General features: G+C 64.8%; 53 protein-coding genes and 1 tRNA gene (2 of these 54 only partly in view). 23 read left to right on the top strand and 31 right to left on the bottom strand.

Translation table 11 applies throughout. The features are described from left to right. On the bottom strand, positions 1 to 383 hold the 5' portion of the coding sequence (locus F4U94_RS13945; RefSeq protein ID WP_145986235.1) for a hypothetical protein. Its footprint begins 106 nt before the window's first position; the window shows 383 of its 489 coding nt (coding positions 1-383); the start codon lies at positions 381 to 383; the stop codon falls past the left edge of the window. 160 nt (positions 384 to 543) lie between these two features. On the opposite strand from F4U94_RS13945, the gene F4U94_RS13940 reads away from it, so the two are divergent. The 5 genes from F4U94_RS13940 (at position 544) to F4U94_RS13920 (ending at position 7,704) form a co-directional block, all read left to right on the top strand. Then, positions 544 to 630: transfer RNA gene (locus F4U94_RS13940), tRNA-Leu, on the top strand. Positions 631 to 721: 91 nt separating this feature from the next. Then, a complete protein-coding gene (locus F4U94_RS13935) occupies positions 722 to 4,081 on the top strand; it encodes a transglutaminase family protein (protein ID WP_150411935.1) in 3,360 nt (1,119 codons plus the stop codon). A gap of 205 nt (positions 4,082 to 4,286) precedes the next feature. Then, a complete protein-coding gene (locus F4U94_RS13930) occupies positions 4,287 to 6,632 on the top strand; it encodes a circularly permuted type 2 ATP-grasp protein (protein WP_427772241.1) in 2,346 nt (781 codons plus the stop codon). Continuing rightward, positions 6,629 to 7,525: a transglutaminase family protein gene (locus F4U94_RS13925; protein WP_120251040.1), complete on the top strand. Its 897-nt coding sequence runs from the start codon at positions 6,629 to 6,631 to the stop codon at positions 7,523 to 7,525. The genes F4U94_RS13930 and F4U94_RS13925 overlap by 4 nt, the downstream gene beginning before the upstream one ends. Then, entirely contained in the window at positions 7,522 to 7,704 is a 183-nt protein-coding gene (locus F4U94_RS13920; protein WP_120251041.1) for a hypothetical protein, read from the top strand. The genes F4U94_RS13925 and F4U94_RS13920 overlap by 4 nt, the downstream gene beginning before the upstream one ends. On the opposite strand, the gene F4U94_RS13915 is transcribed toward F4U94_RS13920, so the two are convergent. Together F4U94_RS13915 and F4U94_RS13910 are read right to left on the bottom strand one after the other, a co-directional pair. Beyond that, positions 7,701 to 9,068, bottom strand: a complete 1,368-nt coding sequence (locus F4U94_RS13915; RefSeq protein ID WP_120251042.1) for a cytochrome P450 — start codon at positions 9,066 to 9,068, stop codon at positions 7,701 to 7,703. The genes F4U94_RS13920 and F4U94_RS13915 overlap by 4 nt on opposite strands. Next, positions 9,065 to 10,198: a hypothetical protein gene (locus F4U94_RS13910; protein WP_120252202.1), complete on the bottom strand. Its 1,134-nt coding sequence runs from the start codon at positions 10,196 to 10,198 to the stop codon at positions 9,065 to 9,067. The genes F4U94_RS13915 and F4U94_RS13910 overlap by 4 nt, the downstream gene beginning before the upstream one ends. On the opposite strand from F4U94_RS13910, the gene F4U94_RS13905 reads away from it, so the two are divergent. Next, positions 10,100 to 10,513, top strand: a complete 414-nt coding sequence (locus tag F4U94_RS13905) for a hypothetical protein (RefSeq protein WP_232016141.1) — start codon at positions 10,100 to 10,102, stop codon at positions 10,511 to 10,513. The two genes, F4U94_RS13910 and F4U94_RS13905, sit on opposite strands and share 99 nt — an antisense overlap. Positions 10,514 to 10,521: 8 nt before the next feature. Then, positions 10,522 to 11,361 (top strand): 3-deoxy-8-phosphooctulonate synthase, encoded by an 840-nt coding sequence (gene kdsA / locus F4U94_RS13900; protein ID WP_172598787.1) that lies wholly within the window; start codon positions 10,522 to 10,524, stop codon positions 11,359 to 11,361. Between the two features lie 269 nt (positions 11,362 to 11,630). Here the strand turns inward: kdsA and F4U94_RS13895 are convergent, their stop codons facing one another. The 4 genes from F4U94_RS13895 to F4U94_RS13880 all read right to left on the bottom strand — a co-directional run bounded on the left by F4U94_RS13895 (position 11,631) and on the right by F4U94_RS13880 (position 17,421). Further along, entirely contained in the window at positions 11,631 to 12,896 is a 1,266-nt protein-coding gene (locus F4U94_RS13895) for a glutamate-5-semialdehyde dehydrogenase (protein WP_120251044.1), read from the bottom strand. 231 nt (positions 12,897 to 13,127) lie between these two features. Continuing rightward, positions 13,128 to 14,228, bottom strand: a complete 1,101-nt coding sequence (locus F4U94_RS13890) for a helix-turn-helix transcriptional regulator (protein ID WP_120251045.1) — start codon at positions 14,226 to 14,228, stop codon at positions 13,128 to 13,130. 115 nt (positions 14,229 to 14,343) lie between these two features. Further along, on the bottom strand, positions 14,344 to 14,991 hold the full coding sequence (locus F4U94_RS13885) for a class I SAM-dependent methyltransferase (protein ID WP_120251046.1): 648 nt from the start codon (positions 14,989 to 14,991) through the stop codon (positions 14,344 to 14,346). 135 nt (positions 14,992 to 15,126) lie between these two features. Next, positions 15,127 to 17,421 (bottom strand): CDC48 family AAA ATPase, encoded by a 2,295-nt coding sequence (locus F4U94_RS13880; protein WP_120251047.1) that lies wholly within the window; start codon positions 17,419 to 17,421, stop codon positions 15,127 to 15,129. A gap of 335 nt (positions 17,422 to 17,756) precedes the next feature. Here F4U94_RS13880 and F4U94_RS13875 point away from each other — a divergent pair, with 335 nt between their 5' ends. Both F4U94_RS13875 and F4U94_RS13870 read left to right on the top strand, forming a co-directional pair. Further along, positions 17,757 to 18,638: a LysR substrate-binding domain-containing protein gene (locus F4U94_RS13875; RefSeq protein WP_120251048.1), complete on the top strand. Its 882-nt coding sequence runs from the start codon at positions 17,757 to 17,759 to the stop codon at positions 18,636 to 18,638. A gap of 102 nt (positions 18,639 to 18,740) precedes the next feature. Then, the gene (locus F4U94_RS13870) at positions 18,741 to 19,901 is read left to right on the top strand and encodes a GGDEF domain-containing protein (protein ID WP_120252204.1); all 1,161 of its coding nucleotides are present in this window, start codon (positions 18,741 to 18,743) and stop codon (positions 19,899 to 19,901) included. Positions 19,902 to 20,038: 137 nt separating this feature from the next. Here F4U94_RS13870 and F4U94_RS13865 read toward each other — a convergent pair whose 3' ends face one another. Beyond that, complete coding sequence (locus tag F4U94_RS13865) at positions 20,039 to 20,710, bottom strand: glutathione S-transferase family protein (RefSeq protein ID WP_120251049.1); 672 nt, start codon at positions 20,708 to 20,710, stop codon at positions 20,039 to 20,041. Between the two features lie 184 nt (positions 20,711 to 20,894). On the opposite strand from F4U94_RS13865, the gene acs reads away from it, so the two are divergent. Both acs and F4U94_RS13855 read left to right on the top strand, forming a co-directional pair. Continuing rightward, positions 20,895 to 22,838, top strand: coding sequence for an acetate--CoA ligase (acs, locus tag F4U94_RS13860; protein ID WP_120251050.1), 1,944 nt, complete (start codon positions 20,895 to 20,897; stop codon positions 22,836 to 22,838). Between the two features lie 106 nt (positions 22,839 to 22,944). Continuing rightward, on the top strand, positions 22,945 to 23,457 hold the full coding sequence (locus tag F4U94_RS13855; protein ID WP_120251051.1) for a cytochrome b: 513 nt from the start codon (positions 22,945 to 22,947) through the stop codon (positions 23,455 to 23,457). A 338-nt stretch (positions 23,458 to 23,795) separates the two neighbouring features. On the opposite strand, the gene F4U94_RS13850 is transcribed toward F4U94_RS13855, so the two are convergent. Further along, positions 23,796 to 25,004, bottom strand: coding sequence for a UbiH/UbiF/VisC/COQ6 family ubiquinone biosynthesis hydroxylase (locus F4U94_RS13850; protein ID WP_120251052.1), 1,209 nt, complete (start codon positions 25,002 to 25,004; stop codon positions 23,796 to 23,798). A 156-nt stretch (positions 25,005 to 25,160) separates the two neighbouring features. Next, a complete protein-coding gene (locus F4U94_RS13845; protein ID WP_120251053.1) occupies positions 25,161 to 26,252 on the bottom strand; it encodes a branched-chain amino acid aminotransferase in 1,092 nt (363 codons plus the stop codon). Between the two features lie 160 nt (positions 26,253 to 26,412). Between F4U94_RS13845 and F4U94_RS13840 the strand changes: the two genes are divergently transcribed. After that, positions 26,413 to 27,432 (top strand): threonine aldolase family protein, encoded by a 1,020-nt coding sequence (locus tag F4U94_RS13840; RefSeq protein ID WP_120251054.1) that lies wholly within the window; start codon positions 26,413 to 26,415, stop codon positions 27,430 to 27,432. Continuing rightward, positions 27,419 to 28,336, top strand: a complete 918-nt coding sequence (locus F4U94_RS13835; protein ID WP_249042049.1) for a DMT family transporter — start codon at positions 27,419 to 27,421, stop codon at positions 28,334 to 28,336. Before F4U94_RS13840 ends, F4U94_RS13835 begins: the two co-directional genes overlap by 14 nt. On the opposite strand, the gene F4U94_RS24370 is transcribed toward F4U94_RS13835, so the two are convergent. From F4U94_RS24370 to F4U94_RS13785, 11 genes are all read right to left on the bottom strand, one after another. Then, the gene (locus F4U94_RS24370; RefSeq protein ID WP_170271939.1) at positions 28,333 to 28,485 is read right to left on the bottom strand and encodes a hypothetical protein; all 153 of its coding nucleotides are present in this window, start codon (positions 28,483 to 28,485) and stop codon (positions 28,333 to 28,335) included. The two genes, F4U94_RS13835 and F4U94_RS24370, sit on opposite strands and share 4 nt — an antisense overlap. A gap of 79 nt (positions 28,486 to 28,564) precedes the next feature. Continuing rightward, entirely contained in the window at positions 28,565 to 29,359 is a 795-nt protein-coding gene (locus F4U94_RS13830; protein WP_120251056.1) for a Rossmann-fold NAD(P)-binding domain-containing protein, read from the bottom strand. An 86-nt stretch (positions 29,360 to 29,445) separates the two neighbouring features. Then, positions 29,446 to 29,808 (bottom strand): HesB/IscA family protein, encoded by a 363-nt coding sequence (locus tag F4U94_RS13825; protein WP_120251057.1) that lies wholly within the window; start codon positions 29,806 to 29,808, stop codon positions 29,446 to 29,448. After that, positions 29,808 to 30,257 (bottom strand): SUF system Fe-S cluster assembly protein, encoded by a 450-nt coding sequence (locus F4U94_RS13820; RefSeq protein WP_120251058.1) that lies wholly within the window; start codon positions 30,255 to 30,257, stop codon positions 29,808 to 29,810. The genes F4U94_RS13825 and F4U94_RS13820 overlap by 1 nt, the downstream gene beginning before the upstream one ends. Beyond that, on the bottom strand, positions 30,254 to 31,459 hold the full coding sequence (locus F4U94_RS13815; protein WP_120251059.1) for an aminotransferase class V-fold PLP-dependent enzyme: 1,206 nt from the start codon (positions 31,457 to 31,459) through the stop codon (positions 30,254 to 30,256). Before F4U94_RS13815 ends, F4U94_RS13820 begins: the two co-directional genes overlap by 4 nt. Beyond that, a complete protein-coding gene (locus tag F4U94_RS13810) occupies positions 31,456 to 32,208 on the bottom strand; it encodes a SufD family Fe-S cluster assembly protein (protein ID WP_120252205.1) in 753 nt (250 codons plus the stop codon). Before F4U94_RS13810 ends, F4U94_RS13815 begins: the two co-directional genes overlap by 4 nt. Positions 32,209 to 32,308: 100 nt before the next feature. Then, on the bottom strand, positions 32,309 to 33,052 hold the full coding sequence (gene sufC / locus F4U94_RS13805; RefSeq protein WP_120251060.1) for a Fe-S cluster assembly ATPase SufC: 744 nt from the start codon (positions 33,050 to 33,052) through the stop codon (positions 32,309 to 32,311). A gap of 3 nt (positions 33,053 to 33,055) precedes the next feature. After that, entirely contained in the window at positions 33,056 to 33,511 is a 456-nt protein-coding gene (locus tag F4U94_RS13800) for a hypothetical protein (RefSeq protein WP_120251061.1), read from the bottom strand. Between the two features lie 110 nt (positions 33,512 to 33,621). After that, positions 33,622 to 35,106, bottom strand: a complete 1,485-nt coding sequence (gene sufB / locus F4U94_RS13795) for a Fe-S cluster assembly protein SufB (RefSeq protein WP_120251062.1) — start codon at positions 35,104 to 35,106, stop codon at positions 33,622 to 33,624. Next, entirely contained in the window at positions 35,103 to 35,546 is a 444-nt protein-coding gene (locus F4U94_RS13790) for an RrF2 family transcriptional regulator (protein ID WP_120251063.1), read from the bottom strand. Before F4U94_RS13790 ends, sufB begins: the two co-directional genes overlap by 4 nt. A 118-nt stretch (positions 35,547 to 35,664) precedes the next feature. Continuing rightward, positions 35,665 to 36,606: an AraC family transcriptional regulator gene (locus F4U94_RS13785; protein WP_120251064.1), complete on the bottom strand. Its 942-nt coding sequence runs from the start codon at positions 36,604 to 36,606 to the stop codon at positions 35,665 to 35,667. A 353-nt stretch (positions 36,607 to 36,959) separates the two neighbouring features. Between F4U94_RS13785 and F4U94_RS13780 the strand changes: the two genes are divergently transcribed. Both F4U94_RS13780 and ggt read left to right on the top strand, forming a co-directional pair. Next, entirely contained in the window at positions 36,960 to 38,021 is a 1,062-nt protein-coding gene (locus F4U94_RS13780; protein ID WP_120251065.1) for a quinone-dependent dihydroorotate dehydrogenase, read from the top strand. A gap of 216 nt (positions 38,022 to 38,237) precedes the next feature. Then, positions 38,238 to 39,941, top strand: coding sequence for a gamma-glutamyltransferase (gene ggt, locus F4U94_RS13775; protein WP_120251066.1), 1,704 nt, complete (start codon positions 38,238 to 38,240; stop codon positions 39,939 to 39,941). Positions 39,942 to 39,970: 29 nt separating this feature from the next. On the opposite strand, the gene F4U94_RS13770 is transcribed toward ggt, so the two are convergent. From F4U94_RS13770 to F4U94_RS13760, 3 genes are all read right to left on the bottom strand, one after another. Further along, entirely contained in the window at positions 39,971 to 40,468 is a 498-nt protein-coding gene (locus tag F4U94_RS13770; protein WP_120251067.1) for a hypothetical protein, read from the bottom strand. Positions 40,469 to 40,530: 62 nt separating this feature from the next. Beyond that, entirely contained in the window at positions 40,531 to 40,947 is a 417-nt protein-coding gene (locus F4U94_RS13765; protein WP_120251068.1) for a SufE family protein, read from the bottom strand. A gap of 135 nt (positions 40,948 to 41,082) precedes the next feature. Beyond that, a complete protein-coding gene (locus F4U94_RS13760; protein ID WP_120251069.1) occupies positions 41,083 to 41,607 on the bottom strand; it encodes a hypothetical protein in 525 nt (174 codons plus the stop codon). A gap of 125 nt (positions 41,608 to 41,732) precedes the next feature. Between F4U94_RS13760 and F4U94_RS13755 the strand changes: the two genes are divergently transcribed. Together F4U94_RS13755 and F4U94_RS13750 are read left to right on the top strand one after the other, a co-directional pair. Then, positions 41,733 to 42,620, top strand: coding sequence for an aldose 1-epimerase family protein (locus tag F4U94_RS13755; RefSeq protein ID WP_232015745.1), 888 nt, complete (start codon positions 41,733 to 41,735; stop codon positions 42,618 to 42,620). Between the two features lie 144 nt (positions 42,621 to 42,764). Beyond that, positions 42,765 to 44,342 carry a peptide chain release factor 3 gene (locus tag F4U94_RS13750; protein ID WP_120251071.1) on the top strand — a complete coding sequence of 526 codons (1,578 nt, stop codon included), beginning with the start codon at positions 42,765 to 42,767 and terminating at the stop codon, positions 44,340 to 44,342. A gap of 175 nt (positions 44,343 to 44,517) precedes the next feature. Here the strand turns inward: F4U94_RS13750 and F4U94_RS13745 are convergent, their stop codons facing one another. Then, positions 44,518 to 45,768 carry a spinster family MFS transporter gene (locus tag F4U94_RS13745; protein WP_120251072.1) on the bottom strand — a complete coding sequence of 417 codons (1,251 nt, stop codon included), beginning with the start codon at positions 45,766 to 45,768 and terminating at the stop codon, positions 44,518 to 44,520. 95 nt (positions 45,769 to 45,863) lie between these two features. Beyond that, complete coding sequence (locus F4U94_RS13740; protein WP_120251073.1) at positions 45,864 to 48,224, bottom strand: TonB-dependent receptor; 2,361 nt, start codon at positions 48,222 to 48,224, stop codon at positions 45,864 to 45,866. 159 nt (positions 48,225 to 48,383) lie between these two features. Here F4U94_RS13740 and F4U94_RS13735 point away from each other — a divergent pair, with 159 nt between their 5' ends. Further along, complete coding sequence (locus tag F4U94_RS13735) at positions 48,384 to 49,001, top strand: TetR/AcrR family transcriptional regulator (protein WP_120251074.1); 618 nt, start codon at positions 48,384 to 48,386, stop codon at positions 48,999 to 49,001. Between the two features lie 103 nt (positions 49,002 to 49,104). Further along, positions 49,105 to 49,506, top strand: a complete 402-nt coding sequence (locus tag F4U94_RS13730) for a PilZ domain-containing protein (RefSeq protein ID WP_161600397.1) — start codon at positions 49,105 to 49,107, stop codon at positions 49,504 to 49,506. A gap of 2 nt (positions 49,507 to 49,508) precedes the next feature. Here the strand turns inward: F4U94_RS13730 and metW are convergent, their stop codons facing one another. Both metW and metX read right to left on the bottom strand, forming a co-directional pair. Further along, the gene (metW, locus tag F4U94_RS13725; protein ID WP_056692280.1) at positions 49,509 to 50,102 is read right to left on the bottom strand and encodes a methionine biosynthesis protein MetW; all 594 of its coding nucleotides are present in this window, start codon (positions 50,100 to 50,102) and stop codon (positions 49,509 to 49,511) included. After that, the gene (gene metX / locus F4U94_RS13720) at positions 50,099 to 51,235 is read right to left on the bottom strand and encodes a homoserine O-acetyltransferase MetX (protein ID WP_120251076.1); all 1,137 of its coding nucleotides are present in this window, start codon (positions 51,233 to 51,235) and stop codon (positions 50,099 to 50,101) included. Before metX ends, metW begins: the two co-directional genes overlap by 4 nt. Positions 51,236 to 51,302: 67 nt before the next feature. Here metX and F4U94_RS13715 point away from each other — a divergent pair, with 67 nt between their 5' ends. The 4 genes from F4U94_RS13715 to F4U94_RS13700 all read left to right on the top strand — a co-directional run bounded on the left by F4U94_RS13715 (position 51,303) and on the right by F4U94_RS13700 (position 55,037). Further along, on the top strand, positions 51,303 to 52,262 hold the full coding sequence (locus tag F4U94_RS13715; protein ID WP_120251077.1) for a 2-hydroxyacid dehydrogenase: 960 nt from the start codon (positions 51,303 to 51,305) through the stop codon (positions 52,260 to 52,262). 86 nt (positions 52,263 to 52,348) lie between these two features. Further along, complete coding sequence (locus tag F4U94_RS13710) at positions 52,349 to 52,648, top strand: GIY-YIG nuclease family protein (protein WP_120251078.1); 300 nt, start codon at positions 52,349 to 52,351, stop codon at positions 52,646 to 52,648. Between the two features lie 381 nt (positions 52,649 to 53,029). Beyond that, positions 53,030 to 54,127 (top strand): histidinol-phosphate transaminase, encoded by a 1,098-nt coding sequence (gene hisC / locus F4U94_RS13705; RefSeq protein WP_120251079.1) that lies wholly within the window; start codon positions 53,030 to 53,032, stop codon positions 54,125 to 54,127. 4 nt (positions 54,128 to 54,131) lie between these two features. After that, positions 54,132 to 55,037: a prephenate/arogenate dehydrogenase family protein gene (locus F4U94_RS13700; protein ID WP_120251080.1), complete on the top strand. Its 906-nt coding sequence runs from the start codon at positions 54,132 to 54,134 to the stop codon at positions 55,035 to 55,037. Between the two features lie 221 nt (positions 55,038 to 55,258). On the opposite strand, the gene F4U94_RS13695 is transcribed toward F4U94_RS13700, so the two are convergent. The 3 genes in view from F4U94_RS13695 to F4U94_RS13685 are tightly spaced (at most 12 nt apart) and all read right to left on the bottom strand, a layout consistent with a single transcriptional unit that may run on beyond the window. Continuing rightward, complete coding sequence (locus F4U94_RS13695; RefSeq protein ID WP_120251081.1) at positions 55,259 to 55,942, bottom strand: lysophospholipid acyltransferase family protein; 684 nt, start codon at positions 55,940 to 55,942, stop codon at positions 55,259 to 55,261. Between the two features lie 12 nt (positions 55,943 to 55,954). Further along, a complete protein-coding gene (locus F4U94_RS13690; RefSeq protein ID WP_120251082.1) occupies positions 55,955 to 56,488 on the bottom strand; it encodes a YdcF family protein in 534 nt (177 codons plus the stop codon). Continuing rightward, positions 56,485 to 57,061 carry the 3' portion of a cell division protein FtsX gene (locus F4U94_RS13685; RefSeq protein WP_120251083.1) on the bottom strand. Its footprint extends 329 nt past the window's final position, so the window shows 577 of its 906 coding nt (coding positions 330-906); the start codon falls outside the window, past its right edge — the gene reads right to left on this strand; the stop codon is at positions 56,485 to 56,487. The genes F4U94_RS13690 and F4U94_RS13685 overlap by 4 nt, the downstream gene beginning before the upstream one ends.

Here is a 57,061-nt window from a genome sequence, read left to right as displayed (position 1 = left end):
CCAGACGCGAATCGTGCGACCTGCGGTGGCAACGGATGGATCCGTACTGGCGGGTCGACGACGACATCCGTCGCACCCTCTGCCGGCAGGGGGTCATAGCTGGTGTCGATCGGCGCCTCCGCATCCAACCCTGCCATATCCGCCTTCCAGCGCCGATCGGCGAGCGTCGGTCCGCAGCCGGTGCAGTGGATGGCGCCAGGCCCCTTATCGGCTGTGAAGCGCGCTTCTTCCATGATCTGATCATCGACCGCCGTGTCGATCGTCGCGCTCGCGGACCGCGCGGGCGCCTGCGGGCTGGTGACAAAGCTGCCGAGGCCAAGGCCCATGACCGCCGCCGCGCCCAGCGTCACGCCGGTGCCCATCCAGAAATGTGCCGAGAGCATGTGTCTTCTCCCATGCCGGCGACGCCGCTGCGCCGGGCCGGCCTCACCTTCTCCAATCAATCACAACGCAGATGCAGATCACTTGTTGCATGACCCAAAAGCCTTTGCTAAGGGCCGCCTCCTACCAAGTCACCGGCCCCGCCGGTTTCCTATTTGATGTGCGGTCATGGCGGAATTGGTAGACGCGCAACGTTGAGGTCGTTGTGGCCGAAAGGCCGTGGAAGTTCGAGTCTTCTTGACCGCACCATCACCCCGCCGGGCCTGTGGCCCGGCAGATAACTCCCCCCTCGGAACGATTGACTGTTGCATTGCAACAAGGGCTGGCGTTTGATCGCGCCATGCTCAAGGCCGCCCTGCACCACCTCACCGCCTATCGTTACAACCGCCCGATCCGGCTGGGACCGCAGGTGGTTCGATTGCGCCCCGCGCCACATAGTCGGACGAAGGTGCCCAACTATGCGCTGAAGATCGAACCGGCGAACCACTTCCTCAACTGGCAGCAGGATCCGCACGGCAACTGGCTGGCGCGGATCGTCTTCCCCGATCCGGTCGATCATTTCTCGATCGAGGTCGATCTGCTTGCCGACCTCGACATCATCAATCCGTTCGACTTCTTCGTGGAGCCTTATGCGGAGACTTATCCCTTCGCCTATGACGATCAGCTGAAGACCGATCTGGCCGCCTATTTCGATATCGAGCCGCAGGGACCGAAGTTCGAGGCGATCGTCGCCCAATATGATGGCTATCAAAGCCGGACGGTCGATTTTCTGGTCGAGGTCAATCGCCGCCTGCAACAACAGGTCGGCTATGTCATCCGCATGGAGGCCGGCGTCCAGACGCCGGAAGAGACGCTGGACGTCGGCACCGGCTCCTGTCGCGATTCGGCCTGGCTGCTTGTGCAATTGCTGCGCCGCCTCGGTTTTGCCACGCGTTTCGTGTCGGGCTACTCGATTCAGCTGGTCGCCGATGTCGAACCGATCGAGGGGCCGAAGGGCGTCACGCAGGACGTGGTCGATCTTCACGCCTGGGCGGAAGCCTATGTACCCGGCGCCGGATGGGTGGCGCTGGACGCGACCAGCGGCATGTTCGCGGGTGAAGGGCATATTCCGCTCTGCGCCACGCCCCATTATCGCTCCGCAGCCCCCATCAGCGGCATGGCCGAGCCGGCCGAAGTCGATTTCAACTTCGAAATGAGTGTCAGCCGCATCGCCGAAGCGGTGCGGATCACCAAGCCCTTCACCGACACACGCTGGGACGCCGTGATGGCGCTGGGCGCGCAGGTGGACGCAGATCTTGCCGCGCAGGACGTGCGCCTGACCACCGGCGGCGAACCGACTTTCGTGGCTGAAGATGGCGGCGATGCAGGCGAATGGAATGGTGACGCGGTCGGCCCGACCAAGGCCGCCTATGCCGACCGGCTGATCCGCAAGCTGCGGGCGGAATTCGCGCCGGGCGGCCTGCTGCACCATGGGCAGGGCAAATGGTATCCGGGCGAAAGCCTGCCGCGCTGGGCCTACGCAGTCTATTGGCGCAAGGATGGCGTGCCGCTGTGGCGCGACGAAAGCCTGATCGCGCCGGACGATGCCCCCGAAGGCGCGGCGATGGTGACGGCGGCGGATGCGCAGGCTTTTCTGGCGCATATGGCCGGCAATATGGGTTTTTCGGCGGACTATACCCATCCCGTCTATGAAGATCCCGCGGTATGGGCGGTGAAGGAAGCCGACCTGCCGCTCAATGCCAGCCCCGAAGATCCCAAGATCAGCGATCCCGAAGCGCGCGCGCGCATGGTCAAGACGTTCGAGCGCGGCCTCGACCAGCCGGTCGGCTATGTCCTGCCGGTGCAGCGCTGGCAGACACAGGCCACGACGCCTCGCTGGCAGAGCGAAATCTGGCAGTTGCGGCGCGGCAAGCTGTTCGCGGTGCCCGGCGATTCGGCGCTCGGTTATCGCCTGCCGCTCGGGTCGCTGCCCTATGTGCCGCCGTCCGACTTCCCCTATATCCACCCCCGCGACACCAGCGAACCGCGCGAGCCGCTTGCCGATTTCCGGGCACAGGTGGTCAGCCAAGCCAGCGTCGAGGAAGTCCGCGCCCAGCAATCGCAGCGCGTCGCCGGGCCGGATGGCGGCGTCGCCGCGCAGGATCGCGTCGAGCAGGTCTTTATCGAGGGCGCGGTCCGGACCGCCGTCACCGTCGAACCGCGCGGCCATTATCTGTCCGTCTTCCTGCCGCCGGTGCAGGCGCTGGAAGATTATCTGGAACTGATCGCAGAGGTGGAAGCCGCCGCCGAAGCGCTGCGCATCCCCGTGCGTATCGAGGGCTATGCCCCACCGCCGGACCCGCGCATCGACGTGCTGAAGGCCACACCCGATCCCGGCGTGATCGAAGTGAATGTCCAGCCCGCCGCCAGCTGGGACGAGACGGTGGCCATCACCGAACGCCTCTATGCGCTCGCCCGCGAATGCCAGCTGACTGCCGATAAATTCATGGTCGACGGCCGATCGGTCGGCACCGGCGGTGGCAATCATATCGTGCTGGGCGGGGCGACGCTGAACGATTCCCCGTTCATCCGCCGGCCGGATCTGCTGAAAAGCTTCGTCCTCTACTGGCAGCGGCACCCGTCGCTCTCCTACCTCTTCTCAGGGCTTTGTATCGGCCCGACGAGTCAGGCCCCGCGCATCGACGAGGCTCGGCATGACGGCTTGTACGAGCTGGAAATCGCACTGGCGCAAGTGCCCAATCCCTTTGCGGGGAACGGCGATGCGCCGCCCCCATGGCTGGTCGATCGCCTGTTCCGCAATCTGCTGGTCGACGTGACCGGCAACACCCACCGCACCGAAATCTGCATCGACAAGATGTTCTCGCCAGACGGGCCGACCGGGCGCCTGGGCCTACTGGAATTTCGCGGTTTCGAAATGCCGCCCGAAGCGCGGATGAGCCTGGCCCAGCAATTGCTGATCCGGGCGCTGGCGGCCTGGTTCTGGCGTCAGCCGCAACAGGGCAGTCTGGTGCGCTGGGGCACGACGCTGCATGATCGTTTCATGCTGCCCCATTTCGTCTGGGCGGATTTCCTGGAGGTGCTGGGCGATCTTCGGGGCGCTGGCTATGATTTCGACCCCAACTGGTTCGAAGCGCAACGCCAGTTCCGTTTCCCGATCCATGGCGCGGTCGATGCGGGCGGCGTGGGGCTGGAGATCACCCATGCGCTCGAACCCTGGAACGTGCTGGGCGAAACCGGGGCGATCGGCGGCACGGTACGCTATGTCGACTCATCGACCGAACGGTTGCAGGTCCGCGCCACCGGCCTCGTCGCCGGGCGGCACATCATCGCCTGCAACGGTCGGCAGGTGCCGATGACCGCGACGTCGGTGCCGGGCGAGGGCGTGGGCGGCGTGCGCTACAAGGCATGGGCGCCGGCCAACTGCCTGCATCCCAATCTGCCGACCAATGCGCCGCTCACCTTCGACGTGCTGGACAGTTGGAGCGGCCGGTCGCTGGGCGGCTGCGTCTATCATGTCGCGCATCCCGGCGGGCGCAACTACGACACGTTGCCGGTCAACGGCTATGAGGCCGAAGCCCGCCGCAAGGCGCGCTTCCAGGATTATGGCCATACGCCGGGTCAGGTCGACATGCCCGCAGCCGAGCCGGCCGCCGAATTCCCGATGACGCTCGACCTGCGTTTCCAGCATCACGGGCTGTAGGATGATTTCACCCTTTCCCCCTCACCCTTATCGGTGCATGCGGACCCCTCCCCTCTGCCGTCGCGCGAGGGAAGGGGTCCGCGCCGCATAGCGGCGTGGCAAGGACAAGGGCGATCCTGTGGGCATCGATGTTCAACTAAACTGGGCGGACGCCTATCTGGCGCAGGCCCCGGTGGGCGACCTGTTTGCGGGCGCATCGCCAACCATGGCCATGCGCTGGCGCACCATGCTGGACCAGCTGTCCACCCAGGCGCAGGCCGATCCCGCCATTTTGGCCGACCATGTCGCACGGCAGGCGATCGACCTTGGCATGGCCTTCCGCCATACCGGGGACGAGGAAGAGCGGTCCTGGCCGCTCGGCCCGGTGCCGCTGCTGGTCGATGCGGCGGAATGGGCGCATATCGAACGCGGGCTGATTCAGCGCGCCGACCTGCTGGAGCGGGTCGTGAGCGACATCTACTCCACCCAATCGCTGGTGCGCGACGGCAAACTGCCCGCCAGCATCGTCACGGGCAGCCCCCATTATTGGCGGGTGATGACCGGCACGCCGCCACCGCGCGGCCATCATCTCCATTTCTACGCCGCCGATATCGGCCGGGGTCCGACCGGCGAATGGCGCGTGCTGGCCGACCGGGTGCGCACGCCCGTGGGCGTGGGCTATGCACTGGAAAACCGGCTCGCTCTGTCGCGCGCGACCGGCGACTTGCTGGGCACGATGAATACCCGTCGGCTTGCGCCCTTCTTTGACGAATTGCGCCGGGGCCTGGCCGCCGATTGCGAGCGCACCGATCCGCGTATCGGCCTGCTGACGCCGGGCCGCTTCAACCAGAGCTATGCCGAGCAGGCGCATCTTGCCCGCTATCTCGGCCTGTTGCTGGTGGAGGGCGACGACCTGATCGTGTCGGATGGCCGCCTGTTCGTGCGCACCATTCAGGGGTTGAAGCGCATCGATGGCCTGTGGCGCTGGATGGACAGCCGCTTCCTCGATCCGCTGGCGTTCGACGGCCAATCGCGCATCGGCGTGCCCGACCTGTACGATGCCTGCGCGCGTGGCGGCCTGATGGTCAGCAATTGGCCGGGGGCGGGCGTGATCGAATCGCGCGCCTTCGCCGCCTTCCTGCCGCAACTGGCGCAGGCGATGCTGGGGACCGACCTGATCCTGCCCAACATCGCGACCTGGTGGTGCGGCCAGCCGCGCGAGTGCGACCATGTGCGGGCACGGATCGACGATCTGGTGGTCGGCTCCGCTTTCCTGGCTGACGCCCCTTTCACGCCCGGCGCCACCCTCGACCGGGATCAGCGCGCCGCCCTGTTCGACGCCATGGCCCGCCGACCGATGGATTATGTCGGGCAGGAAGTGGTGAAACTCTCCACCACGCCCGCAGTCATCGACGGGCAACTGACCCCCCTGCCCTTCACCCTGCGCATCTTCGTGGCGCGCGATGCCACCGGCCGCTGGCGGGTGATGCCTGGCGGCTTCGCCCGGCTGGCGGGCCATGGCGACATTCGCGCCGCGCTGATGGGACAGGGCGATATGTCCGCCGACCTGTGCGTGGTCGACAGCAGCCCGGTCCCACCCGACAGCCTGCTGGGCGGTGCGCCCGCCATTCGCCGGATCGGTGGCATGCTGCCGGCCAAGGCGGCGGACAATCTCTATTGGCTGGGCCGCTATATCGAGCGGACGGAAATGACCTTGCGCCTGATCCGCGCCATCGTCGGCGGCTCGATCGAGGCCGATCTTGGCCCTTCGCTCGCGTCCCCCACCATGGCGCGGCTGGTCGATCAGCTGGCGCTATGGGGCGCCGTGCCCGGCCGGGGTGGCGCGGTCGGCCCGCTTTGCGCCACGGCGCTGGGAGATGCGCGCCAGTCGGGCAGCGTGCGTGCGCTGATGGCGACGGTGGCCAATATCGGCGAAGGTCTGCGCGATCGATTGTCCAGCGACGTCTGGCGCCTCGTTCGCCTGCCTCTGCCCGGCTTCGACGCCGCCGTCACCGAAACCCTGCTCGACGCCTCCTCCCGCATGATCGAACGGATGTCGGCGCTGTCGGGACTCGCTGCGGAAAATATGGGGCGGACGGAGGGTTGGCGCTTTCACGATATGGGCCGCCGCATGGAGCGGGCGGTCAATGGCTGTCGCCTCATCGCTCTGTTCGGCGGGGATAATGCCTCGGCCGACGACCTGATGCTGTTGCTCGACCTGATGGACAGCCAGATCAGCTATCGCACCCGTTATCTGACCGGCCCGGCCCTGCCGCCGGTGCGCGATCTGGTCGCGCTGGAGCCGCATAATCCGCGAGCCATCGCCTGGCAGGCATTGCGGCTGGCCGATCATGTCGCCGCGCTCCCCACCCTGCGCGCCGACGGTATGCCGGAAGAACCCCGGCGGCTGGCCGATGCACTGGCCGCCCGGCTTGCCCCGCTGACCGGCGACACGTTGACGATGGCCGACATCGCCGATGTGGAAAACCGCCTGCTGCGCCTGTCCGAAGCGATCGGCCAGCGCTACTTCCTGCAACTGCACAAGACGCAGGATGCGGACATATTGTCATGATCTACCATGTCCGCCACCGCACCATATTGCGCTATGCTAGCCCGATGCGGCTCGCCCGCTTCAACCTGCGGCTGCGGCCCGCGCCATGGATGGGGCAGTGGACGTCCGACTATGCGCTGCGCGTCGATCCTGCCCCTTCCATCATCGAATCGCGCCCCGCCGCCTGGCCCGTCCATGTCGCCCGGCTGGTGATAGAAAGCCCCATCCGCCAATTGACGATCGAAAGCAGCTTTCGCGCGGGCGTTCAGCATGGCGCGCCGATCGTGCCCGATGCCGGCGACCCGACCGTCGCCACGGTCGCGCAGGCGGCGCTGCGCGATCGCGACATGGGGCCGTCCGCCCCCGCCCATTATCTCTTCGCCTCACCCCGCGCGCCGTTGCTGGCGGCGATCGGCGCGTGGGTGGGCGACACGCTGGCGCCGGACCGGCCGATCGTTGCAGCGGCGCTCGATCTGGCGCTGCGCATCAAGGCGGAGTTCGCCTATCAGCCCGGCGCCACCACGGCCGCCACCCCGGTCGCCGATGCCTTTGCCGCGCGTCATGGCGTGTGTCAGGATTTCGCCCATGTCATGGTGGTGGCGCTGCGCCTTGCCGGCCTGCCCGCCGCCTATGTCAGCGGCTATCTGCGCACCCTGCCGCCGCCGGGCATGCCGCGCCTCGTCGGCGCGGACGCCATGCATGCCTGGGCGATGCTGTGGTGCGGGCCGACGCGAGGCTGGATCGGCTTCGATCCGACCAATGGCGTCATTACCGGCGACGATCATCTGTTCGTCGCCATGGGCCGCGACTATGCCGACGTCGCACCGATGGACGGCCTGTTCGTCGGCGGCGCGGGACAAAGCCTGTCAGTGATGGTCGATGTCGCGCCGGAAGACGAAAAGGAACCTGCATGACCGCCATCATCATCGTTTTGGTCGGCCTCTATTGCCTGGCGCGCGGCGTGATGGATTTGCGCGCGAAGCGCTGGGTCTGGGGCGCGCTGGGCCTCATCAGCGGCATGGCGGTCATGGCCGCGCCGGTTCCAACGCAAGTGCAAGTCACCCTGCCTGCGCCCAATGACGCCCCGCGCTAAACCCGCTCGAACATCAAAGGCATGCCCGTCCTCGGGCGAATGGTCAGGCGGCTGATCGGCTCGGGCTTGAACCCCACCGGCACCGTCAACCGATAGCGGCGGATGACCGAGGCGATAACCGTCATCACCTCCTGCTGCGCAAAGCCCGCGCCGACGCACACGCGCGGCCCCCGGCCGAACGGGAACCAGGCCTGTTTCGCCATGTCGGCATTGGCCGGATCGTCGAACCGGTCGGGATCGAAACTATGGGGGCAGGCCCAATTATCCTTGTTCCGCTGCGTCAGCCACGGGGCGACGACCAGCATCGCGCCCGCCTCCAACTGCTTGTCGCGCATCGGCATCGGACAGGTGACTTCGCGCGGCAGGAAGGAGACCGGCGGATAGAGGCGCAGCGTTTCCTTGAAGATATTGCGGACCTGCCCCATCTCCTTGAGCATCGCACCGGTCAGTGCCTCGCTCCCTGCCAGGCCCGCCACTTCGGCACGAACGCGGTCCTGAATATGGGCGCATTCGGCCAGCATGTAGAGCGCCCAGGTCATGGTGCTGGCAGACGTCTCATGCCCCGCCAGGAAGATGGTCGATACCTGCTCCATCACCTGATCGCAGGTGAAATGCACACCGGTTTCGGGATGCTTCACCTCGATCAGCGACTGGAGAATATCGCGCTGCTGCGCTTCTCCCCGCGCATGGAAAGCTTCGTAACGCGCCTCGACGATGGGACGGAATACGTCATGAATGGCGCGGGCCGGCGTCTTCGACCGCTTCTCGAACCAGCCGGCCGGAACACCATAAAGGCGCAGCATCGACGCGCTGTGGGCCAGCCGCTGGAATTTGCCGAAGGCGGTGTGGATGATGTTCGACCGCTCCTCATCCAGCGTCTGGCTGAACAAGGTGCGAAAGATGATGTCGGCCGCCACATGGGTCATCATCGGGTCGATATCGACCGGCCTGTTCCGGTCCGCCGCATCCAGTCGCGCCAGCAGATCGTCCGCCGCCGCGACCATCAGCGGCATGGAGCGCCCGAGCGCGGTATGGGCGAAGGCCGGGTTCACCATCGCTCGCTGGCTTTCCCAATCCGCCCCATTGGCGGAAAAGACCGAATTGCCGATCAGCGGGTCGAGGTTGCGGACCAGTTCGCTATGCTTGGGATAGGCGGTGCCGCCCTTCAATATCAGGTCGACCAGGCTCAGTTCGTTGGCGATATACATGGTGCGGCTGGGCAGGCGGATCTCGCCCATCTTCATCGTATAGCTTTTGTCGAAGAGCACATGGATCCAGCTGTGCCAACCGCTGAGGAAGCGCTTGAGCAGGCCGCGCTTCGTCTTGGGCGGCTGGGGATAAGGCGGCGTAAAAAGATCGGTCACGGGATCGTCCTGAAGGCGGCGACGGCGTCGTCCACGGGGCTGCGGCCTGCGGTCAGGCTGATGAAGTCGAGCGGGGACAGGCGGTCGCCCACGCGCAGATAATCGAAATGCGCCTCATATTTGTTGGACCAGCCGCCATGATAATTTTCCGGCTCATAAAAGAGGTGGAAGCGCGGCGATAGCATGTCGACCCGCGCCGCATATTGATCCGCGACAAGCTGAAACGGATTGACGTTGTAATAAGCGGCACCGTCCGGCGGGGAGCTGATGTCGACATAGCGGAAGCGTTTGTCGGCCAGCGCGCGCAGATCGTCATGATACCAGGCCGCGTCGCGGCGCAGGGCGATGACGGGGACCACCTGCCCCATGCCGACCATCACGAAATGGTCCGGCAGCGGCCCGCCGCGCAACGCGATCAGGCGGCGCATCACGCGCATGCCCAAAATCGTGCCGGCGCTGTGGGTCACGAACTGCACCTCGTCCCAATCGCCATCCAGCTCCTGCGCGATCCGCGCGGCAAACTGGTCGAGCCGCTCGTCCAGCGCATCGCCCGGCCCCTGTTCCGCCAGCGCGCCATGATAGGTCATGAAGCGCAGCAGCCAGGGCACGACCAGCTTGGCGAGGATACGACCCGACAGAAAGGCGCTGATCGCGATGCCGATGATCGCCCCGGCCCAGAATGGCAGCAGCAGCGACAGGAGCAGCGCAGGCACCAGTGCCAGCAACAGGGGGATCAATATCGCCAGCACCGGCGGATAGAGGATGGTGATGACCGGCCCCTTGCGCAGCCGGCGCATGCGCAGGAAATCCATCCGGCGAAGATGCCCGGCATAGGCGCGCGCGCCGCGCAGGGCGAGGCTGAGCGGATTGCGAATCCACACCTTGCCCACCAGATCCTCCCAGCGGCAATATTCATAGTCGGTTTCGACCCCGGCCTGCGGGTTGTCCACGGTCCAGCGCGCCGACACAGCAGACCCGGCCGCGCCCGTCTGCCGACCGCCCACATCCAGCGGTTCGCCGGTCAACGCGGCATGGCGCGCCGCCTGCTCGCGATAGAGCTGGTGGTAGAAACGCACGCCGCGAGGATCGAAACCGCCGAGGTAGAAGACTTTACGCTTGAACTTTTCCAACAGCATCGCCCTAATCGCGGCATGAACATGCCCGAACGCGACTACTGCTATTTCATCGACCACCGCAAATACAACCGCAATGTCGGCTGTCGGAAACATGATAATATGTACGGCATCAATGGCGGCGGCAGCGAGCGCGACCGGTGGCGCGCCGACATGATCTTTTACCGCCATATGAAGGGCAATGGCGATCCGATGGCGCTGCCATCGCTGCTCGCCTGCCTGGCGTTCGGCTGGTTCTGCTGGAACTATCATCCCGGCAAGGGGCTGTGGCGCGGTCAACTGTTGCGCCGCTTCGCCAAAGCGCCCAAATGAGCGCCCTTATGAGCAACAGCATCACCCAGCCCAAGCATGTCACCGTCGGCCCGATCAGCTTCGGCAACGACCTGCCCTTCGTTCTGATCTCCGGCCCCTGCCAGATCGAAAGCCGCGACCATGCGCTGTTCATGGCCGATGCGCTGGCGAAGGCGGCGGGTAAGGCCGGCGTGCCGTTCATCTTCAAGAGCAGCTTCGACAAGGCCAACCGCACGTCGGTATCGGGCCGGCGCGGGGTCGGCATCGACGCGGGGCTGGCGATCCTGGCGGAGGTGAAGGCGGCGCTGGGCTGCCCGGTCCTGACCGACATCCATGGCCCCGAGCAGGTGGTCGCGGCGGCGCAGGCCGTCGATATCCTCCAGATCCCCGCCTTCCTGTGCCGCCAGACCGACCTGCTGATCGCGGCGGGCCAGACCGGCGCGGTCATCAACGTCAAGAAGGGCCAGTTCCTTGCCCCCTGGGACATGGCAGCCGTGGCGCAGAAGGTCGCCTCCACCGGTAACGAGCGCATATTGCTGACCGAGCGTGGCGCGAGTTTCGGCTACAACACATTGGTCAGCGACATGCGGGCGCTGCCGACGATGGCAGAAACAGGCTATCCGGTGGTGTTCGACGCCACCCATTCGGTGCAGCAGCCCGGCGGCCTGGGTTCGGCATCGGGCGGTCAGCGCGAATTCGCGCCGCTGCTCGCCCGCAGCGCGGTGGCGGCCGGGGTCGCGGCGATCTTTGCCGAAGCGCATGAAGACCCCGACAATGCCCCGTCCGACGGCCCGGTCATGCTGCCGCTCGACTGGGTCGGCCCGATGCTGGAAAAGCTGGTGGCGATCGACGGGGTGGTGAAGGGGTAAGAACGGAAACAGTCGATCTAAATATCGTTCCCCGGCGCAGGCCGGGGTCCAGATCCACGGCTGCCAACTGGACCCCGGCCTACGCCGGGGAACGTGATTGCGATGAACCAACGATCGACCGCCGGAACTTCCCTACCGCCCCACGCTTAACTTCGCACTTTTCCCGCAGATCGTGAAATTTCGTTGCGCGGTCCTGTTCCTATCGGAAAGTCACGCTCGCGAACGACCGGCCGGATCATCGCACGATCCGACCAGATAGGACAGCAATGTCAGGGCCGCGTCTGGCCCCGGCCGCGCACGATCCATTTATAGGTGGTCAGCCCTTCCAGCGCCACCGGCCCGCGCGCATGCAGGCGGCCGGTCGAAATGCCGATTTCCGCGCCCAGCCCGAATTCGCCGCCATCGGCAAACTGGGTGGAGGCGTTCCACATCACGATCGCGCTGTCGACGGCATTGAGGAAGCGCTCCGCCGTCGCCGCGTCTTCGGTGATGATCGCATCGGTATGATGGCTGGCATGGGCGGCGATATGGGCGATCGCATCGTCCACGCCATCGACCAGCCGGATCGAGACGATGGCGTCGAGATATTCCGTATCCCAATCCTCGTCGCTTGCCGCCGCGACACGCGAATCCATCGCCTGCACCGCAGCATCGCCGCGCACTTCGCATTGCGCGTCGAGCAAAGCCGCGATCAGCGCCGGCGCCTCGCCATAGGCCCGGTCGATCAGCACCGTTTCGGTAGATCCGCACACGCCGGTGCGGCGCATCTTGGCATTGACGACCAGCGCCTGCGCCATGGCGGGATCGGCCGCCCCATCGACATAGCTGTGGTTGATGCCGTCCAGATGGGCAAGGACAGGTACCCGCGCTTCTTCCTGCACGCGCGCGACCAGGCTCTTGCCGCCGCGCGGCACGATCAGGTCGACAAATTCCGACGCCTTGAGCAAAGCACCAACCGCCGCACGGTCGGTGGTGGGGACCAGTTGCACCACGTCGGCCGGCAGGCCGGCGGCGGCGATCCCCTCGACGATGGCGGCGTGAATGGCGCGGTTGCTTTCCTTCGCCTCGCTGCCGCCACGCAGGATCACGGCATTGCCCGCGCGCAGGCACAGTGCGGCCGCATCCGCCGTCACATTGGGCCGGCTTTCATAGATGATGCCGATCACGCCCAGCGGCACGCGCACGCGGCTCAGCTCCAGGCCATTGGGGCGCACCGACGTGTCGATCACGCTGCCCAGCGGATTGGCGAGCGCGGCGACCTGCGCCACGCCATCGGCGGTGGCGGCGATACGATCCTCGTTGAGCTTCAGCCGATCGAGCAAGGCCGGCGACAGGCCGTTCGCAGTCGCATTGTCCATGTCGCGCGCATTGGCGGCGATGATGGCTGGCGCCTGGTCCCGCAGCGCTTGGGCGGCGCGGCGCAGCGCATCCGCCTTTTGCGCGTCGCTCGCCTGCGCGATGACGGCGGCGGCATGGCGGGCACGCGCGCCCATCGTCGCGATCAGCATTTCGGGGGTCTGGGTCAGGTCGTTCATGGACACTCTCGGCCGGATTTGGCCGCGCCTTAGCATGAAAGCGCGCCGTAACGAAAGGCAGGGCCACCATCGCCGGAACCATGAAGAATGAGAGTGCCGACGGCCGGATCATGGGTCGCATATGACCCGGCCGTCGGCGGGCAGGCTCAGCCTGCCTCCCCCTTCCGTGTAGCGATTCGGTATAGCGGCCACATACCCCAACCGGGGTAAGACCGCAGGAAACGCAAAAAATTAATGGCTGATCAGGCCGACGATCCGCACCAGCTGCGATTCGCGATTGCAGCCGGTCTTGTCGTAGATGCTGCGCAGTTGCACCTTGAGCGTCTCGACCGACACGCCGCGCGCCGCCGCAATGTCCTGCCGCGACTGGCCCGCCGCCAGGCGGATGGAAATATCCGCCTCCGCCGGGGTCAGGCGGAAGGTGCGGGTCAGCAATTGCACATGCCGCTCGGTCGGCTGCCCCACCCGCGCGACGACGATCGCGCGCGGTGCGAAGGGCAGCGCCCAGGGGCGCGCAGGCAGCGGATGAAATTCCAGCATGATCGCAACGCCGCCGGCATCGTCCGCCAGCGCGACCGGATCGGCTGTACGGACTGGCGGTTCGATGACGCTGCGCATGGCCCGCAATATGGCGCGCGTTTCGTCCGCGCGGTTGCTGGCCAGCCAACCGTCGCTGATATGGATGCGGCTGGAGGACAAGAGCGCCTCCGCACGCGCCGTCATGCCGCCCACCTGACCGGTCGCGTCGAGCAGCCAGCAGGCCCGGTCCATGGATTCGAACGTGCCAGACAGCAGCGCGAAGCCCTGTGCCTCTATCGCCTGCTGCAACAGGACGGCCGAACGGGCATGGCCGGAAATCTGGCTGAACAGGTTCCGTTGGTCCTGGGTGGTCCGCCCATCCTTGCCATTACGCAGCAATGCCAGACCGACCATCTGGTCCGCATTGCCGACCAGCCGGGTCTGGCAACCATCGAAAATGTCGAAGTCCGAACACAGGTCCAGATAATCGTCCGATCGCAACGTCGGGCGGGCCATGTCATAATGCGCTTCATGCACCACGACCGGGCGGTCGGGCAGGCGATCGGCGGCAACGCGGAAATTGAGGTCGGGCTTGGCCTGGTCGATCGCCGCGCCGCGCGACACGATGCTGGTGTCGATATCGCTGATCCAGTTGAAGCCCCAGGCGCCGGGCCCGAAGCCGATCAACTGGCCATGGCCGGACCCGGTAGCCCGCGCCATCGCTGCAATGGCCGGCTCCCATTTTTCCGGCTCCAGCGCGGCGGACAGAAACATGTCCGCCCATCCATCATCATCCTTGGCGCGAGTCGCCATAGAATTCCCCCCAAATGCCCCGATTTCGCGTTAGCCAAAGCGCAAGCGAAGTCAAATGAGCAGAAGGGAAGCGGTGATCAATATCGGAACATTATCGATATCGATCAGGGCCCTGTCAGGCGGCCTGCGCCATATCCTCCTCCCGTACCGCACGGATCATGCGGCAGGGCGGGATGTTCCGCCATTCCAGCGCGTCGCTGATATCGCCGAAAACGGGATTGAGGAAACGCAGCACATAGCGCGAATATTGATAGATGAGGAAAGCGCCGCCCGGCCGCAGCGCCCGCCGCGTCTCGGCACAGATCGCCGCACCCACACCGTCGGGCAGGGTGGAAAAGGGGATGCCCGACAGCACATAGTCGGCCTGATAATGGCCCGCTTCCTTGATGAACCGTCGCACGTCGGCGGCCGATCCATGCACGACGCGCAAGCGCGGATCGTCGATTTCGGCCTCCAGATAGGCAACGAAATCCAGGTTGAGGTCGATCGCCAGCAACATCCCGTCGGCCGGCAGCCGGTCGAGAATGGGGCGGGTGAAGGTGCCGACACCCGGACCAAATTCCACGAACAGGCGCGTATTGCGCCAATCCACCTGGTCCAGCATCCGGTCCACCAGCGTCGCAGAGGACGGGATGACCGACCCGATCATGCCGGGATGCTTGATGAACTGGCGAAAGAACATGCCCCACTGGCTTAAAAAAGATCCGGACTTTCCTTTACCGGCCTTGGCCTTCTTGGTCTTCTTCAATGGAATGGAGGCCATCAACTTCCGCCTGTGTGAGTCATCCAGAACGCCTTGCAAATCCGAACCTTTCTGGCAAGCGGCTTTGCAACATGTCTGTCATGAACGCGGGGGCGGCGGATGGGTTCAATCCGCCGCCCCCGCTGTAGGTCCGCGTCAATCGCTGCGATCGCGCGATCGCACCATGCCCGGCGCGATGAAGCCGATGGGATCGACCTGCATCGCCCGCTGCTTCAATTGTGCCTGGATCTGCTCATATTCGCGCTCCATTTCGGGCGTGACGGACGCGCGTGTGTCCTCCAGCCCGCTTTCGAAATGGGCCTGCGTCACCTTGTCGACCGAAAGCGACTGGCGCAGCGCGAACAGGCCGGCGCGGCGGACGAGGTCTTCCAGATCGGCGCCGGTGAAGCGCTCCGTCTCCCGCGCCAGCCGATCCAGATCGACATCGTCGGCCAGCGGCATCTTGGCCGTATGGATGCCCAATATGCGACGGCGGCCCGCTTCGTCGGGCACCGGCACATAGATCAGCTCATCGAACCGCCCAGGTCGCAGCAGCGCCGGATCGATCAACGTCGGGCGGTTGGTGGCGCCGATGACGACCACCGACTGCAACTCCTCCAGCCCGTCCATTTCGGCGAGGATCGTGTTCACCACCCGCTCCGTCACCGCCGGCTCGCCAAGCCCCCCGCCGCGCGCGGGGACCAGACTGTCCAGTTCGTCGATGAAGATGACCGTGGGCGCCACCTGCCGCGCGCGGGCGAAGAGGCGCGCGATCTGCTGCTCGCTTTCCCCATACCATTTGGACAGGAGATCGCTCGATTTGGTCGCGATGAAATTGGCCTGCGCTTCGCGCGCCACCGCCTTGGCCAGCAAGGTCTTGCCGGTGCCGGGCGGGCCGTAGAGCAGGAAGCCCTTGGCCGGGCGAATGCCGATGCGGCGGAAAGCATCGGGGTCTTTCAGCGGCAGCTCGACCCCTTCCTTCAACCGCATCTGCGCGTCGTCCAGCCCCCCGATATCGGACCAGCCGATATTGGGCGCCTGCACCATCACTTCGCGCATAGCGGACGGCTGGACGCGCTTGATCGCTGAAAGGAAATCCTCCCGCGTGACAGACAGCTCCTCCAGCACGTCGGGCGGGATCGTGCCGTCTTCCAGATTGAGGCGCGGCATGAAGCGGCGTACCGTCTCGATCGCGGCCTCACGGGTCAGCGCGGCAAGGTCCGCACCAACAAAGCCATAGGTCATGCGCGCCAGTTCGGCGAGGTCGACCCGGTCGCCCAGCGGCATTCCGCGCGTATGGATGCCCAATATCTCACGCCGGCCGCGCTCGTCGGGGACGCCGACGATGATCTCGCGGTCGAAGCGGCCGGGCCGCCGCAGCGCTTCGTCGATCGCTTCGGGCCGGTTGGTGGCAGCGATGACGACCAGATTGGTGCGCGGCTCCAGCCCATCCATCAGCGTCAGCAGTTGCGCGACGAGCCGCTTTTCCGTCTCGCCAGTCACTTGGCCTCGCTTGGGCGCAATCGAATCGATCTCGTCGATGAACAGGATCGAGGGTGCCGCTTTCGCCGCCGCCTCGAATATCTCGCGCAGCTGCTTTTCCGACTCGCCATAGGCCGATCCCATGATTTCGGGACCGTTGATCAGGAAAAATTCCGCGTCCGATTCATTGGCGACCGCGCGAGCGAGGCGCGTCTTGCCCGTGCCCGGCGGGCCATGCAGCAACACGCCCTTGGGCGGATCGACGCCCAGCCGCGTGAAGAGTTCGGGATAGCGCAGCGGCAACTCCACCATCTCGCGCAGCTGGTCGATCGCATCGGCCATGCCGCCGACATCATCATAGGTCACATCGGCGCGGCGCGATTCGCGCGGCTCCTCATATTCGGCGCGCAGCTCCACTTCGGTGTCCGCGTCGATATGGACGATGCCCTTGGGCACGGTGGACACGACGACCAGCCGGATTTCCTGCAAGGCATAGGCCGGCGCCGCCAGCATCTGGCGCAGTTGCGGCGGCATGTCGTTGGGGGGCACCTGCTGCTGCCCGGCCGTCGCGACGACATCGCCGGACGTCAGCGGCCGTTGGTAGAAGACCCGCTTCAACGCATCGGGGTTGCCCTGTAGTCGTAGATTATTTTGTGCAGGTGCGAACACGACCCGCTGCGCGGCACGCGGTTCCGCCTTCATGATCTGGACGAAGTCGCCCGACCCCACCCCGGCATTGGCGCGCTGCAACCCGTCGAGGCGAAGCACGTCCAGCCCTTCATCCTCCTTATATGGGCGCACCACCCGTGCGGGCGTCGCGCGCTTGCCGACGATCTCGACCACATCGCCTTCGGCCAGCTGCAATTGCGCCATGACGGTCAGCGGCAAGCGCGCCAAACCGCGGCCCGCATCCTCCGGCCGCGCATTGGCGACCTGAATCCGGCGTCCTTCCTGTTCCTGATCAGCCACGCAGCATCCCCGTCTTTGTCGTTCCGTAACGATGTAGGAAACACAGTGGCAGGGAAAAAGGGGCAAGCGATCAGACCGCGCGACCAAAAAAAAGGGCCGGTCGCAAGACCAGCCCTGAAAGTTTTAGGAGAGGATGCCTGAAAGGCACCTCCTATGTGCAGTGCGGCATGATATATTGCAAGTGCGAAAAGAATCGTCAGGTTGCAAAATTTGCATCTTGCCATTTGGTCCAATTTCCTGCTCAGTAGGGAGAGGATGCTTGAACCCCGGTTCGCGCGGCGCACGACAATAAGCCATGACGCGGCGCAGCGCACCGGCCTAAACATTGACGAGATATGCGCAGATTGCCGCCCCTTACGGCCCTGGAGGCCTTTGTTCAGGTTGCCCGCCTGGGATCCGTCAAGGCGGCGGCGGAGGAACTCGCCCTGTCGACTCCGGCGCTCAGCCGCCGCGTGCAGGCGCTGGAGCGCTTCATCGGCCGCCCCCTGTTCGACCGCAAGCATCAGGCGCTGGAAATCAATGCCGAAGGGCAAAGGCTGCTGGACGATATCGCGCCTGCGCTGGATTCGCTCAGCCAGGCGCTGGAAAATATCCAGAGCGGCGGCAATCAGCTGCGCCTGCGCCTGGCGGTGATGCCGCTGTTCGCGACGCAGCGCCTCTTCCCGCATCTAGGCAACCTGCGCAAACAGCATCCCCAGCTGCATATCGACATCGAAACCACCCCCCACGCCGTCGCGCGGCTAGGCGAAGGGCTGGACGCGGCGATCGTGCTGATGGCCAAGGATATCGATTCCGCCCTTTACGCCCATGAGCTGGACCATGAGCAGGTCTATCTCATCGGCCGGCGCGAGTTGCTGGAGGGGCCGCAGGCCCTGACCTCACCCGAAGAACTGGCGCAGCAGACCGTGCTGCTCCATCGCGACATGGCATTGTCCTTCGACGCGTGGAAGGAAGCGGCCGGCCTGCCCGACCTGCAACCATTGGCCGTGGACAATTATGATTCGGGCCAGTTGATGCTGGAAGCCGCCGCGCAGGGGCTGGGCGTCGCCGTGATGCACGCCAGCCATTATGAACAGTCGCACGATCCGCGGCTGGTGCGGCTGTTCCCGATCCATGTCGACAGCCCCTATCGCTACTTCTTCGTCTGCCGCCCGCGCGCGCTCCAGACCCGCGCCGTGCGCATCTTCCGCGACTGGCTGGTCAGCGCGGATATCTGAGCGTCTGTTTGAGAATGCGCCATCCGGCGCATTCCGGCTCTGACTCCGATTATTTCGCTGCCGATCCCTTAACCTTGTTTCGCGCCATCCGTTATGGAGAGCATGAACGGGGCACAACCATCTTCCGCGAGCCCGCAACATGGGCTGACCGACCGTCTGGCACGCTGGGCTAGGGGGTTTTCCGGCAAATCCGAGGAGGATAGCGTCGAAGAGGATGAACAGCGCCCGCGCAGCGGCACCGCACTCAATCGCGAGATCAACCGCCGCAAACAGCTTTACAGCGACATCGGCGATTTTCTCTTCGCCCATGATCTCGACCTGACGCCCATCAATTTCAGCGTCGCGCTGGACTATCTGACCGGCGCGAATATCGGCGTCGAAAAGGCGATCAAGGCCGTGATGATGGAGCGCGGCAAGATCACCAACGGCTGGATCGAGACGATCGCGGCGGAACAGCGCGCCGACGAGGTGACGCCCGAATCGCTGGCCTCCATGCTGGACAAGGTGGAGGAAAATCTCACCCAGTTCACCGGCCTGATGCACGAATCGCGCAACAGCGCGAAGGATTATGGCGCGGCCCTGCAGGAACAGGCCAAGGATCTGGGCGAAGGGCGCGACAATGAGCCGGTGCTCGCCCGTCTGGTCGGCCTGACGCGCTCCATGGTGGAAAAGACCCGCCAGGTCGAAAGCCAGCTGCGCGAAAATCAGAAGCAGACCCAGGCGCTCAAGTCGAGCCTGGAAAATGCCCGTCGCGCCGCCGAGCACGACCATCTGACCGGCCTGCCCAATCGCCGCGCCTTCGAAAGCGTGCTGCGCGAGGAAATGGAACAGGCGCAGGGCAATGGCGAAACCCTGTCGGTCGCCTTTTGCGACATCGACCATTTCAAACATATCAACGACACCCATGGCCATGACACCGGCGATCGGGTGCTGAAATTCGTCGCCGGGCTGTTGGCCAAGGCCTCCAACGACCGCTGCCATGTAGCGCGGCATGGCGGCGAGGAATTCGTGATGCTGTTCCGCGGCAAGACCGCCGCGGAAGCCTGCGAAGCGGTGGACAGCGTGCGCGAGGATCTGGCCAATCGCAGCCTCGTCAACCGCACCAATGGCGAGCGGATGGACCGGGTCAGCTTTTCCGCCGGCGTCGCCAATGTGCTGGCCTATGACGATCCGCGCGGCGCGCTCAAGGCCGCCGACCGCGCACTGTATCTCGCCAAGGAACATGGCCGCAACCGCGTCTACCTGGCGGCCGAAACGGATTGATTTACAGAGGCCGTTCCCCGGCGCAGGCCGGGGTCCAGTCGAAGCGGCGGAACTGGACCCCGGCCTGCACCGGGGAACAGGAATAAGTCAGGCGGGGCTCATCATCTCAAGCCTTCCGCACGTCACTTACACCGCCTTCAGAAATCCGGCTTTTCATAATGGGCCGGCGGGGTGATGACCTCCATCCGCTCCGACAATAAGGGCCGGAAGGACGGACGCGATTTGAAGCCCGCATACCAGCGCTTCACCGGTTCATGGCCCGCCCAGTCGATCCCGCCCAGATAATCCGCCACCGACAGATGCGCCGCCGCTGCGATATCGGCCAGGCTCAGCGTCGCGCCCGCCATCCAGCTGCGATGGTCGAGCAGATAGTCCATATAGTCCATATGGACATTGGCGCGCTTCATCGCCTCGCGCAGCACGCGGGCGTCGGGCGATGCCCGCTCGACCAAACGCTTCTTCATCCGCTCGTGCAGCAGCGGACCGACCACGTCGCCGTAGAAATTCTGATCGAAAAAGGCGGTCAGCCGCCGCACTTCGGCCCGCCCGGCGGCGGTGCCGGAGATCAGCGCGAATTTCTCCACCGTCTCCTCGAAATATTCGCAGATCGCCTGGCTGTCGATCAGTGTCACGCCCTTTTCCGCGTCCGCCATGACCGGCGTGGTGCCGGCCGGATTCAGATCCAGAAATTCGTCGCGCATCGCCCAGGGCGATTCACGCACCAGATCATAGCCGATCCCCTTCTCACCCAAGAGGAGCCGGACCTTGCGGGAAAAGGGGCAGAGCGGAAATTGATAAAGCAACCACATAAGTGATATCTGTTAGGCGCGGGCGCGCCCTGGGGAAAGCGGCAAAATGTCGCCACGATATTCATTCGATACGGCGATATTGGCCAAAAGGAGGGCAAGAAACGGCATGGTCCGGCCTTCCGGTCCCCCGCATCGGGCGATAGAAGAGAGGCCAATAATGATTTCGTGATGGAAAGGATGCCCGATGTCTGACGATTTCTTCCCCGTGCCGGAGGAATGGACCACGGGATCGCTGATGGACCGGGCGGCGCGCGACGCCGATTATGCGCGCTCGATCGAAACGCCGCATGACTATTGGCTGGAACGGGCGCAGCGGCTGGACTGGATCACACCGCCGACCCTGACCAACGAAAGCAGCTTTGCCGAAGCGGATTTCGGCGTGAAATGGTTTGCCGACGGCGTGCTGAACGTCAGCGTCAATTGCGTCGACCGGCATCTGGCGCAGCGGGCGGACCAGACCGCGATCCTGTGGGAACCCGATTCGCCCGATGCACAGCCGCGCCGGTACAGCTATGCGCAATTGCATGCGGAAGTCAGCCGCTTCGCCAATGTGCTGAAGGCCGCCGGCACGAAGAAAGGCGACCGCATCACCGTCTACATGCCGATGATCCCGGAGGCCGCCTTCGCCCTGCTCGCCTGCGCGCGGATCGGCGCGGTCCACAGCGTCGTGTTCGGCGGCTTTTCGCCCGACGCGCTCGCCGGCCGCATTCAGGATTGCGATTCCAACATCGTCATCACCGCCGACGAAGGGCGCCGCGGCGGCAAGGCGGTGCCGCTCAAGGTCAATGTCGACGCGGCCCTTGCCCATTGCCCCAGCGTGAAGAAAGTCGTCGTGGTCAAGGCCACCGGCGGCGCAGTCATGATGCAGGACGGTCGCGACCTGTGGCTGCATGAGGAAGCGGCGAAGGTATCGGCCGATTGCCCGCCCGAACCGATGAACGCCGAAGACCCGCTCTTCATCCTCTACACCTCCGGCTCGACGGGCAAGCCCAAGGGGGTGCTGCACACGACCGGCGGCTATCTCCTCTGGGCGGCGCTGACGCACGAACTCTGCTTCGATTGTCGGCCCGGCGACATCTATTGGTGCGCGGCCGATATCGGCTGGGTCACGGGCCACAGCTATATCGTCTATGGCCCGCTGGCGAACGGCGCGACGACTTTGATGTATGAAGGCGTCCCCAATTACCCGACCGCCAGCCGCATCTGGGACGTAGTCGACCGGCATCAGGTCCGGACCCTCTTCACCGCGCCGACGGCGCTGCGCGCGTTGATGAAGGAGGGCGACGACTTCGTCACCCGCACCAGCCGCGCATCGCTGCGCCTGCTCGGCACTGTGGGCGAGCCGATCAACCCGGAGGCCTGGCGCTGGTATCATGGCGTGGTCGGCGAAGGCCGCTGCCCGATCATCGACACCTGGTGGCAGACGGAGACGGGCGGCGCGATGATCGCGCCGACGCCCGGCGCCACGGACCTCAAGCCCGGTTCCGCCACCTTCCCCATGCCGGGCGTCGTGCCGCAGATCGTCGATGGCGAAGGCCAGGTGCTGGACGGCGCGACCGAGGGCAACCTCGTCATCGCGCAAAGCTGGCCGGGGCAGATGCGCACCGTCTGGGGCGATCATGACCGCTTCTTCCAGACCTATTTCACCACCTTCCCCGGCAAATATACCACCGGCGACGGCGCGCGGCGCGACGCGGACGGCTATTATTGGATCACCGGGCGGGTGGACGACGTCATCAACGTGTCGGGCCATCGCATGGGCACGGCGGAGGTCGAAAGCGCGCTGGTGCTGCACGAGAGCGTGGCGGAGGCAGCGGTCGTCGGCTTCCCGCACGATATCAAGGGCCAGGGCATCTACGCCTATGTGACGCTCAACAGCGGTCAGGAGGCGACCGACGATCTGCGCGCAACGCTGGTGAAATGGGTGCGGACCGAAATCGGCCCGATCGCCACGCCCGACGTCATCCAGTTCGCGCCCGGCCTGCCCAAGACGCGGTCGGGCAAGATCATGCGCCGCATCCTGCGCAAGATCGCCGAGGGCGACGTATCGGCACAGGCGCTGGGCGACACCAGCACATTGGCTGACCCTTCGGTAGTGGATAATCTGGTCGCCAACCGGCAAAAGTAGATCCAAGGGGATCGCACCGCAGCGCGATCCCCTTGGACATAGGGCCATGGTCGTCGGGTAGGACGGTCATGGCTATCTCAAGGGACATATCCGAAAAGGAGAACCCATGGCCCGTTACACGACCGTCGCCCGTGCCCTGCACTGGATCATCGCGATCCTGATTTTGGGGAACCTCTTCTTCGGCTTCGCCCATGACGCCCTGCCCAAGGACTGGGCGGTGATGCCGGTCCACAAGTCGATCGGCCTGACCGTGCTGGCGCTGACGCTGGTGCGGATCGTCTGGCGACTGACCCACCCGGCCCCGCCGCTGCCCACCGCCATGCCCGCATGGGAAAAGGGTGCGGCGCATGCGACCCACCTCGTCTTCTATGCGCTGATGCTGATCCTGCCGCTGTCCGGCTGGATCATGTCGTCGGCGGGGACACGGCCCTTGAACTGGTTCTTCCTGTTCGACGTCCCCAAATTCGCGGTGGGCAAGGAAGACGCGATCGTCGGCCTGTCGCGCGGCGCGCACGAACTGCTGCCCTGGCTCTGGGTCGTGCTGATCATCCTGCACATCGGCGCCGCGCTGCGCCATCATTTCGCGCTGAAGGACGATGTGTTGCGGCGGATGCTGTGAGTTGAAATTTTGACGATTGTGCGCTATATCGAACGTGCAAATGTCATGGGCTATCCCTTGATACAGAACCCCCGTCATTGCCGTGGCGGGGGTTCACTCGTCCAAGGGACGGGTTGCCGCCCGCCCCTTGTCCGTTGCACATCTTACTTAGAGCGCGAAACCTCCACGATCTTGAGGACCAAGGTCGCGAAAGCGATCATCACCCCGAGGGCGATGCACACATTTGCAAATGTCATGTGTTCTCCTTCTTTGATACGCGGCAAAATCGCCGCAAGAAGAAGCTTGATTCATTACAGGGTTGAAAAGCAAGCGCTCCGCACAGCGGCTGCGTTTGAGCCCTAAACCAACTCACCCGACAGCAATTTCGGCAGCGCGCCCGACTGCCCGCGTGCTTCGGCTATGAAGCGCCCCTTGAGCGCTCCGCTGCGCTGCACTGCCGCCAGCCCCGCGCGGCGCACCAGCGACGGGATCTTGCCCGGTACGTCGAACAGGCGCACCAGCCCGTCCATCGCCACGCTGGTCATCATCGAATCCAGCCCGCGCCAGCGCTGATAACGCGCCAGCAACTGCGCATCGCCCGGATCGAGGCCAAGGCGCATGCCGTCCACCAGCACTTCCACCAGCGCAGCGACGTCGCGGAAGCCGAGATTCACCCCCTGCCCGGCGATCGGGTGGATGGCGTGCGCGCTGTCGCCCACCAGCGCGAGCCGCGTGTCGGTGATCCGCGCCGCATGATGGAAGCCTAGGGGGTAGGAGGAGCGCGGACCCGCCAGCTTGATCTCGCCCAGAAAGCCACCGATCCGCTTCTGCGCTTCGGCGAGCCAGGCGCGTTCGGACAGTTTCATCATCGCCGGCGCCTGCTCCGTCGGCACCGTCCACACCACGGCGGACCGGGTACCCGGCAGCATCGGCAACAGCGCGAAGGGGCCGCCGACATAGAAAATCTCGTACGCCGTGTTGGCGTGCGGCACCTCATGATCGATCGCGGTGACCATGGCGCTATGCTTATATTGCCAGCGGGTGGTGTTGATCCCCGCCGCATCGCGCGTGGGGCTGTTACGCCCCTCCGCTGCCACCAGCAACGCGCCCTGGATGGTGACGCCGCTCGCCAGCGTCAGCGTGACGCCATCGGCATTGCGATCCACATGGGTCGCCAGATCGGGCTGGTAACGGGTGAGGTTCGCCGCTTCGTCCGCCGTCTTTGCCAGCGCGACGCGCAGGTCGCGGTTGGGGACCATCGTCCCCATCACGCCGTCATCGGCATCCGGCGCGAAATCCAGCGCCCCCGGCTCCAGCCCGTCGCTGACCCAGATCCGGTCGATCGGACAGCCCTTGCCCTCCAGATGCCTGCCCACGCCAATGGCGTTCATCATGGCATAGCTGGTGGAGCTGATCGCCGACACGCGACCGTCGAACCCGGCGGCGGTTACACCCACCGGGTCGGCCGGGTCGATCACGGCGGTCTTCACGCCATGGCCCGAAAGAGCGATGCCCAGGGTAAGGCCCACAAGCCCACCCCCCAAAATCACGACGTCGAAGCGTTCCATGATACTGTATCTAGGCGCTTGGGAAGGGATTGGGAAGTATGGCTAAACCCTAATTCCGTTCGGGCTGAGCCTGTCGAAGCCCCTTTCTTTCTCATGACGGAAAGGAGAGGCCCTTCGACAAGCTCAGGGCGAACGGAGCTGAGTTTGCCGTTTGGATTAAAGCGTGCGCACCCAATCGGCCGGGTCGGCGACCACGCCGCGCTGGATGCCGGTCAGTTCGGCGCGCAGCGTTTCCGTCACCAGCCCGCCATCGCCATTGCCGACGGTGAAATCGCCCGTGCTGCTCTTGACCGTGCCGATCGCGGTGACGACCGCCGCCGTGCCGCAGGCGAAGGCCTCGCGCAGCTTGCCGCTGGCCGCATCCGCGCGCCACTGGGCGAAGCTGTAGGGCTCTTCGCGCACCTCATGCCCCTTGGCGCGGGCCAGCGAGATGATCGAATTGCGCGTGATACCGGGCAGGATCGTGCCGGTCAGCGGCGGCGTGACGATCGACCCGTCGTCCATCACGAAGAAGACGTTCATGCCGCCCAGTTCCTCGACCCACTTATTTTCGGCGGCGTCCAGGAAGACGACTTGGTCGCAGCCATGGCCGATCGCTTCCTTCTGAGCGACCAGCGACGCGGCATAATTGCCGCCGCACTTGGCCGCACCAGTACCGCCGCGTGCGGCGCGGGTATAATGTTCCGACACCCACAGGGTCACGGCCTTCTTGCCACCCTTGAAATAGGCGCCGGCGGGCGAAGCGATGACGCAGAAAATATATTCGTTCGACGGGCGCACGCCCAGGAATGCTTCGCTCGCGAACAGGAAGGGGCGCAGATACAGGCTGCCTTCACCGGTCGGAATCCAGTCGGCGTCGATCTTCACCAGTTCCTCGACCGCTTCCAGGAACAGATCCTGCGGAATGGCGGGCATCGCCATCCGCTCGGCCGATTCGGCGAAGCGACGGGCATTTTCTTCCGGACGGAACATGGCGACGCTGCCATCCTCCAACCGATAGGCCTTCATCCCTTCGAAGATTTCCTGCGCATAATGCAGCACGGCGCAGGCGGGATCGAGCATGAAGGGCGCACGCGCCTCCACCTTGTGGCTGTGCCAGCCCTGACCCTCGGTATAGCGGATCGTCACCATATGGTCGGTGAATAGCCGACCAAAGCCCGGATCTTCGAGCAATACAGCGCGCTTGTCCGCCGGCACAGCCTGGCTGTTGCGGGTGACGGTGAAACGCGACGTCTGCTCGGCGGCCATGGTGAGTCTCCTTGTTCTGGCTCGGACGAGGCCGCCTATGTCACAGAGCGGCCAGCGAAACAATGTGTCATATATACTGACATATTCCATGATCGGAAAAAGGCCAGCTGGCCATCGCTGGCCTCTTCCCGCCCGGCCGTCGTCCGGTTATCGCTGCGCCATGCATTTTTTCTCCGACAACGCCACGCCACTCGCCCCGCAGATCATGGCCGCCATCGCCGGCGCCGACCGGGCCGATCATGGCTATGATGGCGATGGCTGGAGCGCGCGACTGGACGGCGCCTTTTCCGACCTGTTCGACACGCCGGTCAGCGCGCTGTGGGTATCGACCGGCACGGCGGCCAATTGCATCGCGCTGGCGACCCTCTGCCCGCCCTATGGCGGCGTGATCTGCCATGAGGAAGCGCATATCGCGGTCGACGAATGCGGCGCACCGGGCTTCTTCACCCATGGCGCGACCTTGATGCCGCTGCCCGGCGACGGCGCGAAGCTGACGCCGAGCGCCGTGACCGACCGGCTGAAGACGATCCGCCCCGACGTGCATCAGGTGCCGGCGCGCGCCATCAGCATCACCAACGCGACCGAATATGGGCTGGCCTACAGCCCGGACGAGGTCGCCGCACTGGGCGATGTCGCCAAAGCCAACGGCCTTGGCTTCCACATGGACGGCGCTCGCTTCGCCAATGCCGTCGCGCATCTGGGCTGCGCGCCCGCCGACGTCACCTGGCGCGCGGGCGTGGACGCCCTCTCCTTCGGCTGCGTCAAAAATGGCGGCATGGTGGGGGAAGCCCTGCTCTTCTTCGGCGAGGCAGCGCCTGCGCGCGCAGCGGAAGCCAAGCGCTGGCGCAAGCGCTCGGGCCATCTCTTCTCCAAGGGGCGCTATCTCGCCGCGCAGATATTGGCGATGATCGAGGACGATCTGTGGCTGGCCAACGCCCGCGCCGCGAACGGTGCGGCACAGGCACTGGCACAGGGCGCCTCCGGACGACTGATGCACCCGGTCCAGGCGAACGAATTGTTCATCCGCCTCAACGCCGACGAAGCCGCCCGCCTGCGCGCGCAGGGTTTCGATTTCTACGACTGGGGCGAAGGCGCGGCGCGGCTCGTCACCAACTGGTCGCAGGATGCGCAAAGCGTCGCACCGCTGGCGGATGCGCTACGGGCGCTTGACCGTGAATGACGGGGCCAAGGGGGGGATCATCATCCCCTTCATTCTGGTCGTCCTGATCTGGAGTTCCACCTGGATCGTCATTCGCGACCAGATCGGATCGGTGCCGGCCAGCTGGTCGGTCTGCTATCGGTTCGCGCTGGCGGGCGTCGCCATGGCCGCCTTTGCCCGGTGGCGCGGCGTGTCGCTCGCCATCGGGCGCAGCGGCCTGCTCTACGCCGCGCTGCTGGGCGTCGCGCAGTTCGTGCTGAATTTCAACTTCGTCTATCGCGCCGAACATTATCTGACGTCGGGGCTGGTCGCGGTCGTCTACGCGATGCTGCTCATCCCCAATTCGATCCTGTCCTTCCTCATTTTCCGCCAACCGGTCAGCCGCACCTTCATCGGTGGATCGGTGGTGGCGGTGACGGGCATCGTCCTGATGCTGCTGCACGAATATCATGCCGCGCTGTCGGAAGCCGGAGGGGTCAATCCCGACATGGTGCTGCTGGGCGCGGGCTTTGCTTTCGCCGGCCTGATCAGCGCGTCGGCCGCCAATGTGATGCAGGGGATGGAGATCGCCCGCCGCCTGCCGATGGTGGCGGTGCTGGCCTGGGCCATGCTGATCGGCGCGGGGGTGGATGCGCTCTATGCCTGGGCGAAGATCGGCCCGCCGACCTTCGACATGCGGCCGGGCTATATATTGGGCGTCGGCTGGCTGGGCCTGGCCGGGTCGGTCGTGACCTTCCCGCTTTATTTCACCCTGATTCAGCGCATGGGTGCGGGCCGGGCGGCCTATACCAGCGTCCTCATCCCGGTCATCGCGATGCTGATCTCGACGCTCGCGGAGGGCTATCGCTGGAGCGCGCTGGCGATCCTGGGGGCGCTGCTGGCGATCGCCGGCATGGCCATCGCGCTGCGATCGAAGGCGGCTTAACGCGCGCCCCGCTGATAGCGCAGCTTCGCGGCGTTGACCTTGTCCAGCAGGCTGGCGATCGACGGCACCGCCGCGCCAGAACGGCCGGGCACCGACATATCGCGCATCCGCTGGCTGAGTTCGGAAAAAGTCTGGTCGATCCGGGTCATGAGGGCGTCCCTTTATGCAGTGCTGCCCCGCTTGTCGATCGCTTGGGTTAACAAGGCGTAAACCATGCGACGGGTCGCCTCAAAGGCAGGCACGCAGCCCTTCCTTGTAGGTCGGATAGAACGGCGACCAGCCCAGCAGCCGCTTCGCCCGGCCATTGGCCACCCGGCGATTTTCCGCATAAAAGGCCCGCGCCATGGGTGAGAGTTGCACTTCCTCCAACGTCAGGAGCGGTGGCATCGGCCGGCCCAGGAGCGTGCAGGCGGCCTCTATCACGTCATTTTGCGCGCAGGGCAGGTCGTCGGCCAGATTATAGACGCCCGCAGGTCCGTCGAACGACGCGATCACGCCCGCGACGATATCGTCCACATGGACACGGCTGAACACCTGATCGGGCAGGGCGATGCGATGCGCCTTCCCTTCCCGCACCCGGTCCAACGCGGAGCGGCCGGGACCATAGATGCCGGGCAGGCGAAAGCGGCGCATGTCGGGGCGCAATGCCCCCCATGCCATGTCCGCCGCCGCCCGCGCGGTCCGGCGCCCCTGCCCGACCGGGCTGGCTTCATCCACCCAGGCCCCCGCCGCATCGCCATAGACGCCGGTAGAGGAGAGATAGCCTGTCCAGATCGCGGGCGCGGCCGCAATGGCATCGCCATAGCGGGCCAGCACCGGATCGGCATCGCCCTCTGGCGGGACGGAGGAGAGGATATAGGTCGCCCGTGCGATGGCGGCGCGGACGGCATTGTCGTCATCGAAGGCAAGGCTGTCGACATCGGCGCTGCGCCGAACGCCGGTGACTTGCCATCCATCGCCGCGCAGACGGGCGGCCAGACGCGAGGCGGTATAGCCCATGCCGAGGATCAGCATATATGCCATTATACCCCTCCCGTTCGGTTCGAGCTTGTCGAGAACTCCGCGCGATGTTCTCGACAAGCTCGAACCGAACGGAGCAGAAAGAGCGCTTAAACCGTAAAGCTCTCGCCGCAGCCGCAGCTGCCCTTGGCATTGGGATTGTTGAAGACGAAGCCGGCGGTGAAATCATCTTCCACCCAGTTCATCGTCGATCCGATCAGATAGAGGACCGATGCGCCGTCGATATAGAGAACGCCGCCCGGCGTTTCGATCTTCTCGTCGAACTTGGCTTCCGTCGTCACATAATCGACCGAATAGGCCAGGCCCGAACAGCCGCGCTTGGGGGTGGACAGCTTGACGCCGATCGTGCCTTCGGGCGCCTGGCCCATCAGGTCGGCGATGCGCTGCTCGGCGCTCGGCGTCAGCAGGACGGCGGCGGGGCGGGCGCGGGTCTTGGTCTGTACGTCGGTCATTACAGCATCCCCAGTTCGAGCTTCGCTTCGTCGCTCATCTTCTGCGGATCCCATGGCGGATCCCAGACCAGATTGACCTGCGCATCGCCCACGCCCGGCACCGCGCCAACGCGCAGTTCGACTTCGCCCGGCATGGATTCGGCGACCGGGCAATGCGGCGTGGTCAGCGTCATCGTGACGACGGCATGGCCGTCCGTCGTTACGTCCACGCCGTAGATAAGGCCCAGATCATAGATATTCACCGGAATTTCCGGGTCATAAATTTCCTTGAGCGCCTCGATGATCCCATCATACAGGTCGCCGCCCGGCTCGCCCGCAGGCGTCTCCACCGGCTTCTGCGACAGAAACCCGTCCAGATAGTCGCGCTGGCGCGTCTCCTCGACGCGTGCCTTGGGTGGTGCATTCACAGCATCCACTTCCTCGACCAAAATCTTCCGCTCTTCGCTCATCCGAAGATCTTCCTCACTCGTTCGATGCCTTTGACCAGCGCATCCACATCGCTGTCGTCGCTATAGATGCCAAAGCTGGCCCGTGCGGTCGCCTCGACGCCCAGATGGCGCATCAGCGGCTGTGCGCAATGATGGCCGGCCCGGATCGCGACGCCCGTTTCATCCAATATGGTGCCGACATCGTGCGGATGCACCCCCTCCACTTCAAAAGAGAGGATGCCCGCGCTGTCGTCCGGCCCGAAGACGCGCACGCTGTTGATCTGCTCCAACGCGGTGCGGGCCTTGGCCACCAGCGCACATTCATGCGCATGGATCGCATCCAGCCCGATGCCCTGCACATAGTCGATCGCGGCAGACAGGCCGACGACGCCGGTGATATGCGGCGTTCCCGCCTCGAACCGCGTCGGCGCGGGGGCGTAGGTCGTCTTTTCGAACGTCACCTTGTCGATCATCGACCCGCCACCCTGATAGGGCGGCATGGCGTCGAGCAGTTCCGCACGGCCCCACAGCACGCCAATGCCGGTCGGGCCATAAAGCTTGTGCGCGGAAAAGACGTAGAAATCGCAATCCAGCGCAGCCACATCGACGGCGAGGCGCGGCACGGCCTGACACCCGTCGATCAAGATCTTCGCCCCGACCATATGGGCGATGTCGGCGGCGCGGCGGCAATCCAGTACGCTGCCCAGCACGTTCGACACATGGGCCAGCGCGACCATGCGATGGCGCGGCGTGATCATCGCGCGCATCACGTCCAGATCGATCCGGCCATCGTCGGTGAGCGGCACGACGTCGATATGAGCGCCGACCTTCTCCGCCACGATCTGCCACGGCACGATATTGCTATGATGTTCCAGCGTGGACAGCAGGATGCGGTCGCCCGCCTTCAACTGCGTGCCCGCCCAGCATTGGGCGACCAGATTGATGCCCTCGGTCGCGCCGCGAACATAAACGATCTCGCTGTCCGACTTCGCGCCGATGAAGCTGGCGACCTTCCGCCGCGCCGCTTCATAGGCCAGCGTCATATTGGCCGAGCGTTCGTAGACACCGCGATGCACCGTCGCATAATCGGGACCATAGGCCCGCGCGATCGCATCGATCACCGCATTGGGCTTCTGCGCGGTGGCGGCACTGTCCAGATAATGCCAGTCGCCCACACCGGGGAAATCATCCCGCAAGCGCAGACCCTGTGCGAGGTCGGTCATACCAGCGCCTCCAGCTTGGCGATCGCGGCGGCTTCCAGCGCTTGCCTGACCGCTTCGTCCGCCACATCGTCGAACACACCCGCGACGAAGGAGCGCAGCAGCAACGTCTTGGCCGTCGCCGGGTCCATGCCGCGCGATGCCATGTAGAAGAGCGCCGCCTTGTCCAGTTCGCCGACCGTCGCGCCATGGGCGCATTTCACGTCGTCGGCGAAAATTTCCAGCTCCGGCTTGGCGTTCGCCGTCGCCGTGCGGTCCAGCAGCATCGCCTTGATCGACTGGAAGGCATCGGTGCGCTGCGCATCGCGCGCGACGTTGATGCTGCCCAGATAGCTGCCCGTGGCGCGCTGGCCCAGGATCGACCGGATCGTCTGGCCGCTGGTCGAATCCGGCTTGGCATGGGTGACGCTGGTGATGATCTCCAGCGTCTGGTCGCCGCCGCCAAGGATCGCGCCATTGAGTTCGAAATGCGCGTTGCTGCCGATCGTGACGTCGAACGTCACGCGCCCCAGCTTCCCGCCGACATTGAGCACATGGAAATCACACCGCGCCCCGTCCGCGACAGTGATGACATAGTCATGCACCGCCACCTGTCCGTCGGCCGCATCCTGCAACAGATGATGGCGCGCCGTTTCGCCTTCCGCCACGTCGATCCGCGTAGGCGCGGGTGTGGGCCAGATGGAGGCGACAGCCTCCAGATCGCTGTAGCGCCATTCTTCCTGTCGGCGCGTAGGCAGAGCGAGAGCGGTCACAGGCACGCCTCCTCCGCGTCTCCGCGTCTCCGCGTGAACAGAATCTTCTCACGCGGAGACGCGGAGACGCGAAGAGAAAGGAGGATGCCTGCGGCGCGCATTATGCCACCACCTCGGCATAGCCTTCGCGTTCCAGTTCCAGCGCCAGTTCGGGACCACCCGACTTGACGATCCGGCCGGCGGCCAGGACATGGACGAAGTCCGGCTTCACATAGTCGAGCAGGCGCTGATAATGGGTGATCAGCAGCACGGCCTTGTCGGGCTTGCGCATGATCGCGTTGATCCCCGCGCCCACGATCTTCAAAGCGTCGATGTCGAGGCCCGAATCGGTCTCGTCCAGGATCGCCAGTTTGGGATCAAGGATGCCCATCTGCACCATTTCGGCGCGCTTCTTCTCACCGCCCGAAAAACCGACATTCACCGGACGCTTCAGCATCTCCATGTCAAGGCCCAGCAGGCCCGCCTTTTCCTTGGCCAGACGGATGAATTCGCCGCCGTTCAATTCCTTTTCGCCCCGTGCGCGGCGCTGCGAATTGAGGCTTTCGCGCAGGAATTGCAGGTTCGACACGCCCGGAATCTCGACCGGATACTGAAAGCCGAGAAACAGGCCGGCAGCAGCGCGCTCATGCGGCTCCAGTTCGAACAGATCCTGCTCTTCGAACGTCGCGGTGCCGCCCGTCACTTCATAATTGGGACGGCCGCCCAGCGTATAGGCCAGCGTGGACTTGCCCGCGCCGTTCGGCCCCATGATCGCGTGGATTTCCCCCGCATTGATCTGGAGCGACAGGCCCTTCAGGATCGCCTTGCCGTCGATTTCGTTGGTCAGATTGTCGATCGTCAGCATCTCTTATCCCTCATGCGCGCGCTGGAGCGTCCGCGCGGTCCAGAACGCCATGTCGCGCACATCGCCCGGTGCGGGGAACAGCGTATCGATATGGCGCTTGATCGGCATATAGGGCCACCAGTCGGCACCCGGTTCCGGCGCGCCCTTTTCCAGCAGCGCGACGACGAATTCGCTGACCGGCCCCATGCGCGCCAGATTGGGTGCCTTGGCCTTGTGGAACGCCTTGTCCTTGCGCAGCTTCTCGGTGAAGGCGACATCACCCGCTTCCAGCGCCGCACGGCTTTCCGCCTCATAGGCGTCGAGGTCGCCGAAATCCTTGGCGGCGCGGGCCTGCAACTCGCCCTCTTCCAGCTCATAATCCTCGGTCAGGATGCGGATCGCGGCGGTCCATGACTGGCCATTGCTCACATCCTCCGCGAAATCCGCGAGGGCGTCCTGGATATCGTCTTCGTCGCTCAAAGTTCGGTCCTTCAAAATCTAATGTCGTTCGTCACCCCGGACTTGATCCGGGGTCCCGCTACTTCCGAAACGAGCGGGATGCCGGATCAAGTCCGGCATGACGGCGTGAATTATCCAACGCTACCTTCCAGCGAAATCCCCAACAGCTTCTGCGCCTCGACGGCAAATTCCATCGGCAGCTGTTGCAGCACTTCCTTGGCGAAGCCGTTGACGATCAGCGACACCGCGCTTTCCTGATCCAGCCCGCGCTGCATGGCGTAGAACAGCTGGTCGTCGCTGATCTTGCTCGTCGTCGCTTCATGCTCGATCTGGGCGCTGGGGTTGCGCACCTCGATATAGGGCACGGTATGCGCGCCGCACTGGTCGCCCAGCAACAGGCTGTCGCACTGGGTGAAGTTGCGCACGCCCTCCGCCCCCGGCGCCACGCGCACGAGGCCACGATAGGTGTTGTTCGAACGCCCGGCGCTGATCCCCTTGGACACGATGGTCGATCGCGTGCCCTTGCCATTGTGGATCATCTTGGTGCCGGTATCGGCCTGTTGCAGATTGTTGGTCAACGCCACGGAGTAGAACTCCCCGACGCTATTCTCGCCGTTCAGCACGCAGGACGGATATTTCCAGGTGATCGCCGATCCGGTTTCCACCTGCGTCCAGCTGACCTTGCTGTTGCGGCCCTGACACAGCGCCCGCTTGGTCACGAAATTATAGATGCCGCCCTTGCCGTTCTCGTCACCGGGATACCAGTTCTGGACGGTGCTGTACTTGATCTCCGCATCGTCCAGCGCGACCAGTTCCACGACCGCGGCGTGCAGCTGATTTTCGTCGCGCATCGGCGCGGTGCAGCCTTCCAGATAGGAGACATAGCTGCCCTCGTCCGCGACGATCAGGGTGCGTTCGAACTGCCCGGTATTCTCCGCATTGATGCGGAAATAGGTGGACAGCTCCATCGGGCAGCGCACGCCCTTGGGGATGTAGACGAAGGTGCCGTCGGAAAAGACCGCGCAGTTCAATGTGGCGAAATAATTGTCGTGCATCGGCACGATCTTGCCCAGCCACTTCTTCACCAGATCGGGAAATTCGCGCACCGCTTCGCTGATCGAGCGGAAGATGACGCCCGCTTCCTCCAACTCCTTGCGGAAGGTGGTGGCGACGCTGACGCTGTCGAACACGGCGTCGACCGCGATCTTGCGGCTGCCCTTCACACCGGCCAGCATTTCCTGCTCGGCGATGGGGATGCCCAGCTTCTGATAGGTCGCCAGGATTTCGGGATCGACCTGATCCAGCGAATCCAGTTCGATCTTCTTTTTCGGCTCCGCGTAATAATAGGCGTCCTGATAGTCGATCGGCGGGACGTTCAGCTTCGCCCAGTCCGGCGCATCCATCTTCTGCCACATGGCGAACGCCTTCAGCCGCCAGTCGAGCAGCCATTGCGGCTCGTTCTTCTTGGCGGAAATGAAGCGGACCGTATCCTCGTTCAGCCCCTTGGGCGCGAAGTCCTGCTCGATGGCGGACGACCAGCCATGTTCGTAGGTCGACGCGCGATCGGCGGCGTCCTGCGCTTCCTGGTTGCGAACGGTGGTTGCTTGTTCAGTCATGCCATTTCTCGTGTCAGACTGGCGATCGTCACCCCCGCGAGCGCTTCGCGGATGGCATTGTTCGCCACATTCATGTGCGGACGGATGCGGCAATCCTGTTCCAGATTGCAGTCATGCGCCCCTTGTTCGCTACACGCGGTCATGGCGATCGGCCCTTCGACCGCCTCCACCACATCGGCCAGCGTGATGGTGGCCGGCGGGCGCGACAGGCGTACGCCGCCACCGGTGCCCCGGCTCGATTCGAGCAGGCCGGCGGCCGACAGGCGACTCACCAGCTTCTGCGCGGTGGGCAGCGGAATGCCGGTTTCGGCCGACAAAGTGGTCGCGTTCATCTTGAGATGCCTGTTGGTCGCAGGGTCAAACCCCGCTCCTGCGCCACAATGGCGCGCGGCGGCGGACATCAGCACGACCGCATAGTCAGCGAAGCTCGACAGTTTCATGTCGTGTCACGCGCCCTTCAAAGTTGCGAACCATTCTCAAATCGGACCGATTCCATCCGATTGGGCGCATGTGGTCGCACAGGGGCGTTTAATCAAGGAAATTTTGCTTGGGGGACGCCTAGCTCAACCGGTTCAGCACGGCCACGTCGCCGCCCAACGACCGGCGCAACAGCGTCAATTGCGCGACCGCCGACCGCTCGGTCTGCAATTGATGCGGGGTCAGGCCGATGAAATGCTTGATCTCCCGGATGAAGTGCGACTGGTCGTAAAAGCCGCCTTCCTCACATAATTGCTGCCAGCTGTCGCCATCCAGCGCGATTCGCGCCGAACAGCGCAATGCCCGATATTTGCGCGCCAGCATCTTGGGCGGGGCACCATAATATTTGTTCGCCAGCCGCGCGAGCTGGCGCGGCGACAGGTCGGTCGCCTCGACCAGCGTCTCGATCTTCGGCGACCCTTCACCCACCAGCCAGGCGTCGATCGCCGCCAGCAACGTCCAGGTCGCGGGGCGCAACGGTCGGACCAGCTTCCCCAGTTCCGCCCAGCACAGGGCCGCCATCGCATCGGCATCGTCACCCAGCGCGCGCAGCCCGTCCAGCAGGCGCCGATGAACCTCACCCCGTTCCGCCGCCAGATCGCACAAGCGGTCGGCCAGAACGCTGGCCTCGCCACCATGCAGCGCCACCCAGCCCGCCGGCAGCAGCGAAATGCCCATCAACCGCAACGGCCGGTCCAGCACGAATCGCGTCGCCCCCATCGTCGGCCCCAACAGGCAGACGTCGGGCGATTCCATCACCGTCCCGTCCTGAAAATGATAATGGCCGCCGCCTTCCAGCGTCAGCCGCAACTGCGGCACATCGGCACGGGTGGCGTCGGCATAGTGATCGGCGGACACGGTGAAGAAATAGAGCGAGCCGAAATAAGGCCGCAAATGCGGCGGCGCCGCGAAATAGCGCAACCGCACCGGCCCCTGTGCCGCATCGACCGCATAGGAAAGCGGCCCCCGGTCATCCGGCAGCGCAACGGCGCGTACCGCATTTTCGCTATGATGCGACCCCATTTTTTCACCCCTGGCGATTACTATGCGCCAACGCGACGGCGGTGCAAGCGTTCGAAAGGGAAAAGCGTAAAGTTTTTCGACATCTAGCAGTCGTGGACCCAAAAAAATGACCCGGCGATTTTCATCGCCGGGTCAGTAAAAGGTCTCATAGGCCATAGGCCTGAGAGCCTTCGGGTCGCAAGGCGGCTTTACGCCTGAATCACAGCAACTTTATTGGATGAAACGGACATTTTTCCGCTGCAAACGGTCTCATTCATGACGTTTCTTGTCATGAAATAACCAAGAGCGGCCTCTGTTGCTGCACGGCAACAGGCTCTCGACGGATTGGCGGTCCGCTGGCATAGGCTTGGCGCATGTCCTATCGCCTGATCCGCCCCCTGCTGTTCGCCCTGGATGCCGAGCGCGCCCATCACCTGTCGATCGCAGCGTTGCGCTTCATGCCGACGCCCGCGCCGCTCGCGCCCGATCCGATGCTGGAATCGGTGGTGGCGGGCATCCGCTTCCCCAATCCGGTCGGCCTGGCGGCGGGCTATGACAAGGATGGGCGGATCGCGCACAAGATGCATGGCCTGGGCTTCGGCTTTGCGGAACTGGGCACGCTGACCCCGCTGGCGCAACCGGGCAATCCCCAGCCGCGCCTGTTCCGCCTGGTGGAGGACCGCGCCGTCATCAACCGCTTCGGCTTCAACAATGGCGGCCAAGGCGCGGCGGCGGACCGCATCGCCCGCTATCGCCGGCCGATCGGCCAAGGCCCCGTCATCGGCATCAATATCGGCGCGAACAAGGACGCGACGGCCGCCGGGCGCGGCATCGCCGATTATGTCACCGGCGTGACCTGCATGGCGCCGCTGGCCGACTATCTGACCGTCAACATCTCCTCCCCCAACACGCCGGGCCTGCGCGCCTTGCAGGGCCGGGCAGCGCTGGACGATCTGCTGTCCGCCGTCATGGCGGCACGCGGCGGCCATGCGACGCCGATCTTCCTGAAGGTCGCGCCCGATCTGGAACCGGCCGATGTGGACGATATCGCCGCCGCCTGCCTCGACCACCGCGTCGACGCCCTGATCGTGTCCAACACCACCATCACCCGCCCAGCCCTGCGATCGGCCCATGCCGGCGAAGCAGGCGGCCTGTCGGGCGCGCCGCTGACCGACCTGTCGCTGGAACGGCTGCGGGACTTTCGCCGTCTTCTGGGCGCCCGCCTGCCGCTGATCGGCGTCGGCGGCATCGCCACTGCGGAACAGGCCTATGCCCGCATCCGCGCCGGCGCCTCGCTGGTCCAGCTCTACAGCGCGCTGGTCTATGAAGGGCCGTATCTGGCCAAACGCATCAACGCTGGCCTGAAGGCCCTAATGACGCGGGATGGCGTAAAGAACGTCGCGGAGATCGTCGGCGTGGATATTCGGCAGCCTTAAGGGTTGGGTGAGGGGGAGAAACCTCACGGCAATACGCCAGTCTTGCGCTAGTTCCCCCTCATCCAACTCCGCCTAGCCGCTACGCGGCAAGGCTTCGTATCCTTCTCCCTCCAAGGGAGAAGGAAGGACCGCTTCCGCTCGTTACCCACCTCTCACTCTTCCCCAAACCCGCCCGAAAGGGTTGCAGCGCACAACGTAACGATTAGGGTGGCGGCCATGACATCCCGCCTTCCTGGCCTGCTGGCCCCCCTCGCCCTTCTCGCTCTTGCACCCGCGCCCGCTGTCCTCGCCCGCGAGCCGGTGTCGACCAACGCCACCGTGTCCGCCGCCGATCCGCGCGCGGCGCAGGCAGGGCAGGAGATATTGCGCAAGGGCGGCAGCGCCACCGACGCCGCGATCGCGATGATGCTGACGCTCAATGTCGTGGAGCCGCACAATAGCGGTATCGGCGGCGGCGGCTTCTTGATGCATCATGACGGCAAGACCGGCCTGCTGGAATCCATCGACGGCCGCGAAACCGCGCCCGCCGCCGCGCGGCCGGATCGCTTCATGGGACCGGACGGCAAGCCCCTGCCCTTCATTCAGGCGTGGCCGGGCGGCTATTCGGCCGGCGTGCCGGGCAATCTGCGCATGGCGTGGGATGCGCATAAAAAATGGGGCAAGCTGCCCTGGGCTGATCTGTTCGCACCCGCGATCCGCTATGCGCAAGATGGCTTCGACCTTGGCGAACGCACCGCCACCGCCCTGCGCGCTACCCAGAATATCTGGGCCGATTTCCCGGAAATCCAGAAAGCCTTCTGGATCGACGGCGCCCCGCCGCCGGTGGGCACGCACCTGAAAAACCTGCCGCTGGCGGCCCTGTTCAAGCGGATCGCGGCGGAAGGCCCGGATGCCTTCTACACAGGTGAAAATGCCCGCCTGATCAGCCAGGCCGTCACCAACGCGCCCAAAAACCCGGTGCCGATGACGGAGGCCGACCTGGCCGGCTATCAGGCCAAGCCGCGCAAGCCGGTCTGCGGTCATTATCGCGCCTATACCGTGTGCGGCATGGGTCCGGTGTCGGCCGGCGGCGTGACCGTGCTGGAAATTCTCGGCATGGTGGAGCGCTTCCCGCTGGCCCAATGGGGCAAGGATGATCCGCGCAGCTGGCATGTCATCGGCGAAGCGATGCAACTGGCCTATGCCGATCGCGACACATGGCTGGGCGACCCGGAGTTCGTATCGGTGCCCGTCAGCGGCATGATCGACCCCGCCTATCTGAAACAGCGCTCCTCGCTCATCCGCCTGAACAAGGCGCTGGGTGCCTATAAGCCCGGCACGCCCCCCGGCGCGCAGCCGCGCACCGCGTCGCTGCCCCAACCCGAAAGCGGCACCAGCCATTTCGTCGCGGTGGACCGCAATGGCGACATCGCCGCCTGGACCTCCACGATCGAAAGCTTCTTCGGCAGCCAGCTGATCGCCAACGGCGTGATTCTGAACAACGAACTGACCGATTTCAGCTTCACCCCCGAAAAGGACGGCAAGCCGGTCGCCAACCGGGTGGAAGCGGGCAAGCGCCCCCTTTCCTCCATGTCGCCCACCATCGTCTATGACGACAAGGGCACGCCCGTCTTCACCGTCGGCGCGGCGGGCGGCAAGACCATCATCATGCAGGTCGCCAAGGCGCTGATCGCCCATCTCGACTGGGGCCTGTCGGCGCAGGATTCGATCGCGCACGGCCTGCTCTTCTTCGACGGCAACGGGCTGGTGGTGGAACAGGGCACGTCGCTGGAAGCGATGAAGGCCCCGCTGGAGAAGCTCGGCCACCGCGTCAGCGTCAACAAGATGGGTCTGAAGGCCAATGCCGCCGAACGCCTGCCCGACGGCCACTGGCAGGGCGCCGCCGACCCGCGCAGCCCTGGCGTATCGTTGCAGGAATAAAAGCTACAATTTCCGTTCGGAGGGAGGCTCTACCCCTTCAGATCCAGCCCGGCGACATTGAACTCGAACGGCGCCGTCTGGCTCTTGCCATCCACCACCAGGTCGACCTTCACGCTCTTGGCATCCTTGATCACGCCATAGGCGCCCTGCGACGGCGCGATCGCGATGCCGTCGTCATTGGTCGCCATCCGCCCCTTCCACTCATGCTTCTTCCCGTCGTCGGTGGTGGCCGTGATCCGGCAGTCCGACAGGTCGCAGGTGAAGGGCGCGCCGACCAGCTTGACCGTGACGTCGGCGCCGCCCTCCTTCAATGGCTGGACCAGCAGGACCGAAAATGTGTCGGGCGCGGTCATCGTCTGCACGCTGTTCGCGCTGCCGATATAGGCGACCTTGGGCCGGCCGCCATTTTCAGCGCCCTCATATTTCCACACCTGGCCGATCTGCTCGCGCTGGGTCGGTTCCTTGGGCTTGTTGTCGCCGCAGGCCGCCAGCGTGGCGACGGTCGCAATCATCAAAATGGCGCGCATCGCGTCCTGTCCTTCCGAAATGGTTACGGAAGGACAATGTCTGAACCGGCCGGGAGTTTCCTTCAGGCGGTGTAACGACCCGCCGTTTCGCGGATCAGCGCGATCATGTTCGGGATGCCCTGGGTCCGGTTGGAACTGAGCTGGTTCTTCAAATCGAACGGCGCCAGCGCGCCTTCGATATCGGCCGCCGCAATGTCTGCCGGCGCGCGATCCTGCACGGTCAACAGCACCAGCGCGATGATCCCCTTGGTGATCGCCGCATTGCTGTCCGCCAGGAAATGCAGTCGCCCGTCATCGCGTACGGTGGGATAGACCCACACCGCCGCCGAACAGCCGCGCACCAACGTCGCGTCGGTCTTGAGCGCGTCGGGCATATCCTCCAGCCCACGCCCCAGATCGATCAGCAGCCGATAGCGATCGTCGGCATCCAGAAATTCATATTCTTCCTGAAGATCGGCAAGAGTAGGCTGGTCGGTCATGGCCGCCCATATAGGGGCAAATGGGCCAAGCGGAAGCGTGTTTTGATAACGCCTATCCGGCCCACAACATCATCCTTCCTATTAAACGTCATGCTGAACCAAGTTCAGCATGACGTCAGGCGTAGAAAGTCGATCTTAACTCACCACCTTGCACCCCTTGGCCGCCGCCATCCCGCGCAGATAGCCGCGCCGCGCGATGCCGGCCGTCACCGCCGCCTGCAGGCGCCGCTCGGCCGGGGCCGCGCCGCTGATTTCGCGCACAAGGCCCCGGAAGGGGATCAGCGAATTGACCACCGTCTTGCCGACCGCCGTCGCAATCTTGCCGGTGCGGTTCTCGTTCGCCGTGGCGCCCACGGTGAAATCGTCGCCCAGCACGGCATTGAGTTCGCCGAGCGACGCCTTCAACCCTGTACAACTGCGCGATGGCGGCGCGGCATAGGGATTTTCCACCGCCTTCAGCAGGACCGGGGGAATCTCCTCCTTGTCCAGCCCCACATCGCGGGCCGGCTGGGTGGCGATCTTGCCCGCCTTATCCAGATTGCCCTCTTTCTTCTTCGCCTCTTCCTGATTGGCCTTGTCCGCGGACTGGTCCTGTTTCTGGGCGAGCGCGGCGCAGGGCATAAGCAGCGCCAGGGCGGTTGCGATTGCGATAGATTTCATTGTGATCCTCCGCTGCGCAGAACCAGCGATCGATGCCATCGGTTCCCTTCCGAAACGAACAGCGAAGGAGACAGGGGATCGCGGCCCCGCTATGCGACGACAAACCTTATGCAGGAGGCCCTTCCTTGCCCGAATCCGACCCGCGTTTCACCATCGCCTCGTCCGCTCTTTCCGCCACCATCGACCCGCTTGGTGCCGAACTCTGGTCGCTGACCGACGGCGAAGGCCGCGCGCTGATGACCGATGCCGATCCGCGCTGGTGGACGGGCCACGCCCCGCTGCTCTTCCCCTTCGTCGGCCGATCGCGCGGCGACGTCTACCGCCTCGACGGGCAGGAACATGCCATGCCCCAGCATGGCTTCGCGCGCCGCAAGTCGTTCGTGCCGGTCGATCAGGACGAGGCCAGCCTTACCCTGCGGCTGGAGGCGGACGAGGAAAGCCACGGCGCCTATCCCTTCGACTTCCGCCTCGACATGGCGTTCGCGATTGAAGACGCCACGCTGCGCATGACCGCGACCGTCACCAACCGGGGGGAGGCCGACATGCCTTTCTCCTTCGGCTATCATCCCGCCTTCGCCTGGCCCTTGCCCTATGGCGGCGCGGTGGAGGATCATCGCATCCGCTTCGAAAAGCCCGAACCCGCCCCCATCCGCAAGGTCGGTGCCGAACCCGGCCTCATCGCCCGTGAAACCACCCCATCTCCGGTGGACGGCGACACCCTCGCTCCGACTTATGCGATGTTCGATGGCGACGCACTGATCTGGGACGATCTGGCCAGCCGGTCGCTGACCTGGGGCGTGCCGGGCCGGCCGCACCTCAAGATCGATTTCCCCGACACGCCCTGGCTCGGCCTCTGGCAAAAGCCCGGCGCCCATTATCTGTGCGTCGAACCCTGGGCCGGGATGGCCGATCTGGTCGGCTTTACCGGCGATGTGTGGGACAAGCAGGGGATCATCCGACTGGCACCGGGCAATGCCCGCAGCTTCCGCATGGACGTGACGCTCATCGACTGACCACTATTTTTTTCCGTCATTCCCGCGTAGGCGGGAAATGAAATTCGGCGTAAGCCAATCTATCTCCCAACCCCGCCTCCTGCCGCATGGTCAGGAGATGGATTCCCGCCTGCGCGGGAATGACGAATTAGAATGACTGATTAGATGACCATCCCATCCCGCCGCACCTTCGCGATCATTTCCCACCCGGACGCCGGTAAGACCACGCTGACGGAAAAGCTGCTGCTGGAAGGCGGCGCCATCCATCTGGCCGGCGAGGTCAAGGCGCGCGGCGCCAACCGCCGCGCCCGGTCCGACTGGATGAAGATCGAGCAGCAGCGCGGCATTTCCGTGACCAGTTCGGTCATGACGTTCGAGCGCACGCGCGACGGCGAAACCATCACCTTCAACCTGCTCGACACGCCGGGCCATGAAGATTTCAGCGAAGACACTTATCGCACCCTGACCGCCGTGGATTCCGCCGTCATGGTGATCGACGCGGCCAAGGGCATCGAGCCGCAGACGCGTAAGCTGTTCGAAGTCTGCCGCCTGCGCAACCTGCCCATCATCACCTTCGTCAACAAGGTCGATCGCGAAGGGCGCGAAACCTTCGGCCTGCTGGACGAAGTCGCCGACCAGCTGCAACTCGACGTCTGCCCGATGAGCTGGCCCGCCGGTATGGGCGGCGAGTTCGAGGGCATTTACGACTTCGCCACCAACCGGCTGATGCAGCCCAGCGGACCCAGCCGCGAATTCGACGGCACGCGCCAGCAGTTCAGCGACCTGAATGATCCGAAACTCGCCGATCATCTGTCCGACCGCGCGCTCGCCAAATTGCGTGAGGAGGCCGAGCTGGCGCAGGGCGGCTATGCCGAATTCGACCTCGACCGCTATCGCGCGGGCGACCTGACCCCGGTCTATTTCGGATCGGCCCTGAAACTGTTCGGCGTCACCGAGCTGATCGACGCCCTGTCCGCCCACGCCCCCTCGCCGCGCTCGCAGCCCGCCGAACCCGCCGCCGTCGAACCCGACCAGAGCGAAGTCACCGGCTTCATCTTCAAGGTGCAGGCCAATATGGACCCTATGCACCGCGACCGCATCGCCTTCATGCGCCTCGTCTCCGGCAAGTTCCGGCGCGGCATGAAGCTGACGCCGTCGGGCAGTGGCAAGGCGCTGGCCGTCCACTCGCCCATCCTCTTCTTCGCGCAGGACCGCGAGCTGGCGGATGAGGCCTTCCCCGGCGACATCATCGGCATCCCCAACCATGGCGCGCTGCGCGTGGGCGACACGCTCTCCGAAAAGCCGGGCCTGCGCTTCACCGGCCTGCCCAATTTCGCGCCGGAAATATTGCGCCGCGTGCAGTTGAAAGACCCGACCAAGACCAAGCAGTTGCGCAAGGCTCTGGACGACCTCAGCGAAGAGGGCGTCATCCAGGTTTTCTATCCCGAAATCGGCAGCAATTGGATCGTCGGCGTCGTCGGACAGCTTCAGCTCGAAGTGCTGATCAGCCGGCTTGAAGCCGAATATAAGGTGGCGGCGGGGCTAGAACCCGCACCCTTCGACACCGCCCGCTGGATCAGCGGCGACGATGCGGCGGTCAAGGATCTGGTCAGCTATAATGGCGCCAACATGGCCAAGGATCGCGACGGCAACCTCGTCTTCATGGCGCGGAGCGCCTGGGACATCGGCTACCAGCAGGAACGCCACCCCAAGGTGAAGTTCAGCGCCACCAAGGAACGGTAATTTATGACCTGAAATCATGAATGGGCGGATTGCTTCCGTTCATTCACGAAACCATCCTATCTATTCAGCTGTCTCACTCGCTGTCTCGTCCAGTTCCCCGGCGAAGACCGGGGTCCAGTTCTGAGCATGGGACTGGACCCCGGCTTTCGCCGGGGAACGGCCTAATGAGTCCGCATCACGCCACAACCCAATCCTTGCGCAGCGCCTTGCCAGCCAGCGCCATGAACAGCCCGGCGAGCAGGTAGAAGCCCAGCGCCGCGACGATCGCATAGCGTAATGCTTCGACCCCATAGGTCGGCGTCAGCGCGTCGGACAGCGCCCCCACGCTCCAGCTGCCCAGTCCCAGCCCGACCAGATTGTTGATCAGCAGGAAGGTCGCCGCCGCACTCGCCCGCATATGGGGCGGCACCAGATGCTGCACGGCGGTCAGCACCGGTCCCAGCCAGACATAGACCAAGGCCTGCGGGATCAGGAACAGGGCGAAGGCGAAGGTGACGCTGCTCGACAACACGCCGACCACGAACAGCGGCATGCCGATCACATAGCTGACCGCCGGCACCCAGGCATAATAGGCCTTGTCCCTGCCGCCCATCGCATCGCCCAGGAAGCCGCCCAGTAACACGCCCGCCACCCCGCCGATCAGCAGCAGTCCGCCCAGAAACTGCCCCGCGCCCAATATGTCGAGGCCAAAGCTGCGCATCAGCAGGCTGGGCAGCCAGAAGGCCACGCCATAGCCGCACATCGAACTGCATGCCGCGCCGAGCGCCAGCATCCAGAAGCTGCGCTTGGCCGCAAGGATGCCGAACACCGCCGACACCGGCACCGCCGCGCCACTTTGCACCGGCCGCGCCGGCTCCCGCACCACAAGGCGAAAGATGGGCGCGATCAGGATGCCCAGCAGGCCGACCGCGATGAAGGCCGTGCGCCACTCCACCGTCTGCGCGATATAGCCGCCCAGCAGCACGCCACCGGCCGACCCCAAGGGGATGCCGAGCGAATAGATGGACAGCGCCCGCGCCCGCTGATGCGCCGGGAAATAGTCGGCAATCACCGCATAGGAGGGCGCGACGCCGCCAGCCTCCCCCACGCCCACGCCGATGCGGAACAGGAACATCTGGGTAAAGCTGCTTGCGACCCCGCACAGGGCGGTGAAGCCGCTCCAGATCGCAAGGCTGACGGTGATGACCCAGGTGCGGCTGGTCCGGTCCGCCAGCAACGCCAGCGGAATCGCCAGCGTCGAATAGAGCAAAGCAAAGGCGATCCCACCCAGCGCGCCGAGTTGCGTATCGCTCAGCCCCAGCTCCGCCTTGATCGGCCCGGCGAGGATGCCCAGGATCTGCCGGTCGAGAAAGTTGAACGTATAGACCAGCAGCAGCATCGCCAGAACGACACCGCGATAGGCGGGGGAGGTGGTTCGGTCGGTCATAAGGCTTTCAACCATCTCCGTTTAGTTCGAGCTTGTCGAGAACCGTTGCGTGAAGGTTCTCGACAAGCTCGAACCGAACGGACGGGCAGGCTAGGTCAGAACTTCACTGTCCCCGTCACGAACACCTGCCGCGGATTGCCGTAAAAGGCGGTCAGCGTCCCTTCACGCCCCAGCGATGGCGTCGGGAAGCCGGCCGCATTGTTGATGATGGCGCCTGTCACCGGGTTGGCCGCGACGAAGGTATAGCCCGACGTCTTATATGCCTTGTCCAGGATGTTCTTGCCGTGGACGCCGATCGTCCATCGGTCGCTGGGCGCGGTATAGACGATGCTGGCGTCCCACAGCGCATAGCCGCCCTGGTCGATATAGGGGTTGGGAATTTCGAACTGATAGGTCTTGGACCGCCAGGAAACCGTAGTGCCCATATAGAGGCTGCCGTCGCCCACCGGCCTGTTGTAGCTCAGCGTCCCGCTCGCCGTCCATTTGGGCGTATTCTGCACCCGGCGATATTGCGCCACATCGGTCGGCACGCCGCCAATATTGGTGATATATTCCCGATATTCCGCATCGATATAACCGATCGCGGTGGCCAGGTTCAGCCGGTCACCACTGGATAGCAGATCGCGGCCCAGCCGCGCGTTGCTTTCGAACTCCAGCCCCTTGAACCGCGCCTTGCCCGCATTGGACACGATGCCGCAGAAGGACGGCGTCGCTACTCCGCCGACATTGACGGTGCAGGCGACCGACCCCGGAATCTGTACATCCTTATAATCGGCATAGAAGCCCGCGACCGCGACATAGAGCGCGCCGTCCATGAAATTGCCCTTATAACCGACCTCATAGCTGTCCACTTCTTCGGGACGGAAGCTGAGGAAGGAGGCGATTTCGCTATCCTGCCGGATGCCGTCGCCATTCAGGTCCGGCGCATTGGTGCCCACGCCGCGCGGGTCGAAGCCGCCGCCCTTGAAGCCCTTGGAATAGCTGGCATAGATATTGTGATCCTGCGTCGGCTTGTAGCTGACGGAGAAGCGCGGCGTGAATTTCTTATATTTCGCCACGCCCCGGAAATCGGTGCTGGGCGCGCCGAATGGCAGGCCAGCGCCGCCGAAGACCGGCGATCCGCCGCCTAGATAATTTTGCCGAAGGATATCCGCGCGCCGCTCGTCCCACGTATAGCGGCCACCCGCCGACACGCTGAACTGCGGGCTGAAATCATAGGTGAAGTCGCCGAAGATCGCATAGGTTTCGGTATCGACATCCGCTTGGGTGAACGCCGTCAGCCCCGCCAGCGTGGTGAAGATGCGCGTGTCGAACTGCGTGTCGGCGCTGGCATCCAGATAATAGAAACCGATCATGCCCTTCAGCGGCCCGGCATCGACCTGCAACTGCACTTCCTGGCTCAGCTGCTCATTGCGGTAGAAGGCCGGCACGTCGACATCGACGGCGGGCAGCGCGTCGAAATCGATCGGCGACGCGCTATCATCCTTGCGCCAGGCGCTGATCGATTTCAGCGTGAAGACATCGTTCAATTCGGCCGAGATATTCATCGACAGGCCGTAGGACTTCACCTGCTGCCGGGGGTCGAGCAGGCCGCCGCGCGTATCGAACACATTGTCCAGCACCGGCGCGCCCGACGCCTGTCCGGGGATCAGCCGATGGCCGCCGCGCGGACTGCTCTTGTCCTTGCTATAGTCGCCGGTGATGCGCACCAGCACCGGTTCGCCATAGCCGCCCATTTCGAAGGTGGCGCGCCCGGCCCAGATATCCTTGTTGTAATTTTCCTGCCCGGTGGTGAGATTCTTGCCGAACCCGCCGCGCGACAGGCGGGCAAAGGCGCCACCGACGCGGATCAGGTCGCCGATCGGCGCCGACGCCGTGACGATCCCGTCCGCCTGATCATAGCTGCCATAGGTGCCCTTCACCTTCAGCGCGAAATCCTGCGGCAGCAGCTTGGTCACATATTTCACCGCGCCGCCGATCGTGTTGCGGCCATAAAGCGTGCCCTGCGGCCCGCGCAGCACCTCGATCCGTTCCACATCATAAATGTCGAGCAGCGCGCCCTGCGGCCGGTTGAGATAGACATCGTCCAAATAGATGCCCACGCCCTGTTCGAAACCCGACACCGGATCTTGCTGACCCACGCCGCGAATGAAGGCGGTCAGCGTCGAATTGGTGCCGCGCGACGCCTCCAGCGTGGTGTTGGGGGTGACGTTGGCGAGGTCCGTGATATCGATCGCACCGCCCCGCTCCAGCGCTTCGCCGGAAAAGGCGCTGACCGCGATCGGCACGCTGACCAGGGTTTCCTCGCGCCGGCGCGCGGTGACGACGATCGCTGCGCCATCCTCGTCGGCGGCGGCCTGCGGCGGGGCGTTCTGCGCCAGTGCAGGCAGCGCGATCATGCCGCCCCACGCGGCCGAAGCGAGGGCAATCGCACGAATGGTCTGATGGGCCTTCATCGGGTCGGTCCTCTCCTGAAAATGGCGCGCCCGGTCTACCGGGTCGCTTTGCCTTGCCCATTCGATAATGAAAGTTGAACCAGCTTTCAACTTGAAATAAGAGGCAGGAGATGAGAGCGCGCCGGTGCGGCAAAAAATACACGATATTCAGGAGTGGAGATGACCGACCAAGGCGCCGCAAAGGATGACAAGACGCCCCGCACCGCGCGCGGGGAACGCACCCGCCGCGCCCTGCTGTCGGCCGCTGCGGCGGAATTTGGCGAGAAGGGATTTCATGACGGGTCGATTAGCGGCATCACCCGCCGGGCGGGCTGCGCGCTCGGCAGCTTCTACACCTATTTCGATACCAAGGACGACATCTTCCGCGCGCTGGTGAACGACATGTCGGGCCAGGTGCGCGACTATGTATCGCCCCGCATCGCGCAGGCGCGCGACGGCATCGACGCGGAACGGATCGGCCTGTTGAGCTTCCTGGAGTTCGCCCGCACCCACAAGGAAATCTACCGCATCATCGACGAATCCGAATTCGTCGATGCCGCCGCCTATCGCGCCCATTATGAAAATACCGCCAGCCGCATGGCCGCGCGCCTCACCAGCGCCGCAGCCCGCGGCGACGTGCGGCCCGACGTCGAAGAGGTCCATGCCTGGGCGATCATGGGCATGAACGTGTTTCTGGGCCTGCGCTACGGCGTGTGGGACGACAGCCGCCCCGCCGAGGAGGTTGCCGCCATCGCCAATGCCCTGATCGAGCGAGGAATCGGCGCGCAAGGCCGATAAAAGCACCGTCCGTCGCATGGGCAACCCGGATCGGCGCTACCCCTGCAACCGGCTGCCCGGTTCAGGACTCCTTGTCCTGACCAACCATCATGCGAGAAGGATCATGGACCTCCCACCCCGCCCGAAACGCTCCAACGTCTTCATGGACGCTCATCTCAATCTGGGCGAGCCACTGTCGGCGGCTCAATTGGTGCGCATCCGCGACATTTCCGAAGGTGGCGCCCGCATTCAGGGCAAGTCGCCCGGCGTCGGCGTCCGCATCGTCATCACGCGCGGCGCAACGCAAATGCCCGGCCGGGTCGTATGGACGGCAGACCGTCATTTCGGCATGGAATTTGACGAACCGGTCGATGTCGATGCGGTGCTGAAGGCCGCCCCGCCCAAATCGCCCGACCGCCCGGTCTATGCGGCGGCTCTCACCTCCGGCCTCACCCATTTCCGCCGCGAAGCCGCGCGCGGCCGCACGGCGTCCTTCGGCCAGCGTCTGGCAGGCGCCGGTCGCTAATATTATTTGCGCAGCAGGAACACCGCATGCTCCGCGAAGAGATTCGCGTTGGCATGGGTGGTTTCCTTGTCGCCCTTCAGAAACCACTGGCCATCGATGGTCCAGCCGCGCTCCTTCACCAGCGCACGGAAATCGTCGACCGTCACATGGTGGATGTTGAGCGTATCATACCAGGTGTCGGGCAACAGCCGCGTCACCGGCATCCGCCCGCCCCACAACAGCGATATCCGCCCGCGCCAATGCGCGAAATTGGGGAACGACACGAATGCCTGCCGCCCGATGCGCAGCAATTCCTCCACCACCAGGTCCGGCCGCCGCGTCGTCTGCAACGTCTGGCTCAGGATCGCATAGTCGAAACTGGCGTCGGGATAATAGCCAAGGTCGGTGTCGGCATCGCCCTGCACCACCGACAGGCCACGGCCCACGGCAGCGGCCACGTTCGACCCGTCAATCTCCAGCCCGCGCGCATCCACCTGCGCATTGTCGCGCATCGCCGCCATCAGCGCGCCGTCGCCGCAGCCCACGTCCAGCACGCGCGCACCCTGCCGCACCGTGCGTGCGATGAGCGCCAGATCGGGGCGCAGAGTCTCGCTCATGCCCGGCCGCCTTTCAGGAATCCGTCCACCACCCGGTTGAGTTCGGGACATTCCAGCAGGAAGGCGTCATGGCCGAACGGGCTGGACAGCTCCACGAAGCTGGCCTGCGCGCCCGATGCGTTGAGCGCATGGACGATGATCCGCGATTCGGTGGTGGGGTAGAGCCAGTCGGTATCGAAGCTGACGAGGCAGAAGCGCGCCTTGGTCGCCGTAAACGCCTTGGCCAGCGATCCGCCATGATCGTCGGCAATGTCATAATAATCCATCGCGCGGGTGATGTAGAGATAGCTGTTCGCGTCGAACCGCTCGACGAAGCTCAGCCCCTGATGCCGCAAATAGCTTTCCACCTGGAAATCCGCGTCGAAACCGAATGTCTTGGCGTCACGCCCCTGCAAGCGCCGCCCGAATTTCTCGGTCAGCCCCGCTTCGGATAGATAGGTGATATGCGCGGCCATGCGCGCAACGGCCAGGCCCGCGCTCGGCACCTGCCCGTCGGCATAATAATCGCCGCCCCGCCATAGGGGGTCGGCCATGATCGCCTGCCGCCCGACTTCGTGGAACGCGATATTCTGCGCGCTATGCCGCGCCGTGGAGGCGATGACGACGCAGCTTTCCACCCGATCGGGGAAGAGCGTCGGCCAGGTCAGCGCCTGCATCCCCCCCATCGACCCGCCGATGACGGCGGACAGGCGATCGACGCCCAGATGATCGAGCAAAGCCGCCTGCGCCCGCACCATGTCGGCGATGGTCAGCACCGGAAAGCGCATGGCGTGCGGATCACCGGTCACCGGGTCGATGCTGGCCGGGCCGGACGATCCCATGCAGCTGCCGATGACGTTGGAACAGACGATGAAGTGGCGTGCCGGGTCGACCGGCTTGCCTTCACCCACCAGCCGCCACCACCAGCCGGGCTTGCCGGTGACGGGGTGGTCGGACGCGACATATTGGTCGCCGGTCAACGCATGGCAGATCAGGATGACGTTGGATTTGTCCGCATTCATCGTGCCATAGGTTTCATAGGCGATATCGACCGGGCCAAGCAGCGCGCCGCTCGACAGGTGCAAGGGACCGGTCAGACGGGCCTGCCGACGCAGGCCGAAACGACTATCTGGACTGATGGGGACGCTGGCCATGATGCAGGCGGGGCTAGGACCGCCGTCTCCCTCTGTCAATCTGGCGCATCGGTGGCACAGTCCCTAGATGGTCGGCATGACCCAGACCCAACGCCCCCCTATCGTCGCCTATGGCCCCCTGAACCCCTATATGGATGCCGAACTGGCCCGCCGCTTCACCGTCCATGTCGTGGCGGCCGATGCCGATCCCGCCACCCTGCCCCCGCCGGTGCGCGAAGCCCGCGCGCTGGTCAGCTTCGGGTCGGTCGGCGCATCGGCCGCGATCATGGACGCGCTGCCCAAGCTGGAAATGATCGGCCTCTTTTCGGTCGGCTATGACAAGGTCGATGTGGAGCACGCCCGCGCGAAGGGCATCCGCCTCACCAACACGCCCGGTGTCCTGAACGACGATGTCGCCGACCTCGCCGTCGGCCTGCTCTATGCCACGGTGCGCAACATGGTCGCCAACGACCGCATGCTGCGCGCGGGCGACTGGGCGCGGGGCACCCGGCCCGCTTTGTCCGGCCGGGTGACGGGCCGGCGCATCGGCATATTGGGCCTTGGCCGCATCGGCCGCGCCATCGCCAAACGACTGGAGCCGGTGGCGGGCGAGATTATCTATCACAACCGGCGCGAAGCGGCCGACACATCCTATCGCTATGTCGCCGACCCGATCGCCTTCGCGCAGCAAAGCGACGTCATCATCGTCGCCACCTCGGGCGGTCCGGAGGCCGCGAAGCTGGTCGACGCCGCCATGCTCGACGCGCTCGGCCCGGACGGGGTGGTCGTCAATATCAGCCGGGGCAGCGTGATCGACGAGGACGCGCTGATCGCCGCGCTGGCGCAAGGCCGCATCGCCGGCGCCGGGCTGGACGTCTTCGCCCACGAACCCCATGTGCCACAGGCGCTGATCGCCATGGATCAGGTCGTGCTGCAACCCCATCAGGGCAGCGCCACCACCCACACGCGCAAGGCGATGGCCGACCTTGTCCTCGCCAATCTGGACGCATGGTTCGCAGGTAAACCGTTGCTGACCCCGGTGGTGTAGGCGGGCGTTTTACATGGGATCCAAGCGCCCACAGAAGGCGTCACCCCGGGCTTGACCCGGGGTCCCGCTTCTTGGATCCTCCTACTATGGAACAGAGGCGAAAGGGTGGATGGGTCTATATTATGGCCGATCGCTATCGCGGCACGCTCTATGTCGGCGTCACCTCGAACCTGACATCACGCATCCACCAGCATCGCTCCGATGAAGGCTCCGATTTTTGTGCGAGATATAAACTCCATCGCCTCGTCTGGGCAGAGCATGGAGACGATATCATGACCTGTATTGACCAGGAAAAGCGACTGAAGCGCTGGCGACGGCAATGGAAATTCGATCTGATCGAAGCCGCCAATCCGGAGTGGTTCGACATATTCGAGCAACTGCACTGAAAAAGCGGGACCCCGGGTCAAGCCCGGGGTGACGAGGCTGGTTCGATCTTTCCTATTAGGATTTATTCTGGCCTACCCTGTCCGATGGACAGCCTCCCCCCTCGCCCTCTTTCCCTGTCGCCTTCCCGTCGCAAGACAAACGCCTAGCCGTCGCTTCCCGTCGTCCAAGTGTCGCGTCCGTGGCGCGCCGCTGTCTCGACCGCATCGCGCAAGGGACGCGCCTGTGGCGCATCGGCGTGGCTTCGCGGGCGCCTCGCGAGCGCTTGCGCCCCTTTTTACCCCTGCAACGGTGTGAACTTCGCCTGTCGCGTCGCTGTCGCACACCGGCCGCCCCTTCCACCCACTTTGCCTTTCGCCAGAAAGCCGCTAAAGCCCGCAACCATGACAAAACCAGCTCCCAAGGATTGGATCCTCGGCATTCATGCCTATGTGCCGGGCAAATCGGCGGCCGACGATGGCCGTCCCCTCATCAAATTGAGCGCCAACGAAAATCCGCTCGGCACCAGCAAGGCCGTGCGTGAAGCCTTCGTCGCCGCGACGGCGGACATGGCGACCTATCCCGATCCTGCCGCGGAAAAGCTGCGCGCGGCGATCGGCGCGGTCCATGGCCTCGATCCCGACCGGATCATCTATGGCACCGGGTCGGACGAGCTGCTGCATATCGCCGCCTCCGCCTATGCCGGGCCGGGCGATGAAATCCTCTACGTCCGCTATGGCTTTGCCGTCTACGACATCGCCGCCCGCCGCGTCGGCGCGACCCCGGTGATCGCCCCGGACAAGGATTATGCGACGGACGTCGACGCACTGCTCGCCGCTGTCACGGACAAGACCAAGGTCGTCTTCCTCGCCAATCCCAACAACCCGACCGGCACGATGACCAGCCGGGAAGAGATTGCCCGGCTCCACGCCGGGCTGCGCCCCGACATCCTCTTCGTCCTGGATCAGGCCTATGCCGAATATCTGGAGGATGGCGAGGATGATGGCGGGCTGGAGCTGGCGAAGACCGCGTCCAATATCCTCGTCACCCGCACCTTCTCGAAAATCTATGGCCTGGCCGCCGAGCGGATCGGCTGGGGCTATGGCTCGCCCGAGGTGATCGACATCCTCCACCGCATTCGCGCGCCGTTCAACGTGACCACGGCGGGTCAGGCAGCGGCGATCGCCGCGATCGGCGACAGCGAATGGGTCGCGTTCAGCCGCACCCACAATGCCCGCTGGCGCGACTGGCTGGCCAGCGAAGTCGCTGCGCTGTCCAATCATGGCCTGCGCGCAGTACCCAGCAAGACCAACTTCCTGCTGATCCTGTTCGACGGCAAGCTGACCGCGGAAGCCGCGATGAAGGGGCTGTGGGACGAAGGCTATGCCACCCGCTGGCTGCCCGGTCAGGGCCTGCCCAACGGCCTGCGCATCACCATCGGCACCAAGGCGCAGAACCGCGCCGTCGCGGCCAAGCTGCGCGCCATGGTGGAGGCCGCCTGAGCCCATGCTGCCATTCGCGCGCGTCACCATCATCGGCCTGGGGCTGATCGGCTCCTCGCTCGCCCGCGCGATCCGGGCGGACATGCCCACCGTGCGCGTGACCGGCTATGATGCCGATCCCGCCGTGCGCGAAACCGCCCGGCGGATCGACCTGACCGACGATGTCACCGACACGGCGGGCGCGTCCGTCACCGACGCCGATCTGGTGATCCTGTGCGTACCGGTGCGGGCGATGGGCGCGGCGGCGGCGGAGATCGCCGACGATCTGCCCGCCGATGCGATCGTCAGCGATGTGGGTTCCTGCAAGGTGGATGTGCTGGCGCAACTCAACACCGCGCTGCCGGGGCGGACCATCATCCCGGCGCATCCCGTGGCCGGCACCGAAAATAGCGGGCCTGAAGCGGGCTTTGCGACCCTGTTCAAGGGCCGCTGGTCGATCGTCACCCCGCCCGCCGACGCCGATCCGACCGCCGTCGAGCGCGTCGCCGAATTATGGCGGCGCGTCGGCGCGGACGTGGAAATGATGGACCCGGCGCATCATGATCTGGTGCTGGCGGTGACGAGCCATCTGCCGCACCTTATCGCCTACACCATCGTCGGCACGGCCAGCGACATGGAAAATGTGACCCAGTCGGAAGTCATCAAATATTCCGCCGGCGGTTTCCGCGACTTCACCCGCATCGCCGCGTCGGACCCGACCATGTGGCGCGACGTGTTCCTGGCGAACAAGGATGCGGTACTGGAAATGCTTCAGCGCTTTTCGGAAGATCTGTCGGCGTTGCAGCGGGCGATCCGCTGGAATGACGGCGACGCCCTGTTCAACCTGTTCACCCGCACCCGCGCGATCCGCCGGTCGATCATCGAACAGGGCCAGGACGACGCCAAGCCGGACTTCGGCCGGTCGCACTGACGCGGCTTAGAGCATTTTGAAGTCAGCTGGCACAGCTGACGGCTCGCAAAATGCGGAACACAAAAGACTTTTAGAGCATGATCCGGATCATGCTCTAAAATCGCTTTCCTACTCTGCCACGTCCCGCTTAGAGCGGGATGACATATGAATAACCGTTCGTGCTGAGTAGGGACTGAGCTTGTCGAAGGCCCGTATCGAAGCATCCGCACAGTCATCCCGCCCTAATTGAGCGCGTTGATCGCCGCATGGACCCGCGCCTCGGCCTCCTTGCGGTCCAGGCCGACCGGCACGATCTCGCCCACCTTGTAGGTGATGGTGCCGGGACGCTTGAGGAATTTGCCGCGCGGCGACACCCGCCCGCTGTCGATGGCGATCGGCACGACGGGCAGGCCGAGCAGGCTGTAAAGGCCGGCGAACCCGGCCTTGAGCGGCGGCGATTCGCCGTGCGGCACGCGGGTGCCTTCGGGGAAGAGGCAGATGGCGCGGCCCTGCGCGATCCGGTCCTTCGCCGCCGCGCGCAAGGTACGCAAGGCACTGGCCCCAGCGGTGCGTTCGATGGGGATGAGGCCGTAGCGTCGGGCGATCCCGCCCCAGAGCGGGATGTCGAACAATTCCCGCTTGGCGCCGATCGCCGGTCGATCGAACAGGCACAATATGTCGATCGTCTCGAACATCGATTCATGTTTCGCGATGTAGAGATAGGGACCGATCGGCAGGTCGCCCTCCACCACGATCCGCTGCCCCAGCAGCCGGCGCACGCACCAGCGATGGAAACGGCTCCAGTTGGTCGCGGTATTCTGCACCATCAGCGGCGTGGCCCAGCCAAAGGCCATGGCCCACAGCACGAAGATCAGGCTGCCTGGGTAGAAGGCCAGCGCGAAGAGAATGGAGCGGATGACGATCACATGCAGGTCCGATCAGATGCCGATGAGCGCGGCGATGCGCCGCAACAGATATTTATTATATTCCCGCGCCAATATGGTGAGGCTCGGGCGGCTGGGCACCGCGTCATAGACGATCGTCACCTTGCCGTCCGGCATCGACTGGCGCAGTTCCAGCGCGGCGCGGCGCATATGCCAGTCGGTGGTGATCAGGCGCACGGTCTTGTAATCGCGCCGCTCCAGCCAGCGCGCCGTCTCCAGCCCGTTGGAACGCGTGTCGATCGCTTCGCGGCCCAGCGTGATGCAGCAGCTGAACAGGCTTTCGGGGGTCTTATATTGCACCGCCAGTTCGACTGGGCGAACGGAGCGGTCCACGCCGGAAATCAGCATCCGCTTGGCCGAACCGTCCTGCAACAGGGCGATACCGCGATCGATACGCCCCGCCCCGCCGGTCAGCACGACGATCGCATCGGTCTGCCGCCCGTCCAACGGCTGGGGCAGGAAGATGCCGAACCAGGCGAAACCCAGCATCCAGGCCAGCAGCGTGATGGCGAAGAAACGGACGATCACAGTGCCCGACCCAAAGCCCGCAGCACCGTCCAACGCGCCGCCAGCGTCGCCAGCACCACGCCGAAGATCGGCAACGCCACAAGGATCAGCCAGCCGCGCATGTCGAGTTCGACCGCGCCGATCAGGTCCGATCCGGTGGCGGCAAGGCGCAGGCCGATCAACAGGATGACGAACGCGGCGAAGGAAAAGCCGAGCGCACTGCCCATCAACGCGTCCAGACCGATGCGGCGCTGGAACAGCCGGGCGATCTGCACATCGGTCGATCCCATCAGGTGCAGCACGTCGATCGTGCCGCGATGGCTGTCATGCGCGCCGCGCGCCGCCAAAACGACGACGGCGCCGGTCGCCAGGATCATCAACAGCACGACACCCGCCGACAGCCAGCCCAGCGCGCTCATCAGTCCGGCCAGCGGCAGCAGGAAGGCGGCATGGGGTTCGATCCGCAATTTGGGCGACAGATTGGCGAGCAGACGGCGCAGACTGCCAATCTTGGCCTCCGCATCGCCGGGCGTCAGCATGACGTCGATCAGTGCGGGCACCGGCAGGTCGCCGCTGGTCGCCGCATCGCCCAGC

It is taken from the genome of Sphingobium limneticum (assembly GCF_008710155.1).
Classification (GTDB): domain Bacteria; phylum Pseudomonadota; class Alphaproteobacteria; order Sphingomonadales; family Sphingomonadaceae; genus Sphingobium; species Sphingobium limneticum.
The sequence above is the reverse complement of the archived record's forward strand: the minus strand, read 5'-3'. Positions and strand labels throughout refer to the sequence as shown.

Coding starts and splice junctions, on each gene's coding strand:
- F4U94_RS13935 (WP_150411935.1), top strand. CDS start 722: ATGCTCAAGGCCGCCCTGCACCACCTCACCGCCTATCGTTACAACCGC.
- F4U94_RS13930 (WP_427772241.1), top strand. CDS start 4,287: ATGGCCATGCGCTGGCGCACCATGCTGGACCAGCTGTCCACCCAGGCG.
- F4U94_RS13925 (WP_120251040.1), top strand. CDS start 6,629: ATGATCTACCATGTCCGCCACCGCACCATATTGCGCTATGCTAGCCCG.
- F4U94_RS13920 (WP_120251041.1), top strand. CDS start 7,522: ATGACCGCCATCATCATCGTTTTGGTCGGCCTCTATTGCCTGGCGCGC.
- F4U94_RS13905 (WP_232016141.1), top strand. CDS start 10,100: ATGGCGCGCCGCCTGCTCGCGATAGAGCTGGTGGTAGAAACGCACGCC.
- kdsA (WP_172598787.1), top strand. CDS start 10,522: ATGAGCAACAGCATCACCCAGCCCAAGCATGTCACCGTCGGCCCGATC.
- F4U94_RS13895 (WP_120251044.1), bottom strand. CDS start 12,896: ATGAACGACCTGACCCAGACCCCCGAAATGCTGATCGCGACGATGGGC.
- F4U94_RS13890 (WP_120251045.1), bottom strand. CDS start 14,228: ATGGCGACTCGCGCCAAGGATGATGATGGATGGGCGGACATGTTTCTG.
- F4U94_RS13885 (WP_120251046.1), bottom strand. CDS start 14,991: ATGGCCTCCATTCCATTGAAGAAGACCAAGAAGGCCAAGGCCGGTAAA.
- F4U94_RS13875 (WP_120251048.1), top strand. CDS start 17,757: ATGCGCAGATTGCCGCCCCTTACGGCCCTGGAGGCCTTTGTTCAGGTT.
- F4U94_RS13870 (WP_120252204.1), top strand. CDS start 18,741: ATGAACGGGGCACAACCATCTTCCGCGAGCCCGCAACATGGGCTGACC.
- F4U94_RS13865 (WP_120251049.1), bottom strand. CDS start 20,710: ATGTGGTTGCTTTATCAATTTCCGCTCTGCCCCTTTTCCCGCAAGGTC.
- acs (WP_120251050.1), top strand. CDS start 20,895: ATGTCTGACGATTTCTTCCCCGTGCCGGAGGAATGGACCACGGGATCG.
- F4U94_RS13855 (WP_120251051.1), top strand. CDS start 22,945: ATGGCCCGTTACACGACCGTCGCCCGTGCCCTGCACTGGATCATCGCG.
- F4U94_RS13850 (WP_120251052.1), bottom strand. CDS start 25,004: ATGGAACGCTTCGACGTCGTGATTTTGGGGGGTGGGCTTGTGGGCCTT.
- F4U94_RS13845 (WP_120251053.1), bottom strand. CDS start 26,252: ATGGCCGCCGAGCAGACGTCGCGTTTCACCGTCACCCGCAACAGCCAG.
- F4U94_RS13840 (WP_120251054.1), top strand. CDS start 26,413: ATGCATTTTTTCTCCGACAACGCCACGCCACTCGCCCCGCAGATCATG.
- F4U94_RS24370 (WP_170271939.1), bottom strand. CDS start 28,485: ATGACCCGGATCGACCAGACTTTTTCCGAACTCAGCCAGCGGATGCGC.
- F4U94_RS13830 (WP_120251056.1), bottom strand. CDS start 29,359: ATGGCATATATGCTGATCCTCGGCATGGGCTATACCGCCTCGCGTCTG.
- F4U94_RS13825 (WP_120251057.1), bottom strand. CDS start 29,808: ATGACCGACGTACAGACCAAGACCCGCGCCCGCCCCGCCGCCGTCCTG.
- F4U94_RS13820 (WP_120251058.1), bottom strand. CDS start 30,257: ATGAGCGAAGAGCGGAAGATTTTGGTCGAGGAAGTGGATGCTGTGAAT.
- F4U94_RS13815 (WP_120251059.1), bottom strand. CDS start 31,459: ATGACCGACCTCGCACAGGGTCTGCGCTTGCGGGATGATTTCCCCGGT.
- sufC (WP_120251060.1), bottom strand. CDS start 33,052: ATGCTGACGATCGACAATCTGACCAACGAAATCGACGGCAAGGCGATC.
- sufB (WP_120251062.1), bottom strand. CDS start 35,106: ATGACTGAACAAGCAACCACCGTTCGCAACCAGGAAGCGCAGGACGCC.
- F4U94_RS13790 (WP_120251063.1), bottom strand. CDS start 35,546: ATGAAACTGTCGAGCTTCGCTGACTATGCGGTCGTGCTGATGTCCGCC.
- F4U94_RS13785 (WP_120251064.1), bottom strand. CDS start 36,606: ATGGGGTCGCATCATAGCGAAAATGCGGTACGCGCCGTTGCGCTGCCG.
- F4U94_RS13780 (WP_120251065.1), top strand. CDS start 36,960: ATGTCCTATCGCCTGATCCGCCCCCTGCTGTTCGCCCTGGATGCCGAG.
- ggt (WP_120251066.1), top strand. CDS start 38,238: ATGACATCCCGCCTTCCTGGCCTGCTGGCCCCCCTCGCCCTTCTCGCT.
- F4U94_RS13770 (WP_120251067.1), bottom strand. CDS start 40,468: ATGCGCGCCATTTTGATGATTGCGACCGTCGCCACGCTGGCGGCCTGC.
- F4U94_RS13765 (WP_120251068.1), bottom strand. CDS start 40,947: ATGACCGACCAGCCTACTCTTGCCGATCTTCAGGAAGAATATGAATTT.
- F4U94_RS13760 (WP_120251069.1), bottom strand. CDS start 41,607: ATGAAATCTATCGCAATCGCAACCGCCCTGGCGCTGCTTATGCCCTGC.
- F4U94_RS13750 (WP_120251071.1), top strand. CDS start 42,765: ATGACCATCCCATCCCGCCGCACCTTCGCGATCATTTCCCACCCGGAC.
- F4U94_RS13745 (WP_120251072.1), bottom strand. CDS start 45,768: ATGACCGACCGAACCACCTCCCCCGCCTATCGCGGTGTCGTTCTGGCG.
- F4U94_RS13740 (WP_120251073.1), bottom strand. CDS start 48,224: ATGAAGGCCCATCAGACCATTCGTGCGATTGCCCTCGCTTCGGCCGCG.
- F4U94_RS13735 (WP_120251074.1), top strand. CDS start 48,384: ATGACCGACCAAGGCGCCGCAAAGGATGACAAGACGCCCCGCACCGCG.
- F4U94_RS13730 (WP_161600397.1), top strand. CDS start 49,105: ATGGACCTCCCACCCCGCCCGAAACGCTCCAACGTCTTCATGGACGCT.
- metW (WP_056692280.1), bottom strand. CDS start 50,102: ATGAGCGAGACTCTGCGCCCCGATCTGGCGCTCATCGCACGCACGGTG.
- metX (WP_120251076.1), bottom strand. CDS start 51,235: ATGGCCAGCGTCCCCATCAGTCCAGATAGTCGTTTCGGCCTGCGTCGG.
- F4U94_RS13715 (WP_120251077.1), top strand. CDS start 51,303: ATGGTCGGCATGACCCAGACCCAACGCCCCCCTATCGTCGCCTATGGC.
- F4U94_RS13710 (WP_120251078.1), top strand. CDS start 52,349: ATGGAACAGAGGCGAAAGGGTGGATGGGTCTATATTATGGCCGATCGC.
- hisC (WP_120251079.1), top strand. CDS start 53,030: ATGACAAAACCAGCTCCCAAGGATTGGATCCTCGGCATTCATGCCTAT.
- F4U94_RS13700 (WP_120251080.1), top strand. CDS start 54,132: ATGCTGCCATTCGCGCGCGTCACCATCATCGGCCTGGGGCTGATCGGC.